At 47.4% G+C, this 42,073-nt stretch carries 37 protein-coding genes; 11 read left to right on the top strand and 26 right to left on the bottom strand.

Annotated elements, in window-relative coordinates; translation table 11 throughout:
* The 4 genes from NC99_RS21515 to lepA form a co-directional block, all read right to left on the bottom strand.
* Positions 1–1,893: cation:proton antiporter domain-containing protein (locus NC99_RS21515; protein ID WP_053189125.1), on the bottom strand; the 1,893-nt coding region annotated here is incomplete at its 3' end.
* Between the two features lie 123 nt (positions 1,894–2,016).
* Entirely contained in the window at positions 2,017–2,646 is a 630-nt protein-coding gene (locus tag NC99_RS21510; protein ID WP_053189122.1) for a class I SAM-dependent methyltransferase, read from the bottom strand.
* Positions 2,647–2,732: 86 nt separating this feature from the next.
* The gene (locus tag NC99_RS21505; RefSeq protein ID WP_053189119.1) at positions 2,733–3,197 is read right to left on the bottom strand and encodes a VOC family protein; all 465 of its coding nucleotides are present in this window, start codon (positions 3,195–3,197) and stop codon (positions 2,733–2,735) included.
* Positions 3,198–3,482: 285 nt separating this feature from the next.
* Positions 3,483–5,270 carry a translation elongation factor 4 gene (gene lepA, locus NC99_RS21500; RefSeq protein ID WP_053189115.1) on the bottom strand — a complete coding sequence of 596 codons (1,788 nt, stop codon included), beginning with the start codon at positions 5,268–5,270 and terminating at the stop codon, positions 3,483–3,485.
* 207 nt (positions 5,271–5,477) lie between these two features.
* On the opposite strand from lepA, the gene NC99_RS21495 reads away from it, so the two are divergent.
* Together NC99_RS21495 and NC99_RS21490 are read left to right on the top strand one after the other, a co-directional pair.
* Positions 5,478–6,167: a lipid-A-disaccharide synthase N-terminal domain-containing protein gene (locus NC99_RS21495; protein ID WP_082326641.1), complete on the top strand. Its 690-nt coding sequence runs from the start codon at positions 5,478–5,480 to the stop codon at positions 6,165–6,167.
* A gap of 163 nt (positions 6,168–6,330) precedes the next feature.
* On the top strand, positions 6,331–7,302 hold the full coding sequence (locus NC99_RS21490; protein ID WP_053189113.1) for a GDP-mannose 4,6-dehydratase: 972 nt from the start codon (positions 6,331–6,333) through the stop codon (positions 7,300–7,302).
* A gap of 54 nt (positions 7,303–7,356) precedes the next feature.
* Here NC99_RS21490 and NC99_RS21485 read toward each other — a convergent pair whose 3' ends face one another.
* Entirely contained in the window at positions 7,357–7,734 is a 378-nt protein-coding gene (locus NC99_RS21485) for a MotA/TolQ/ExbB proton channel family protein (protein ID WP_053189110.1), read from the bottom strand.
* Positions 7,735–7,963: 229 nt separating this feature from the next.
* Here NC99_RS21485 and NC99_RS21480 point away from each other — a divergent pair, with 229 nt between their 5' ends.
* The 3 genes from NC99_RS21480 to NC99_RS21465 all read left to right on the top strand — a co-directional run bounded on the left by NC99_RS21480 (position 7,964) and on the right by NC99_RS21465 (position 10,791).
* The gene (locus tag NC99_RS21480; RefSeq protein ID WP_053189107.1) at positions 7,964–9,088 is read left to right on the top strand and encodes a sensor histidine kinase; all 1,125 of its coding nucleotides are present in this window, start codon (positions 7,964–7,966) and stop codon (positions 9,086–9,088) included.
* The gene (locus NC99_RS21475; protein WP_053189104.1) at positions 9,076–9,795 is read left to right on the top strand and encodes a LytR/AlgR family response regulator transcription factor; all 720 of its coding nucleotides are present in this window, start codon (positions 9,076–9,078) and stop codon (positions 9,793–9,795) included. Before NC99_RS21480 ends, NC99_RS21475 begins: the two co-directional genes overlap by 13 nt.
* A 423-nt stretch (positions 9,796–10,218) precedes the next feature.
* Positions 10,219–10,791 carry a CxxCxxCC domain-containing protein gene (locus NC99_RS21465; RefSeq protein ID WP_053189098.1) on the top strand — a complete coding sequence of 191 codons (573 nt, stop codon included), beginning with the start codon at positions 10,219–10,221 and terminating at the stop codon, positions 10,789–10,791.
* Between the two features lie 27 nt (positions 10,792–10,818).
* On the opposite strand, the gene NC99_RS21460 is transcribed toward NC99_RS21465, so the two are convergent.
* Entirely contained in the window at positions 10,819–11,034 is a 216-nt protein-coding gene (locus tag NC99_RS21460) for a hypothetical protein (RefSeq protein ID WP_053189095.1), read from the bottom strand.
* Positions 11,035–11,172: 138 nt separating this feature from the next.
* Complete coding sequence (locus tag NC99_RS21455; RefSeq protein ID WP_053189092.1) at positions 11,173–13,704, bottom strand: cellulase N-terminal Ig-like domain-containing protein; 2,532 nt, start codon at positions 13,702–13,704, stop codon at positions 11,173–11,175.
* A 395-nt stretch (positions 13,705–14,099) separates the two neighbouring features.
* On the opposite strand from NC99_RS21455, the gene NC99_RS21450 reads away from it, so the two are divergent.
* Positions 14,100–15,029: a glycoside hydrolase family 43 protein gene (locus NC99_RS21450; protein ID WP_053189089.1), complete on the top strand. Its 930-nt coding sequence runs from the start codon at positions 14,100–14,102 to the stop codon at positions 15,027–15,029.
* Between the two features lie 124 nt (positions 15,030–15,153).
* Here NC99_RS21450 and NC99_RS21445 read toward each other — a convergent pair whose 3' ends face one another.
* From NC99_RS21445 to NC99_RS21375, 15 genes are all read right to left on the bottom strand, one after another.
* Positions 15,154–15,606: a GatB/YqeY domain-containing protein gene (locus NC99_RS21445; protein WP_053189086.1), complete on the bottom strand. Its 453-nt coding sequence runs from the start codon at positions 15,604–15,606 to the stop codon at positions 15,154–15,156.
* Positions 15,607–15,919: 313 nt separating this feature from the next.
* Positions 15,920–17,335, bottom strand: a complete 1,416-nt coding sequence (gene ftsZ / locus NC99_RS21440) for a cell division protein FtsZ (protein WP_053189084.1) — start codon at positions 17,333–17,335, stop codon at positions 15,920–15,922.
* A 20-nt stretch (positions 17,336–17,355) separates the two neighbouring features.
* Positions 17,356–18,624 (bottom strand): cell division protein FtsZ, encoded by a 1,269-nt coding sequence (gene ftsZ / locus NC99_RS21435; protein WP_053189081.1) that lies wholly within the window; start codon positions 18,622–18,624, stop codon positions 17,356–17,358.
* A gap of 19 nt (positions 18,625–18,643) precedes the next feature.
* Complete coding sequence (gene ftsA / locus NC99_RS21430) at positions 18,644–19,945, bottom strand: cell division protein FtsA (RefSeq protein ID WP_157625149.1); 1,302 nt, start codon at positions 19,943–19,945, stop codon at positions 18,644–18,646.
* A gap of 5 nt (positions 19,946–19,950) precedes the next feature.
* Positions 19,951–20,700 (bottom strand): cell division protein FtsQ/DivIB, encoded by a 750-nt coding sequence (locus tag NC99_RS21425; RefSeq protein ID WP_053189075.1) that lies wholly within the window; start codon positions 20,698–20,700, stop codon positions 19,951–19,953.
* Positions 20,693–22,078 carry a UDP-N-acetylmuramate--L-alanine ligase gene (gene murC / locus NC99_RS21420; protein WP_053189072.1) on the bottom strand — a complete coding sequence of 462 codons (1,386 nt, stop codon included), beginning with the start codon at positions 22,076–22,078 and terminating at the stop codon, positions 20,693–20,695. The genes NC99_RS21425 and murC overlap by 8 nt, the downstream gene beginning before the upstream one ends.
* The gene (murG, locus tag NC99_RS21415; RefSeq protein ID WP_053189069.1) at positions 22,079–23,179 is read right to left on the bottom strand and encodes an undecaprenyldiphospho-muramoylpentapeptide beta-N-acetylglucosaminyltransferase; all 1,101 of its coding nucleotides are present in this window, start codon (positions 23,177–23,179) and stop codon (positions 22,079–22,081) included.
* Position 23,180: 1 nt separating this feature from the next.
* Positions 23,181–24,380, bottom strand: a complete 1,200-nt coding sequence (locus NC99_RS21410) for an FtsW/RodA/SpoVE family cell cycle protein (RefSeq protein WP_053189066.1) — start codon at positions 24,378–24,380, stop codon at positions 23,181–23,183.
* 90 nt (positions 24,381–24,470) lie between these two features.
* The gene (gene murD / locus NC99_RS21405) at positions 24,471–25,808 is read right to left on the bottom strand and encodes a UDP-N-acetylmuramoyl-L-alanine--D-glutamate ligase (RefSeq protein ID WP_053189064.1); all 1,338 of its coding nucleotides are present in this window, start codon (positions 25,806–25,808) and stop codon (positions 24,471–24,473) included.
* A gap of 2 nt (positions 25,809–25,810) precedes the next feature.
* Positions 25,811–27,061, bottom strand: a complete 1,251-nt coding sequence (mraY, locus tag NC99_RS21400; protein ID WP_053189062.1) for a phospho-N-acetylmuramoyl-pentapeptide-transferase — start codon at positions 27,059–27,061, stop codon at positions 25,811–25,813.
* 12 nt (positions 27,062–27,073) lie between these two features.
* A complete protein-coding gene (locus NC99_RS21395; RefSeq protein WP_053189059.1) occupies positions 27,074–28,531 on the bottom strand; it encodes a UDP-N-acetylmuramoyl-L-alanyl-D-glutamate--2,6-diaminopimelate ligase in 1,458 nt (485 codons plus the stop codon).
* On the bottom strand, positions 28,531–30,648 hold the full coding sequence (locus tag NC99_RS21390; RefSeq protein ID WP_053189056.1) for a penicillin-binding protein: 2,118 nt from the start codon (positions 30,646–30,648) through the stop codon (positions 28,531–28,533). The genes NC99_RS21395 and NC99_RS21390 overlap by 1 nt, the downstream gene beginning before the upstream one ends.
* Positions 30,648–31,016, bottom strand: coding sequence for an FtsL-like putative cell division protein (locus NC99_RS21385; protein ID WP_053189053.1), 369 nt, complete (start codon positions 31,014–31,016; stop codon positions 30,648–30,650). The genes NC99_RS21390 and NC99_RS21385 overlap by 1 nt, the downstream gene beginning before the upstream one ends.
* Complete coding sequence (rsmH, locus tag NC99_RS21380) at positions 31,013–31,915, bottom strand: 16S rRNA (cytosine(1402)-N(4))-methyltransferase RsmH (protein WP_053189050.1); 903 nt, start codon at positions 31,913–31,915, stop codon at positions 31,013–31,015. The genes NC99_RS21385 and rsmH overlap by 4 nt, the downstream gene beginning before the upstream one ends.
* Positions 31,916–31,917: 2 nt before the next feature.
* Positions 31,918–32,373, bottom strand: a complete 456-nt coding sequence (locus NC99_RS21375; RefSeq protein WP_053189047.1) for a division/cell wall cluster transcriptional repressor MraZ — start codon at positions 32,371–32,373, stop codon at positions 31,918–31,920.
* 307 nt (positions 32,374–32,680) lie between these two features.
* On the opposite strand from NC99_RS21375, the gene NC99_RS21370 reads away from it, so the two are divergent.
* Both NC99_RS21370 and NC99_RS21365 read left to right on the top strand, forming a co-directional pair.
* Positions 32,681–33,523 (top strand): 1-acyl-sn-glycerol-3-phosphate acyltransferase, encoded by an 843-nt coding sequence (locus NC99_RS21370; protein WP_053189043.1) that lies wholly within the window; start codon positions 32,681–32,683, stop codon positions 33,521–33,523.
* Positions 33,524–33,599: 76 nt separating this feature from the next.
* Positions 33,600–34,556, top strand: coding sequence for a GNAT family N-acetyltransferase (locus tag NC99_RS21365; RefSeq protein WP_053189040.1), 957 nt, complete (start codon positions 33,600–33,602; stop codon positions 34,554–34,556).
* Between the two features lie 96 nt (positions 34,557–34,652).
* Here the strand turns inward: NC99_RS21365 and NC99_RS21360 are convergent, their stop codons facing one another.
* The 4 genes from NC99_RS21360 to NC99_RS21345 all read right to left on the bottom strand — a co-directional run bounded on the left by NC99_RS21360 (position 34,653) and on the right by NC99_RS21345 (position 37,936).
* Positions 34,653–35,048 carry an HU family DNA-binding protein gene (locus NC99_RS21360; protein WP_053189037.1) on the bottom strand — a complete coding sequence of 132 codons (396 nt, stop codon included), beginning with the start codon at positions 35,046–35,048 and terminating at the stop codon, positions 34,653–34,655.
* A gap of 297 nt (positions 35,049–35,345) precedes the next feature.
* The gene (locus tag NC99_RS21355; RefSeq protein WP_053189034.1) at positions 35,346–36,068 is read right to left on the bottom strand and encodes an AAA family ATPase; all 723 of its coding nucleotides are present in this window, start codon (positions 36,066–36,068) and stop codon (positions 35,346–35,348) included.
* A complete protein-coding gene (locus tag NC99_RS21350; RefSeq protein WP_053189030.1) occupies positions 36,065–37,276 on the bottom strand; it encodes a glycosyltransferase family protein in 1,212 nt (403 codons plus the stop codon). The genes NC99_RS21355 and NC99_RS21350 overlap by 4 nt, the downstream gene beginning before the upstream one ends.
* Before the next feature lie 66 nt (positions 37,277–37,342).
* Entirely contained in the window at positions 37,343–37,936 is a 594-nt protein-coding gene (locus tag NC99_RS21345) for an OmpH family outer membrane protein (RefSeq protein ID WP_053189028.1), read from the bottom strand.
* 329 nt (positions 37,937–38,265) lie between these two features.
* Between NC99_RS21345 and NC99_RS21340 the strand changes: the two genes are divergently transcribed.
* From NC99_RS21340 to NC99_RS21330, 3 genes are all read left to right on the top strand, one after another.
* Positions 38,266–39,177, top strand: a complete 912-nt coding sequence (locus NC99_RS21340; protein ID WP_053189025.1) for a proline dehydrogenase family protein — start codon at positions 38,266–38,268, stop codon at positions 39,175–39,177.
* A 298-nt stretch (positions 39,178–39,475) separates the two neighbouring features.
* Positions 39,476–40,471 carry a GntR family transcriptional regulator gene (locus NC99_RS21335; protein WP_053189021.1) on the top strand — a complete coding sequence of 332 codons (996 nt, stop codon included), beginning with the start codon at positions 39,476–39,478 and terminating at the stop codon, positions 40,469–40,471.
* Positions 40,472–40,590: 119 nt separating this feature from the next.
* On the top strand, positions 40,591–42,073 hold a 1,483-nt coding region (locus tag NC99_RS21330; RefSeq protein WP_053189019.1), incomplete at its 3' end, for a xylulokinase.

Here is a 42,073-nt window from a genome sequence, read left to right as displayed (position 1 = left end):
CTTCTTGTTTCCGTCGGGATGCTCAATCAGCTTATCTTTCCGGAGGATGGCGACCAGGGTCACACCAAAAACCTTGCGGAACTTGATTTCGCTGATGGACTTGCCAATCACAAATGAACCTTCGCGAACTTTTAAAGCCATAATTTCAAGGTTTGGCAGTTCTTTAAATAACTCGTCGGACTGGTTGGTGGTGTCGCGGAAAATACCGTAATGATCGTTCCTGATTTTGGCAATCACCCGGTTAATTTCGCGCTGGGGAACCAAGCGCTTTTTCAGCACCCGTTCAAACAAATCAATCGCCGTTTCAAACTCTTCGGGAATCACCTGGTTGGCACCGAGCTTATACAATTCTTCAATGTCCACTACTTTTTTGGTTCGAACAATGATGAAAACATGCGGGTTGAGTTGACGAATTTTATCGACAACCGCCATAGACACAATCAAGTTTCCCACCGAAACAACCGCCACATCGGCCGTTTTGATGTGGGCCTTTTCCAGGATGGGTTCATTGTTGGCATCGCCATAAATCACGGTCTCTCCTTTTTCCTGAAGTTTTTTGACAATGCCCGGATCAAAAATGATCGAGATGTAGGGCATTTTCAGATACTTCGCCATCACCGACAAATTGAGCGAACGCGAATCCTTCCCAACAAACACCACATGGTTTTCAAGCGCCGGCACTTCAATCTGAGGCAGTGGGAACATGCCATCGACCCAAATTTTTGGGATCGGCAATTTCAGCATTAAATCGGCAGTCGGGCGCGAAATCATCATCAAAATAGGGGTAACCGACATGCTGATAATGGCCACAGCCAGAAACAGCTGGTAATAATAATCCGGAATAATGTTATACTTCAAACCCGACTGCGCCAGGATAAATGAGAATTCACCCACCTGGCAAAGTGCAAATCCAACCATGATGGTTCCACGAAAAGTATGTCCAAGCAAAAATGCTGTTCCGCCCGCAATCACCATTTTAATGACCAGCACCAGCAAGACCGTCGAAAATACCAACATCAGGTGTTCGCCAACAAAACTAAGATCGAGCAGCAATCCAATACTGACGAAGAAAAAGCTGGTAAAGGTATCTTTAAACGGAATTAAATGACCAAATGCGTTGTCGCTGTATTCTGACTCCGAAATCATTAAACCCGCCAGGAACGCTCCAAAGGCCAGCGAGATGCCCATCTCCGAAGTTAGCAGAGCAACGGACAGACAAATGGCAAAGATGCTCATCATAAACAACTCCTGGTTTTTGGTGAGCGCCACCATCTGCAGCAATTTAGGCATGAGCCAACGGTTTCCAACGTACACCATTCCGACCAAAACCACGGTTTTACCCAACAGTGGCAGCAACTGTCCGCCAACATCCGACGCTTCGCTTCCCAACATGGGTGTAAACAAGAGCAAGGGAATGAGAATCACATCCTGAAAGATGAGGATTCCCAACACCGTCCGTCCATAGTTCGAAGTAATTTCGGAGCGCTCCTGCATCAACTTCAGCACAACGGCGGTACTGCTCAAGGCCGTCAGGAAACCCACAAACAAAGCTCCCGGCCAGCTTAAGTTATAAAGCCGCGCCACCAGCATCGTGATCCCTGCCGTGAGGATCAACTGCATGAAACCGCCAAAAAAGACGATTTTACGAATTCGTAATAAATGGTTGATTGAAAACTCAAGCCCAATGGTAAACATTAGCAAAATGACCCCAATTTCAGCCAGCAACTCGATCTGGTGGTTTGAGCCCACAATGCCAAGAAAATAAGGGCCGGTAATTACCCCGGTCAACAGATAACCAATGATGGTGGGGATCTTTATCTTTGTAAATAAGAAGTTTACAAAAGTTGACAGGGCAAAAATGATGACGATATCTTTTAGAAGGGGTAACTCCATATGGTTTCATTTTAAACACAGAAACGGACAAAACGCGCGCACATTCGAATTTTCAATATGAAAGTACAACAATTTCTTAATTATTTCGCCTCGGGTCTCGATCCGTTTACCCCCTTTTTGGTATCAGGCCGTATTCAACTTTCTGAAACTGCAAAACACAAAATTTTGAATGGTACTGAAGGGAGTTTGGTGATCCACGGTGATGCACCTGATTTTCTCAAAAAATGCGTTCAACAGCTTCGTCATGGCATCTTCCGAATATCGTTTGATTTCGATGCCGCTACATTTTTCCGGTCCTTGTTCCGAAAAGGTCCCGATAACCAAAATCCCGTTTGGGCAGATACTTTTTTGGGCGATACCGAGGTAGTTGGATACTTCCTGCTCCTGGGTAAGAAAATGAAAAGCCGCCCGGTCGTGCCAAAAGTCGTACTTTTCGTCGGGTTGAAAAGTGGCGGCATCCGCTACGATCCATTTCACCATTGAAGCCCGCTCTCCCAAACGTTCCTTCGCACGTTCGATGGCTGCTTCCGAAATATCAAGCACGGTCAGATCGCAATAGCCCTGGTCAAGTAAATGATCGACCAACAGACTGTCGCCACCTCCAATGTCAATAATCTTAGCCTGCCTGGACACCTGAAATTGTTTGAAAAAATCGAGTGATGTTTTGGGCACGGGTTCAAACCAGCTCACTTCGTTCAGCGGCCTGGTTTTGTAAATGGTTTCCCAATGTTTTTTTCGGTCGAAATTTTTCATCGTTGCTTACGCTAATTCCTGTAAAATTAACAATTTCGATCAGAGCGGCGTTGCTTTGGGTTTTCGGATCAGCGAAAACGTTGAGTTTACTTGGTTGTCTTTCCTCCCATTTCGGTAAATACACGGTCAACGGGTTCCCAAAGCTCAATTTTGTTGCCATCCGGATCCATCAGATGAACGAATTTCCCATAGTCATAGCTGGTAATTTCATCCACGACGGTTACGCCGTTCGCCTTTAGCTTTTCCACCAGTGCTTCAATCTGTTGCACCCGGCAGTTAACCATGAATTCTTTTTTTGAAGGCGAAAAATAATCACTGTCTTGCTTGAATGGGCTCCACTGCAGGTAATTAATTTCATCAGGCTGATGAGCATTTCGAAACTCAAAGCTCGATCCCCATTCATTCACTTCGAGTCCTAAATTGGTGGCGTACCACTTTTTTGTTTCTTCCGGGTCTTCCGAGAAAAAGAAGATTCCCCCAATTCCTGTTACTTTAGGAACCGGATTTTTGTCTGCAGATTGGTCTTTTGATTCTTTGGATAAGTCGTTCATAGCAGGATTGTTTTATTTAATTTTACTCAAATCCAGTCATACTGCCAGCAGGGATTTTCGATTCAAGGTGCTTGAAGTTTTCAAATCTCTGTTTTGACTACAGATTGAAAGTCGGAGCTGCGGCACCCGGCAACAGCAGATAACAGCAACGAGCTTTCAGCGAGTGGACAGAAGATCCTGAACCAAGTTCAGGATGACTCATCCAGCCGGCAGTATCAAGAATCCAGAATCCAGAATCAAAAATCGAGTATCAAGAATCGAGTATCAAGAATCCAGCCTGGCCTGCTAATCCAGCTTCAGCACGGCCATAAAGGCATTTTGCGGCACTTCTACGTTGCCCACCTGCTTCATGCGTTTCTTCCCCTTTTTCTGCTTTTCGAGTAGTTTGCGTTTCCGCGAAATATCACCCCCATAACATTTGGCTGTTACGTCTTTCCGAACGGCTTTCACGGTTTCGCGGGCAATAATTTTGGCGCCAATGGCTGCCTGAATGGCAATGTCGAACTGCTGGCGCGGGATCAGCTCCTTCAGTTTTTCGCACATGCGACGCCCCATGGGATACGCATTGTCGAAGTGAATCAAAGAAGAAAGCGCGTCTACCATTTCGCCATTCAATAAAATATCCAGGCGCACCAGTTTGGCCGGTTTGTAACCCGTGATGTGGTAATCGAACGAAGCGTAGCCTTTCGATATTGATTTCAACTTATCGTAAAAGTCGAAGACAATTTCACCCAGCGGAAGGTCGAACGACAATTCGGCCCGCTCAGCTGTCAGGTAATTTTGGTTGATGAGTGTTCCGCGCTTGTCCAAACACAAGGTCATCACCTGTCCAATAAAATCCGACTTGGTAATGATCTGTGCGCGAATATAAGGTTCGTCAATATCGTCGATGGTAGTCGTCGCAGGCAATCCGGAGGGATTGTATACGGTAATGGTTTCGCCACTGGTGGTGTGCACTTTGTACGACACGTTGGGCACCGTGGTGATGACGTTCATGTCAAACTCGCGGTCGAGGCGTTCCTGGATGATTTCCATGTGCAGCATGCCCAAAAAACCACAACGAAAGCCGAAGCCCAGGGCTGCAGATGATTCCGGCTCGTAGGTAAGCGAAGCATCGTTCAGTTGCAATTTCTCCATCGCTGAACGCAGGTCCTCGTAGTCGTCTGAATCAATGGGATAAACGCCGGCAAAAACCATCGGTTTCACTTCTTCGAAACCTTCAATTGCTTTTGGGCAGGGACGCGCTTTGTGCGTAATGGTGTCACCCACTTTCACTTCCTTGGCCGTTTTAATTCCCGAAATGATGTAGCCCACATCGCCGGTGCTGAGCGTCTTACGCTTCTCCATGCCCAGGCGAAGTACTCCAATCTCATCGGCATCGTATTCTTTTTTGGTGTTGACAAATTTCACCGCATCACCCTGGTTGATCGTTCCGTTTACAATTTTGAAATAAGCGATCACTCCGCGAAAGGAGTTGAAGACTGAGTCGAAGATCAGCGCTTCGAGCGGTGCTTCCGGATCGCCCTTGGGTGCCGGAATCACTTCCACGATCCGCCGCAGGATGTCGTCCACACCTTCGCCTGTTTTTCCACTGGCACGGATAATGTCTTCGCGGTCGCAACCAATCAGATCGATGATTTGATCTTCCACCACTTCGGGCATGGCATTGGGCAGGTCCATTTTATTCAGAATCGGAATAATTTCCAAATCGTGCTCAATGGCCAGGTACAGGTTCGAAATGGTCTGCGCCTGGATTCCCTGGGTGGAGTCGATGATGAGCAAAGCCCCTTCGCAAGCCGCAATGGATCGGGATACTTCGTACGAAAAGTCAACGTGTCCGGGCGTATCAATCAGGTTCAACACATATTTTTCACCATCCTGCTCATAGTCCATCTGAATGGCGTGGCTCTTGATGGTAATGCCGCGTTCTTTCTCCAGGTCCATGTTATCAAGCACTTGCTCTTTCATGTCGCGTTCACTCACTGTTTTGGTCACCTCCAAAAGGCGGTCGGCCAAAGTACTTTTTCCATGGTCAATATGGGCGATGATGCAAAAGTTGCGAATATTCTTCATTGATATAAAAAGCTTTCTTTCAATTACTCCCTGCGGGCTTCGCCGCAAAGATATTCAAAAAACGATAACAATAATAGAAAGCCGATTCCGTTAGGAAAGTTTAATAATTTCCTAAGTTTTCCAGCCACCGTTTCGAATAAGGAAGTAAAAAAGTCAGCTGGCGTGGGATTTCAGTTATCTTTGCAGCGCTTACAGTTAAGTTTAGAAATGAAAGATTACCTGATATACAGCATCGGATTTCTGAGCCAAATTTTGTTCTTCGGAAGGACGATTATTCAGTGGTTTAAGTCGGAGCACGAAGGGAAAGTATTGTCGCCCACCCTGTTCTGGAAAATCAGCCTGCTGGCATCGGTTTTAATGCTCACCTACGGTATCCTGCGCAACGACGCAGCGATCCTGGTCGGACAAATCCTGGTTTACTTTATTTATGTCCGGAACATCCAGCTCAAGAACGACTGGAAACCGATGTCCCTGCTGATGCGCACCGGCATTTTGCTGACGCCCGCCATTATTCTGGCCTACCTGTTTTTCGGGACGGAGTATTCGCTGGCCACCTTTTTCAGCAACGAAAACAACCCGCTGTTGTTGATGATTTGGGGTATCGCCGCGCAGATCGTGTTTATTTCGCGTTTCTTTTACCAATGGATTTATTCCGAAAACCGGAAAGAATCCATTCTGCCGCTGGGATTTTGGATCATCAGCATTGTCGGATCAGCCATGAATTTTGTTTACGGCGTGTTCCGGCTCGACCCGGTATTGGTGGCGGCCCACAGTTTGGGCATGTTTGTGTATCTTCGGAATATTCTAATTCATTACAACAAACGAAGCCTGTTTAGTCGTTTAAATATCCCGGTGCTGAATAAGCTCATTGCTTTCGTTTCGGGGAAAATAAAATAAAACCAGATGAATATCCGCAAGATTACCGCCTGTCATTAAAAAGTCATTCAATGGTCATTAGGCGGTCATTAATTTGTTTTGAAACGATCAATGACAAGAATTTGACAACCATGAATGAACAAATAGGTATGAAAGAGGACAATCATTAAAAATAGTCAAGCGTATGCAATCAACCATCGTCGTCACCGGATGTGCCGGATTTATCGGATCGCACTTAAGTGAAAAGTTGCTGGCCAACGGCAACCAAGTCATTGGAATCGACAATTTCGACCCCTTCTACGATCGGCAGGTCAAAGAACGCAACCTGTCAACGTTTAAAAATCATTCCAATTTTCGCTTTGTTGAAGTTGATTTGGCTGATTTGGATGCCTTGAGCCAGGCGCTGGAAAACGAGTCGATTGATGTGATTGTGCACTTGGCCGGGAAAGCCGGCGTTCGCCCATCCATCGAAGATCCGCAAGGTTATATCCGGGCCAACATTCTGGCCACGCAAAATGTGCTGGATGTGATGAAAAACAAGGGCATTAAAAAGATGGCCTTTGCTTCGTCATCATCGGTTTATGGCAACACCAAAGAAACGCCGTTTCACGAAGGACAGGATGTAAGTCAGCCGATTTCGCCTTACGCGTTTAGCAAAAAAGCTTGTGAACTGATCAATTACACTTATCATGCCTTGTATGGATTGGACATCATTAACATGCGCTTTTTTACCGTGTTTGGCCCGCGGCAGCGCCCCGACCTGGCCATTCATAAATTCACCAAACTGATTCTAAGCGGCCAGGAAATCCCGATGTTTGGCGATGGCAGTACCTCGCGCGACTACACCTATTACGAAGACACGGTGGCCGGAATCCAAGGGGCGATCACTTACCTGAATACCCACGAAACGGTTTACGAAACCGTCAACCTGGGCAACAACCAGCCGGTGAAACTGACCGATATGATTGCGGCCATTGAAAAAGCAACGGGCGTAAAAGCCAACATTAAGCAACTGCCCATGCAGGCCGGCGATGTGGACATTACCTTTGCCAACATCGAAAAAGCCAAAAAGCTCTTGAACTACAACCCGCAATATTCCTTCGAAGAAGGCGTACAAAACTTTGTGGACTGGTATCGTGAAGTCCACGCCATTTAAAAAAGCGTTTGTTCCGGAAAACACCTTCCGAAACAAACGCCTTACTCGCTTTCGTCAGCCCTGAGTTTTGCGGGTGTACACTTCCTTCAGTGCCCCCCAAAAAATGAGTGAAAAGATAAAGAGAATGGTGCCGTAAACCGGGGCAATCATACTCACTTTTAATCCGCCGGCAACCAAGGCAGGAGAAACATCGCCTACGACTTCAATGGCATCGAAAGCCATAATCAATCCGATGGCCTGTCCCAAAAATCCGGTGACGATGGCCAAACTTCCAAAAAGTAAAATTAAACCCAGTCCGCTTTTGGTGACTTTATCCTGCACAAAAAAGTGAAGAACCTTTTGCGCGGTGAACACCAGCATGCCAATTCCCCAAATGGTCACAATCGCCATAAACAGGGGGCCTCCTTCGTAAAATAAATCAAATAGTCTCATAATCGTTAAATTTAAGGTGAAATACTGAAAGCAATAGTACGCTCCCCTGCTTTTTAAAGTGAATTTTATCGATCAACGACACGAATGTGGAATGAAACAACCGCGAGCGACACGCCCGACGTCGAAGCGGCGATTGATTGCATTCGGGGGCGATTTGAGGTTATTCGTCGACATTCTTTCCGTTTCATCCTATTTTTTCAGTAATTTGAGGCTTCGATTGAACGAAAATATGAAGATCATCCCAAAAGTAAGTTCCCCCCAGTTTGTTCCCGCCAACTTGATGAAGGTCGGACAACATCTCCTGTTTTGGGTGATTTCGTACTTGTTTTTCATTTTGTTTTTTGGACGTGCCAACCGCGATTATCAAACCACCATTATTTTTGCATCGCTCTTGTTTCCGCTGGCGATGGGCACCAGCTACTTTCTGAACTACTTCCTCATTCCACGCTTTCTATTCAAGGGCCATCCCTGGCGGTTTTTGCTTTTCCTGGTCTATACCTTTGTGTTTACGCTTTGGGCCGAGCTGGTCATTAGCATGTTTGTGTTTGTTACGGTCAGCGATTTCCAGTTTTACAAGCTTGATCCCACTTCGTTCGACGTGGTTTTCCTGTTGGTTGGCCTGTACTTTATCATCCTGGCTTTTGTGGCCATTGAACAGGTGAAGCGGGCTTTCGAAATCAAAAAGGAAAACACGCGGCTCGAAAAAACTCAGTTGGAAACCAACCTCAAACTGCGGGAGTCGGAGCTGAAATTGCTGCGGGCGCAAATCCATCCGCATTTTCTTTTCAACACGCTCAACAACCTCTACGGGTTAACACTTGAAAAGTCGGATCTGGCGCCGGAGTTGGTGTTAAAGCTGTCGGACTTGATGGATTACATGCTCTATAAATGCAACCGCCCCAAGGTAAGTCTCAAAAGCGAGTTGGCACACCTCAGCAACTACCTGGAGATTGAAAAACTGCGCTACGGAAATCAACTGAAACTTGAATTCGTCCTGGATGGAGAGCCCGAGCAACTGGAAATTGCGCCCATGTTGTTGCTGGCCTTTTTCGAGAACGCTTTCAAGCATGGGGTCAGCAAGTCCATTGAGAATCCTTTCGTTCACATTCACATTCGCATTGATGGCCGGCAATTCAAACTTCGCGTTCGCAACAGCCGCAACCCGGCACATGATAAGAATGACGAATACACCGAGGGAATCGGCTTGAAAAACGTACAAAAACGGCTGGAGCTCATTTATCCCAATGCGCACCAGTTAGAAATCATCCCCGGTGACCAGACCTTCGAAATTAAGCTTCAATTGCAACTGGACGTGACAACAGAAATTCAAGAAAAAAACCAATGGACAAACTAAACTACAACTGCCTGATTGTTGACGACGAACCGATTGCCATCCGGGTGATTAAAAACCACCTGTCGGAATTCAAGAACCTGCGGCTGGTGGGCGAATGCAATCATGCCATCGAAGCCATTGAAGTGCTGTCGAAAACCAAGGTCGATTTGCTGTTTCTCGACATCCAGATGCCACAGATTACCGGCGTGGAATTTCTGAAAAACCTGAACCACCCGCCCAAAGTGATCTTCACAACGGCCTACCGCGACTATGCCATTGAAGCTTTCGAACTGGATGTGATCGATTATCTTTTGAAACCCATCTCGCTGCTTCGATTCTCCAAAGCCATCAACCGGTTCTATCAACGGGTCAACGAAACAGCGTCATCCGTAACCGACTTGACCCAGAACCTGCCGGCAGACCACTTGTTCGTCAAAGCCGACAAAAAACTACACAAGGTTTCATTCAACGAACTCGTTTACCTGGAGAGCTATGGCGATTATGTCCTGGTTCACACCGAAAAGGGGAAAATCACCGTCAAGGAGCGGATCAGCCACCTCGAAGAACAACTTCCGCAGAATCGATTTCTCAGGGTTCACCGAAGTTATATCATTTCCATTGACAAAGTCAGCTCCCTGCTTCCGGGCCTGGTTGAGCTCGGGACACATAAAGTCCCCATCGGCCGGAGCTACAAAGCCGAAGTAGATAAACGGATTGCCAGGCAGTAAGAGGAAGAAAGTATCCCAGCCGGGCCACTCACATTTTCACCTGATGGCGAAGTGAGGGGCTTGAGGATTTGAACGTTCTATTAAGTTCTCAGGCAGATTCCGATCCGCCGGTTGTCGGACGGAAAGACGCTTCTGACAAGGGCTTCGTGTGGCCTGCGAGGATTTGGCTTTGGCAAACAGGGGAAGGTGGTTCAGATCATCGGAGCCGGAAGAGTCACCAAGCACCTCCCCTCGCTGCGCTCGGGTACTCCTTCCGTCAGAAGCCGCACAGGCTCTTGAAAAGGAGAAGATCTTCTTGAAAAAATGTGCGGTTATTCCCATCATTATTTTTTCAGCGAGCGGATCATTTTTTTCGTCGCACAAATCATCCAAATGATTACATTTAGCGCCTCATTTTAGCTTGTTTTTGTGAAGTAATACACGATGATCAAAAAAATTAAACGCGTGCAGAAAGTGCTGAAAGCAGCAGCCCTGCATTCCGAAGAATTTCGAAAAGCCTCCCAAATGGAATGTCCTGCTGGTTGTTCGCTTTGTTGCCTAAAAAAGGACATTTATGCCAGCCCGCTCGAGTTTTTACCCTTGGCTTACCACTTGCACCAAACCGATAAAGCCGACGCCTTTTACGACGAGCTGGAATTACGGGCAGAAAATACAATCTGCGGCATCTTCACGCCGCTCAGCCTTGATGGCTGGGGCTGCACCGAATATGAATACCGCGGGCTGATTTGCCGCCTGTTTGGCCATTCCACCACCTCCGACAAAATGCACCAAAAACGTATGGTGACCTGCAAAACGCTGAAAGAAACACCAGCTTACCAGGAGCTAAAACCAGCCCAATTGCTGCAAGCGCCCCCGTTTCAGGACTACTACATGCAACTGGCGGCCATCGATTTTCAACTGGCCAACGAAAGCCTACCCATCAACCAGGCCATCAAACGGGCTATTGAGCTGGTGAGCACCTACTACTCGTACCGCGGAACCAAAAAACCGGCATAAAATCACCCTCCCGACCAGCAAAAAAGCTTACAACACAGCATAAACATGCGATTCAAAGTGCCGGAACCCATTGTTCATGGCGTGAATGATGACGTATGGAGTGCCGGACCGTGCATTCAGGGCATGAATGGTGCATTTGGAATGCCGGAAACCATCATTCAGGGTATGAATGGTGACATCGGGAGTGCCGGACCATGCGTTCAGGGTATGAATGGTCGGATTGGACGTGCCGGAAGCCATCATATATGGTGTGCATGGTGAAACTCGGGAGCTGGAAGCCGGACACACGATGTGGATGGTCGGCCTGTAGCTTGCCCGTGAGGGCTTCACTCGAAGTGAAACCCTCACTAAACCACAAACAACTTCCGCCGCTTACTCAGTCTATTTCACTAGATTTCTAAACGCTGATCCAAAAATTAAATAACTGGTATTTCCGCCAATCGTGCCTTCATTTTGTCCCCACAAAAATGGCCAGTCGTCGTAGTTTTCGAAGTGATCGGGTTGCCGGAACAAGATGCCAGGAGCAACATTTCCCGGAATAAATGAAAAATCGGCCCGGTTATTTCCATAGAATACCGCTTTTGGACGGGCCGCACCCACCGCCGCGACCAATGAATAATTGTGATACGGATGGCAGCCAAACAGCCAGTTGGTGGTTTTGAACGCATGGCTGGCGTCGATAATCTCCGGAAAATATTTGTTGGCAAAGCAAATGGTGGTGCCAAAGTTCACCACACCTCCTGCTCCTGCCCAGTTGCCAAGGCCGATTGGAACTCCGTACGGATTATCCTTTTCAAGCCCATCAATGTATTCTTTGTACTTTAAAACATACGGACTGAGCTTTTCTTTGTAAGATGCATCCAGGTGCGGAATGGCGTGCAAAGCTGTTAATATGGTCCTGCTGACGTTATCATCAAGTGCAGGCCACAACAGTTCCTGGAAATTATCGAGGTATTCCTGCTCGCCGGTTGAAATATACAGTTGAAGATTGGTGCCCAGATTGGCTGATCCGCGTGCCCGGCCAGACCAATCCTCCGGCTGATCGGCAAGCAATTCCGTTGCCTCTTTCAACAATCGTTTCGACTGCTGCAGCGCCCGTTCTGAAAGATCGTCATTATATCCCTTCAATGCCCGGCTTGCTGCGGCAAACATGGTTGCAGCCCTAAGATCGAGGCCGGGATTGCGGCTGGTAAACGCCCACATATCATCCTTAACTCCGCTCGAACGGCCGTCAGGGGCCACTTCGTAAGGACCCAGGTTTGGATTGTATGGAAGGCCATCGGTTAGTGAGGCTGCGTCGCCCAGGTGGTGGTAATTGTCGAGAACCGCGTTGGAAAGCGTCTGAGCCATATGCCCAATAATCTCAGCCTGGGCCACCAGGTTCATCGTTCCATGCTCGATAAACTGCAAGATGTCCGGTGTCCCATCCGGGCGATGAAGGTCAACGTAACGTTGCTCCTGATCAACAAAAGTCTGGTCGCGCTCCGGTTTGAAATATTCCCATGTTTGCACAAAGTTCTGCACCACGCCAATGTTCGATCCGGTCTCGATATCAAAATCACCCGCATCGAAAAAACCGCCTATGTTTAATCCGGGAATCAACTCCAGCGCTTCGTATTCGGTATCGGTTGTCGGCCCCTGCCTGTGAAGGTCAAAGTGATCGGTGTTTGGCGGCGCCTGGAGATAACCGTCTTTAAAAGGCTCGCCGTGCCACACCCGGTAAGCCTCGTTCACAAACATGTGATTCATGTGTATTGGAATCCAGATATCGCTCGTGGCGTCGGTAATCTTGTCGTAAACGTTATCGTTGATTATGAAGTTGTTGGTTTTAAAATCGCCATACTGAATGTAGTAGATTCCGGGTGTGTGAACGGAAGAAAAATCGAATTTCACGTAGTGGTACTTGTAATAGTCGCCCCAGGCTGCGATGTTGCCACTAAACGCTTCAGTAGCTTTGCCGTCGGCGTCAATTTTATACAGCGATGCTTTTGCAAGCGGCTTGTCCTTTTTGTCGAGTTCAATAACCGCGACTTTGGGTTGTGAAGGAAGGTAGCCCACTTGGGAGAACCCAATATTTGGCTCTCTTATCCACCCGTCAATGGCGTTTGGTTCAACGGTCCAACTTAAAACCTTGCCTGTTTTTCCTGCCGGAAGTAAACTACGAACAACGTACCAGCCGTTTTGTGCCAGCACACGGCCGTCGAAAAGCAGCAAATCAGCATCAGGCGAAGTGATTTTCACCATGCGCTCGGGATCTTCGGGCGCAAGAAGCAAGCTGCGGCCGGATTCCAGCGGAAGCGGGTCGATAAATCGGCCGGTACCCCGGTCGTCGTAGGTGATGTATCCTTTGTATTGCTTCAATTTTTCACTGTTGGGCCGCGTTACGGTGTTCCCCACCACATAACGGGAAAACCGGTTCAAACGCCCATCCATCAAATAGGTCTTACCCCAATACTGCGAAGGCAAAAACTCCAGGTTAAATCCGGCGCTCCCCTCCAATTCCGACGGAACGGGTTGATCAAGGTAAACCGAGATCTCAACACCTGTCCCCTTCGCCGTGACAACCACCCGCGAATCAAAATCGAAATCTTCATACCGCAATACCGCCTCAATGGTGTTCGACTCCGGATCAACTGTTCGGTTGGGTATGGCAGGAACCAAGTCCCACTGCTCCGGCGTATTGGAAAGTCGCACAGCACCGCCTTGCGCTGTTCTAACGCCATGGTGGATCAATTCAATACCGGCGTTCTTTTCATCGTTGAACCCCCCGGTAAACAGGTTGCTGTACACCAGAAGGTTGACTCCCTGCGTCTCGAAATACTCCAAATCGTTGAGCTTCAAGTTCTGACTTGAAACGGGACTAACTGCTGCTGTCAGCAGCATGACAAGTGATAAAAACAGAAGTCTTCTCATAAGATTTTCATCAGTAAATAATTTGTTTTTTTAATGGTCTGGTATCGCATGGAATCTGCATGAATTTTAATCATCACCTCGGATGGAAATATTTCACAAGCTCGCTCCCGGCAAAATCAGGTATTGATTTCAATATGAAAATTCGTCATCAATTCCAGGTGGCATGCGCGAAAAAGAAATATTCTTGAATTCTGAATAAAAAATAATCCGCGCCTGCCACGCGTAAAGATAAAAAAAATACCAGAACAGAATACCCCAGACCGGAAATTTGGTCAGATCCAAAATCCCATGGCCAAACCACGCTATTGAAACAATCAGTTTGTACTTTTCGACCGACCAAATTGAGGGTGCATTTTTTAAAATGCTTTCCTTATTTTTGAAGCAAAACTAATACGATGAGAACAATCCTATTGAGTACTTTTTTGGCCTTTTTCCTGCTTAGCTGCCAGGCTCCGGAAAAAGAAGTTTACCTCTTCTCCTTTTTTCAGGACAACGGGCAAGACGGCTTGCACCTGGCCTACAGCTACGATGGCTATCATTATGAAGCCCTGAAAAACAACGAATCATTTCTCACGCCGCAGGTGGCCGATGACAAGCTGATGCGGGATCCCTGCATCATTCCGGGGCCCGATGGCAAATACCACATGGTGTGGACCGTAAGCTGGAACGACAAGGGAATCGGCTATGCCTGGTCCGAAGATTTGATTAACTGGTCGGAGCAAAAATTCATTCCGGTGATGGCGCACGAACCCGAAGCGCTCAACTGCTGGGCGCCCGAGCTCTATTACGACGAGGACAGCAAGCAATACCTGATTTACTGGGCAACCACCATTCCCGGCCGCTTCACCGAAGGCGACACCCAGGGCGACGACAAATACAATCACCGGATGTACTACACCACCACCAAAGATTTTGAAAACTTTAGCGACACCAAGTTGCTATACGACGAAGGGTTCAATGTGATTGACGCCGTGATTCAAAAAGTGGACGACACTTACTATCTTTTTCTGAAAGATGAAACCCGGACCCCGGCAAAGAAACACATTCGGATTGCTGCCAGCGACCAACTTACGGAAGGTTACCAGCTCATCAGCGAACCCATCACGCCCGATTGGGTGGAAGGACCAACCATAACCAAAATTGGCGACAAATGGGTGTTGTTTTATGATGAATATACCCGCCACCACATGGGAGCCGTAGCCAGCACCGACTTGAAAAACTGGGAAGTGATCAACGATCAAATCAGCTTCCCCGCAGGTACCCGGCATGGAACTATTTTTAAAGCACCGGAAAGTATTTTGAATAGGCTGCTGGAAGCGGAGTAGCACGAATTCCCGGAAAAGGCCGTTGAGAACAATTGGCTTCAACTGTTTTCAACGGCCTTCAATTTTTAATTTCCAGAATGGCAAACAATCCGGGTGAGGTGGCTTCCGAACAAAAACAAGCTCACTACTCCGAAAGCAGCGCCTTCACTTTATCGGCAATATCTTTCCCATCAGCCTGCCCAGCCAGTTGTTTAGACGCGATTCCCATCACCTTGCCCATGTCTTTCATGCCCGTCGCGCCAACCGACTGGATAATGGTTTTGATGGTGGCTTCCAGCACCTCGTCGCTCATTTTCTCAGGCAGGTAGGTTTCAAAAATCTCCACCTGCTTCATTTCCTGCTGGTACAAATCGTCGCGGCCCTGCTCCTGGTAAATGGTGGCCGAGTCGCGGCCTTGTTTGGCCAGCTTTTGCACGACCTTCACCACTTCCTGGTCATCCAGCTCGGCTCCGGCGCCCTTGGCTACCCGTGCTTCGAGCAGTACTTTTTTGATTCCACGCAACGCTTCCAGCTTTTCTTTTTCGCGGGCTTTCATCGCCGCTTTGATATCTTCATTAATCTGATCAAATAAGTTCATCTTATCAGTTTTAAAGTTTCGAGTTTCAAGTTTCGAGTTATTCACTGTTGACCTCTCTCTCATAAATGCTTACGTTCTCACTTTCCTTCTTGGTTATTGAATATTGAATATTCATCATTGAATATTTCTTCACACCGTTTTCATTTTTCAGTGGTCTCACCTTCTCACCTTCTCACTCTCTCACCTTCTCACCTGCTCAAAACTCAACCACAGAGAACACGGAGTTTTGCACAGAGTTTCACCGAGGGAATATCCTCTTTTCCCACATTCTCACCCTCTCACCCTCTCACTCTCTCACCTTCTCACCTTCTCGTCAATCCACCTTATCGTGCAGGTACGAGTTGTTGTCCCGCAGTTTGGTATTGTCATCATCATCAGGCGAAAGCGAGAAGCGTGACAGTTTCTCTTCAAACTTCTTTTTCATATTCTGAATGTTCACCTTTTTTCTTCGGTAGGCCGGAATGTTTTCCAGTTCGTCCACCTCTTCGTCCGATGAGGAAGAGTAATCCAGTTTCACGGAGTACTCTTTCTTCGGGTCAGCATTGGCTTTTCCATACAACTCGTCAAATTCATCAACGGGTTTGTTGATTTCAAACTCAATCGACTGCTGGTTGATGCTTGTGCGCTTGGCTTCGCCGCCGGTAAACGGAACGCGCACTTCGGGTTTTGGACGCACCGGCGGTGTTGGTTGTGGCTCGTCGATCAGGGTATGATAGGTTTTTTCCACCTTGCGGGCAGCCATCATTTCCGGAATGCTACTCACACTAAAGCCAGTAGCGATAATGGTCACCGAGATTTCGTGTCCCAGAGTGTCATCCAGTCCGTTTCCCCAAATCAAGTCCGCATCATGACCGGCCTTGGCCTGCACGTAATCTGTGATTTCTCCAATTTCGTCCATGGTCACCTCTTCATTTCCTGAAGTAATATTGAGCAAAATATTGCGGGCCCCATTGATGTCGTTGTTGTTCAGAAGCGGTGAATTCAAAGCTTCTTCCACTGCACGCAGCGCCCGGTTTTCGCCCTCAGCTTTGGCCGAGCCCATGACGGCGACCCCGCTGTTGCGCATGACGGTTTCCACATCGGCAAAATCCACGTTGATGTAGCCGGGAACCGTGATAATTTCAGCAATTCCCTTGGCAGCGGTGGTCAGCACATTGTCGGCTTTGGCAAAGGCTTCTGAAATTTTAAAGTCACCATACATCTCCCGAATGCGTTCGTTGTTGATCACCAGCAAGGAATCCACATGGTTCTCCATTTCAGCAATGCCGTCAATGGCCTGCTTAATGCGCCGTCGCCCCTCATTGCGGAACGGCAGCGTGACAATGCCAACCGTCAAAATGTCAAGCTCCTTGCACGCTTCGGCAATGACCGGCGCCGCTCCGGTTCCTGTTCCACCGCCCATTCCGGCCGTGATAAAAACCATCTTGGTCGTCGATTTCAAGGTCTTTTTAATCTCGTCAATGCTTTCAATGGCTGCCTCTCTACCAATTTCAGGTTTGTTTCCGGCACCACGTCCTTCGGTGAGCGACTCGCCCAACTGCAGCTTCAGCGGAACCGGGCTATTTTTCAGCGCCTGTTCGTCGGTATTGCACAGCATGAAACCAACATCCTTGATGCCCTGCTGAAACATGTGGTTTACGGCATTTCCGCCACCACCTCCCACACCAATCACCTTAATAATTTCTTCGGAAGTTTTATTTAAATCGAAATTCATAATATCGCTTGACATAGACTTTTCTTTCTTAATTGTTAGTTCTCAATTTCTTCGTCCTGATCCTCAAAAAAACGGTTAAACTGCCGTTGAAACCAGCTGTCGGTTGTTCCACTTTCCTGGGTTTGTTCAGAGACCAACTCCCTTTTGCTCTTGGCTTTTTGCTTGCGGGAATTGGCTGTTCGTTTGATGGCTTCCGCTTTCTGCGGCTTCGCTATTTCTTTTTCAAATCCCGGAATCAGATTTTCATCCTCGTCTTCCAGGTTAATATCGATGTCTTGTTCTTCAAAAAGCACCTCTTCTTTGGGCTTCTTCTCCTGTAACAAACTGTTTGGATTTTTATCGAAGCGGGTAGCAATCAGCGTAACGCTCACTTTGGTTCCAAGTTTTTTATCCAAACTGTTACCCCAGATGATATTGGCATCCTGCCCGGCTTTCTCTTGTAAAAATTCGATGATGTCGCCAATTTCACCCATCCGGATTTCCTCGTCACCTGATGTGATATTCAGCAAAATATCTTTGGTTCCTTTGATGTCGTTGCTATCCAGCAAGGGCGATTCGAGTGCTTTCATGACGGCATCCATCGCCCGGCCATCTCCTTCGGAAATGCCGGTTCCCATGATAAATACTTCGCTACCCGCCATCACCGTGTGCACATCGGCATAGTCAATGTTGATGTTTCCGTGCAGCGTGATAATCTCGGCCACGCCTTTCACGGCCGTACCCAAAATATTATCGGCCTTTTTAAAGGCTTGCGACGCGGGAAGGTCGCCATAAATTTTATGTAATTTTTCGTTGCTGATCACCAGCAAACTATCCACATTTTTTTTCAGTTTCTCCACCCCTTCGAGCGCTTGCTGAAACCGGCGCTTGCCCTCGGCCGGCGAAGGAATGGTGACCACGGCAATCGTCAGAATATCGAGTTCGCGGGCCAGCTCGGCAACCACGGGTGCTGCGCCCGTTCCGGTTCCACCGCCCAGCCCGGCCGTGATGAACAACATTTTGGTTGTTCCCTCCAGCACACTTCGAATATCATCCAGGTTTTCAATGGCTGCCTGTTCGCCCTGCATGGGCAGGTTGCCTGCGCCACGTCCCTCGGTAAGGGTGACACCCAGTTGTATTTTAATCGGAACCGGGCTGTTGCGCAAGGCCTGGGCGTCGGTATTACAAATCAAAAAGTCAACGCCTTCAATCCCTTCATCAAACATGTGATTTACGGCGTTACAGCCGCCACCACCAACCCCGATCACTTTAATAATCGATGACTTTGATTCCTGAAATCCGAAATTTAAAATGTCCTCCGTCATATCCGGGGATTTTTATAGGTTAATACATTTCCGTATCCTGTTCATCTTCAAAAAACAGCGTTACCTGGCGGGTCACTTCTTTCTTCACTTGCGAGAAAAAGCCAGGCTGTGTTGAGCGCACTTTCTTTTTCTTCGGCTTAAAGAAAAATTCTTTCGCAGGTTCTTCATTGTCAATATCGTTCAAGGCCGTGGTCAGCAAGCCCAGAACCGTTGCATTTCGCGGATCTTCCAATTCTTTCCATTGCTCCCCAAGCTTCAGACGCGGAATGCCTTTACGCACATCAAGCCCCGTTTGAAACTTGATGAGCTGCCCGAGGTTCGGCAGCAAGCCGCTTCCTCCGGTAAGCACAATGCCGGCCCCAACCTGGTCCATATAGCCCGATTTTTCAAGATGAAAGAAAAAGGCTTCGATGATTTCTTCCATACGGGCCTGGATAATAAAAGCCAGGCTTTTAAAGGAAATTTCTTTGGGCTCCCAACCTGAAATGCCCGGGATGGTGACCACCTTGTCTTCGGGTGCAAAATCACCCATCGCCTGTCCAAACTGTACTTTTAGCGATTCGGCCTGGCGTGCCAGAATGCTGCATCCCTCCTTGATATCGTGCGTAATCACGTTGCCACCAAAAGGAATCAGCGCCGAGTAACACAGTACACCATCGCGATAAATGGCCATTTTGGTTGTTCCTCCGCCAATATCAAGCAAAACCACACCCGCTTCCTTCTCATCCTCCGAAAGCAAAATTTCGGATGATGCCAAGGGATCAATCATTGACCGCCGGATGTTTATGCCGGCCCGTTCAAAGCAGAGTTTCAGGTTGGTCTCGTACAATTCGGGCGCCACCATGAGCTTGAACTCCGCCTGCATGCGTTCGCCGGTCATGCCCACCGGATTTGGAATACCCGATTCGTGGTCGATGGTAAACAACTGCGGCGCCACATGGTAAATCTTATATCCCTCGGGCAAATCGACTTTTTTCACCTGCTGAAACAAGGCGTCAACATCTTCATCCGACACGATGCGACGGTCGCCAATGTATCGTTCGGCCTGGTTGGTCAGCGTCTTTAACTGCTGCCCGACAATGTTGACATACACCTCTTCGATATCGCCCTGAAAAGCATCTTCGGCCTGCCGAATCGCCTCATGAATCGCGGAAAAGGCTTCGTCAATGTTGAGCACAACGCCGCGCTTCACGCCCATGGAACGCGCTTTGCCGTATCCCAAAACTTCAATCTTGCCATCCTCATTCTTTCTGCCGGCCACCACAACCACTTTGGTTGTCCCGACATCAACTGCTGCTATTATTTTCCCGCTCTTGCCCATATACACTATTTTTTTGTGCACACCACCTGATTGGTATATTTCAAGTTTATTTTCGAATAAAAATCCCAGCCGGTTCTTGGAAATGCCTGATCGTAAAGCGCTTTCAGGTTTCTCAGTTTGAGTTCAAAATCCGATGGTTTTCCAAATTCAATCAACTGGTCACCGACCAATGTTGACAAAACCAGCTCTCCATTTTTATTGACCTGCAACTGCTCAATCTGAGCATTCCAAAATTCATTTTCCTGAATGAAAACAACCAAGGGCAACAATTGCTCCCTCGCGTACTTTTCGCTGGCATATCCACTGGCCAGCAAAACCTTGCTCACAAATGCCTGACTGGCTGAAATCCGCACGCCCGCACGGTCGAGGTAGAAATCCTCCGTCTCGTTTCTAACCCGCATAATCGGGTCGCGTTGCGATACCTCAGCAATCAACTTCCCTTTGAATTCCATATTTTCGCCGGTAATTCGCCGGTAAATCTCAATCTCCCGGATGGTTGTTTCCTTCTTCAACTCATGCTCCAACTGCTCGGTATTGATCTCGTTCAGCTTCTTTTCAAACAAGCTTTTGTCCGCCTTTTTGATTAAGCGTGCAATTTCATCCTCATCAATAAACCGAGGCGAATCCTTGTCAATCAGCACCACCAGCTCATCGCAACTGACCTTGCCCAGCCGCCCCGAAGAAAAGGCCATACTCAGGGCCACCAGGGCCACCAGCGAAGCAAAAATTCCTATTTTGACAAACGACTTAAACATGTTCAATTTCCATTAACTTCAATTTCACCGGTTCGACCAGGGTATCAATATCGCCTGCACCCATCATCAGCACGACACCAGCCTGCAATTTTTCAGCCACGCCTGGCAGATCCTGTTTGGTGATGAGTTGTTTGTTTTTATTTTTTATCTGATTGAAAATTAATTCAGAATTTACTCCTGCAATTGGCTTTTCGCGCGCCGGATAAATATCCAGTAAGATAATCTCATCCAGCTGATCCAGCTCTTGGGCAAAACCTTCGGCAAAATCGCGCGTGCGGCTATACAGGTGCGGCTGAAAAATGCCAGTAACCTTTCGTCCGGCAAACATGTCACGCACCGATGCGATGGTCGCTTTCAACTCTGCAGGGTGGTGGGCATAATCGTCAATCAGAACGAATTGCTCACTCCGGTACTGGATGTCGAAACGACGCTTGACACCCTGGTATGCAGCCAATGCGACCAACAACTCTTCGGAGTCGACTCCGGCCAGCAAAGCCAGCGATGAAGCGGCAATGGCATTTTCCACATTCATCAGTCCCGGATAATTCAGGCGCATGCCTTCAATTCTCCCTTTCGGATGAATTAAGTCGAACTGGTAGGCTTCGTCCACCAACTCAATATTCTCAGCATAGAAATCAGCCCGCTCATTCAGCGAATAGGTGTAGTAGCTGATGCTTTTTGCTGGATCTTTTATTACCTGTAAGCCTTTTTTTACAACGACCGAACCTCCCGACTGCACCTGCCCGGCAAAGGCGTTAAACGAATCGACGATGGCTTGCTGCGTTCCGTAAATATCCAGATGGTCGGCATCCATGGAGGTGATGACCGCCAGGTTGGGAAACAATCGCAGAAAAGAACGGTCAAATTCATCGGCTTCGGCCACCACCCAGTCGCTTGCTTCGTCCAACAACAGGTTTGTTTGGTAGTTCTTCGAGATTCCTCCCAGAAAAGCGGTGCATCCCAAAGACGACGTATGAAGAATGTGCGCCAACATGGTTGACACGGAGGTTTTTCCATGTGTGCCGGCTACTGCGCAACACCGTTTCTCGAAACAGATCATACCCAAAACCTCCGACCGCTTTTTCATGGGGACACCCTGATTTTCAATAAAAACACGCTCACCTAAATCCGCTAGAACTGCCGGTGTATAAACCACCAGTGATTTGTGAAGCTGTAAATGACTAGCCAGCCAATCGGGCCGATCGTCATAATGAATATCAATTCCTTCGGATTGAAGCTGACGCGTGAGCTTGGTCTCCGTTCGGTCATAGCCCGACACCTGGTAGCCCGCGTGCTTAAAATAGCGTGCCAGCGCACTCATCCCGATTCCACCGATACCGAGAAAATAGATCTGTGTGATATGTGCTAAACCTGCCATTTACTTGTTTACTTCATTTAAAATCACCTTCACAATGTCGGACGTTGCGTTTGGCTTGGCCATTTTCAGGCTATTCTCCGACAATTTTTTCATACGTTCTTCATCTTTAATCAGATCGAGTGCTGTCGGAAACAGTTCTTTCACCGCCATGCCATCCTTTACCATGATGGCCGCCTCAATTTCGACCAAGGCCATGGCGTTTTTGGTTTGATGATCCTCGGCCACATTGGGCGACGGTACTAAAATCGATGCTTTCCCAAGCAGACAGATTTCGGAAATGGTGCTCGCTCCCGCACGCGAAATCACCAAATCAGCGGCTGCATAAGCCAAATCCATCCGCGACAGAAACTCGATCAGGTGAATATTTTTCCTCAACTTTCCATTAAAACGCTCCAGGATGGCCTTATGATAATAAGAGCCAGACTGCCATATAATCTGGACATTCGATTGATCCAGCAAATCGAGATTGGACAAAATGCTTTCATTCAGGGTTCGTGCCCCCAAACTTCCACCCATCAACAAAATCACGGGCTTACCTTCTTCCAGTTCATAGAACTTGTAAGCTTCTTTTTTGTCCACTTCATTCAACAAGTTTTGGCGAAATGGATTCCCGGTGAGCACGATCCGCCACTTCGGAAAATAACGTTCCATGTTGGGATAGGCTACGCAAATCTTTTTCACCCGCTTCGAAAGCCATTTATTGGTTTTTCCGGCATAGGAGTTTTGCTCCTGCAAGATGGTCGGGATCCCTTTCCGCGAAGCGGCCTTCAACACCGGGCCACTGGCAAATCCGCCCACTCCGACCACCACATCAGGCCGAAAACTTCGAATAATCTTCCGTGCCTCAATCATACTTTTATTGAGCGACCAGAAAAAGCTGAACAGTTTAAACGACAACTTCCGGGGCAGCCCGATGACCGGCAAACCGACAATTGGGTATCCCGCCATGGGCACCCGTTCCATTTCCATTTTTCCTTTAGCTCCAACAAAAAGAATATCGACCTCGGGCACCTGGGCCTTGAGTTCATTGGCAATGGCCAGCGCCGGAAAAATATGTCCTCCGGTACCGCCGCCACTGATGATTACTTTTAACTTTTTCATTTTACAGTTCCTCATCTTCGTCCGGCATGTCAACCATGACCGGTGGTTCAACAACTACTTTGTTTCGCTGATTGTGATAACTGACTGACAAGATCGCGCCAAAAGAAACTGCAGTAAACAACATGGAGGTTCCACCCATACTCACCCAAGGCATTGGTTGTCCGGTGACCGGGGCTACCCCCACCGAAACAGCCATATTGATGATGGCCTGAAAAACAAGCAGCAACACCAAACCTGCGGTTAAAAATGCTGGGTAGGTCCGGTTTGATCGCCGCACAATGACCACCCCGCGATATAAAAGGATGAGGTAGAGCAACGCAACAAAAAAACCTCCAAGCAAACCATATTCTTCTATAATAATGGCATAAATAAAGTCGTTGTATGCTGCCTCCATGTAATTACTCACTTCACTATTGCCCGGACCTTTTCCGAACATGCCGCCCTCGTAAATGGCCAGTTTGGCATAGTCGGCCTGGGTTGTTCCGAGCGCTGCATGATCGTCGCCGTACACAAAATCATCAATACGTTCTTTGAACGTGTGCACACGTCCGGCCGAGTCAGGAAGATAGTTAGCGGTAAAATATAGTAACATCAACAAAGACAATCCGGTTCCAACGGTCATCAATAAAAATTTGGCAGGAATACGGGCAATCAGCATCAAAATCATGACGCTGCCAAAAATCAGTGCGGAGGTCGAAATATCACCGTAAAAGATAATGCCACAAACCACAGCACTGGAGCCAAACACCCAGTAAAAGGCCTTTTTCAATTCCTCTTTCGATTTTTGTCGCTTGGCCAAAACTTTGGCGACGAACATCATCAGCGAAATTTTGGCCAGCTCTGCAGGCTGAAAGCTGAGAAAGCCCAAATCGAGCGAACGCGGTGTTGGTTTTCCGGGCGATAATTTATACTGAACAATGGCAGCAAGCAAAGCGCCAATTGTCACTGCCAACGCCAAAGGGGCGATGTAAGTATAAAACTTCACTGGAATAACATTGACCAGAAAAGCCATCAGCCCAAATCCCAGCAACAGAAAAATGAGCTGCCGGCTGAGGTAATAAAAGGTATTTCCGCCAGCCTCGCTATAAGCCAGCCGACCGGTTGCGCTGTACACAATCATCAGCGAAATGATGGATAAAAACGTGAGTACTACCCATACAATCCGGTCACCTTTTAATATTTTACCTATTGAGAAGTTCATATTTAATTTCACGTTTCAATCCGCTAACCGGCGGAAAAATTCCAAATTCCAATGTCCAATTATCCAATGACCAATTATCCAATGTCTGATCTACAACTCGCGGACAGCATTTTTAAACTGGCGTCCGCGGTCTTCATAATTTTCAAATAAATCAAAACTGGCGCATGCTGGCGATAGCAATACGGTTTCGCCGTTTTTTGCCAGGTAGTAAGCCGAGCGCACGGCATCGGTCATGTCCTGCGTTTCAACAATATCAGGCACGATATCGGCAAATGCTTCCCGGATCTTCTTGTTATCCACACCCAGGCAAACAATGGCTTTCACCTTGCTCTTCACCAGGTCCTTCAAGGCATGGTAATCATTTCCCTTGTCAACGCCCCCGGCAATCCAAACGATCGGCTTGTTCATGCTTTCCAAAGCATACCAGGTCGAATTCACGTTGGTGGCTTTTGAGTCGTTAATAAACTCAATGCCATGCACCCTTAGAAAACGTTCGAGGCGATGCTCAACGCCCTTAAAATCAGAAAGGCTTTCCCTGATTTTTTCATTCCGGATGTTCAACACCATACCGGCCAGGCCCGCAGCCATGGAGTTGTAGGTGTTATGTCTTCCTTGTAAAGCAATATCGAAAATGGACATATCGAAAGTTTTTTGTTTCCAGTTGATCACTAATTTTTCATCTTCTATTCCTGCTCCGTTTCTCGGAGCCTGTGTCCAGCCAAAAGGCAAGCCCATGGCTGGTATATTTCTTTTTTTCAATTCCTTTTGAATGATCGGATCGTCGGCCCCATAAATGAAAAAATCGTCGGGCGTCTGATTTTGTAGAATCCGGAATTTCGAATCCACATAATTCTGCAATTGATAATCGTACCGATCCAAATGATCCGGCGTGATATTCAGCAAAACAGCGATATCGGCTTTAAAAGCGTACATGCCGTCCAACTGAAAACTACTCAGTTCAATCACATAATAGTCGTAGTCGGCTTCGGCCACCTGCCAGGCAAAGCTCTGGCCCACATTTCCGGCCAAGCCGACGTTCAAGCCCGCTGTTTTCAGCAGGTGATAAGTCAGCATGGTAGTCGTTGTTTTGCCGTTGCTGCCGGTTATGCAAATGGTTTTGGCCCGGCAATAATTGCCGGCAAACTCAATCTCCGAAATCACGGGAATTCCGGCTTGCCTCAGCTTGACAACCAAGGGTACGGTATCGGGTACGCCCGGGCTTTTAATCACCAGGTCGGCACCGAGCAAACGATCTTCCGAGTGCTTTCCTTCTTCAAAAAGAATCCCATACTTGGTTAGAACGTCTTTGTATTTTTGCTTCACTTTTCCGGCATCAGTCACCCAAACCTCAAAGCCTTGCTTTTTGGCCAAGATGGCCGAGCCTACGCCGCTTTCACCTGCTCCTATGACCACCAACCGGTTTGCCATGCTTAACGCATTTTAAGGGTGACAATGGTCAACACGGCCAAAATGATCCCAACAATCCAAAAGCGTGTTACGATTTTCGCTTCGGGAATGCCTTTTTTCTGATAATGATGATGAATCGGGCTCATCAGAAAAACCCGCCTACCTTCGCCATACTTGCGCTTGGTATATTTAAAATAGGCCACCTGAATGACCACGGAAAAGTTCTCGAGCACAAAAATCCCGCACAACAATGGAATCAGAATCTCCTTGCGAATAGCCACGGCAAAAACGGCCAGAATTCCTCCCAGCGCCAGACTTCCGGTATCGCCCATAAACACCTGGGCCGGGTACGAGTTGTACCACAAAAATCCAACGGTAGCACCGATAAACGCCGCAATAAACACCGTCAATTCACCAATATTGGGGATGTACATGATGTTCAGGTAATCGGCATAAATGATGTTACCACTAACGTAGGCCAGTATTCCAAGTGTTGCTCCACTGATCGCCGAGGTTCCGGTCGCCAGTCCGTCAATGCCGTCGGTCAGGTTTGCCGCATTCGACACGGCTGTAATGATCAGGATGATGGCCAAAGCATAGATCAGCCAGCGCCAGAATTCGCCACGTTCACCGGAAAACGGTACCAGCCAGGCATAGTCAAACTCATGGTTTTTGATAAACGGAATGGTCGTGCGCGTTGACTTAACATCGTTGGTAATGTAGCGCACTTCTTGCATGCCTGTTTCAACATCCACTACAATCTCCTTTTTGAAATCGCCACTGACCCCTAAAACCTTTTCGCGTACAATCACTTCGTCAGAAAAATACAAGGTGGATGCCACCAAAACGCCCAAACTCACCTGCCCCAAAATTTTAAACCGTCCGGCCAAACCCTCTTTATCTTTTTTGAATACCTTAATGTAATCATCAACAAAACCAATTAAGCCCAGCCAAGCAGTGGTAATCAGCATCAGCAGAATGTAAATATTATCCAGCCGGGCAAACAGCAAAGTTGGAATGATAATGGAGGCCAGAATAATCAAACCGCCCATGGTGGGTGTGCCTTTTTTCTGAATCTGTCCTTCGAGCCCCAAATCGCGTACGTCTTCACCAATTTGCTTGAGCCGCAAATAGTTAATCAGCTTGCCCCCAAATCCCATGGTGATTAAGAGCGAGGTCAGCACCGCCGCTCCCGAACGAAACGAGATGTAAGGCACCATTCCCCACCCCGGAATATCGAAATCTTTTAACCATTCATATAATAAATATAGCATCCCGTTCTTCTTTTAGTTTAGGTTGAAAATCTCTTTGATCACTTCCTTATCATCAAAATGGTGTTTCACCCCTTTAATTTCCTGATAGTCTTCGTGTCCCTTTCCGGCCACCAAAACAATATCGCCGGGTTGCGCCAGCATGCAGGCCGTGCGTATCGCTTCGCGGCGACTTACAATGGACAGCACCTTGTTTTTCTGGTGCGGCTCAATGCCGGTTTGCATGTCGGCAATAATTTGCTCGGGCACTTCGCTGCGCGGGTTGTCCGATGTCAAAATCACCTTGTCACTTTGCAAGGCCGCTTCGTGCGCCATAATCGGACGTTTGGTTTTATCGCGGTCGCCGCCGGCCCCAACAACGGTAATCACCTGCTCATTACCGGTGCGGATCTCGGTAATGCCGTTCAACACATTTTTCAAGGCATCGGGTGTGTGGGCGTAATCCACCACCGCATATTTTCCATCGGGCGAACGCAATATTTCGAAACGCCCGGCCACCGATCTCAATTCGCTGATAATTGGCAAGACCGACTCGAACGATTCGCCCAACAGCACGGCAGCAGCATAAACAGCCATCAGGTTGTAGGCATTAAACAAACCCGCAAAATGCGTCCATACTTCCTGCCCTTCCACACTCAGCAGCATCCCGTCAAAATGTTTCTCCAGCACCTTACATTTATAGTCGGCCAGGGCTTTTAAGCCGTAAGTCTTTTTACTGGCTGCGGTATTCTGAAGCATCACCAGCCCATTTTTCTCATCGGCATTGGTCAAAGCAAAAGCCTTTGCAGGCAATTGGTCGAAAAACTTCTTCTTCGCTTTCAGATACTCGGCAAACGTTTGGTGATAATCCAGGTGGTCGTGCGTAAGGTTGGTGAAAATGCCTCCATCAAAGTCAATTCCCGAAATCCGGTCCTGGTGAATGGCATGTGAGCTGACCTCCATAAAACAATAGCCGCAGCCCTTTTCAACCATCAAAGCCATCAGCTTTTGAATTTGCAAAGCATCGGGCGTAGTGTGTGTTGCAGGCAACTCTTCGTCGCCAATATAATATTTAATGGTTGAAATTAATCCGGCCTGGTAACCCAGTTTTTTAAACAGCAAATACAGCAAGGTGGCGATGGTTGTTTTCCCGTTGGTTCCGGTAACGCCAACCACCTTGAGTTTGCCTGACGGATTGCCATAAAAATTCGCAGCCAGCTGACCAAGCGCTACAGCCGTGTCATTCATCCTGACGAAAGTGACATCCGCCGGCTCAACATCCTCAAACTTCTCCGCAATAATCACCGAAGCACCCTGCGCGATGGCTTTTTGAATGAACTGGTGACCATCGACATGTGTACCGGCCACGGCCACAAACGCATCGCCGGGTGTTACCTTTCGCGAATCGAAATGCAACTGACCGACCGCTGCCTCCGGTTTTCCGGCCAGCAGTTCATAATCCAGTCCGTTCAATATCTTCTTCAAATTCGTCATTAGCCTAAATCAATGTAAATTGTTTGTCCTTCTTTTATTTTATCTCCAGCCCGTAACGATTGCTTTTGAACCTTGCCAATGCCTTTCATCCTGACTTTCAGTCCGGAGCTCTCCAGCAAATACAGGGCATCGCTGCCACCCATGCCACGAACATCGGGCACCAGGCCCTCGCCAACCGCCAGTTCGGTAGCACTTAAGCGATCCTGCTCCGGAATGACCCGAATCAGCTTTGAGTCCACTTCTTCCGCCTCAATCTTCAACTTCAGTGCTTTGGTTGTGCGCTCAATCTCATCTTTAAAACCCGACTTAACCTGAGGCATGGCCGCCAGTTGCTCCAGCTCATTTTCGCGGGGTTCCATAAAGCTGGCATACACTTTTCCCACAATTTCCTTAAACACGGGGCCTGCCACCGACCCGCCATAGTACAGTCCCTTGGGCCCAACAATCACCACCACGCAGGTGTACTGCGGATCGTCAGCAGGGAAATACCCGGCAAAAGATGCCTGGTAGTTTTTGCGTCCTTCCTTCTCGTAGCCTTGATTATTGTAGGCCACCTGGGCAGTTCCGGTTTTCCCGGCAATGGGGAAATACGGATTGTTAAGCGACCGTCCGGTGCCGTCAGTACATACGCCCTTTAACATGTCCTGCGCTTTTGCCAGGGTTTCTTTTGAACAGATTGATGGATTGATTATTTCTGTTTTGAATTCCTTTTCGAGAATGCCATTGCGGCGAACTTCCTTGACAAACTTTGGCTTCACCATTTGGCCGTTGTTGGCTACCGCATTGTAAAATGCCGCGGTTTGCAGCGGGGTCAGTTTAATTTCGTATCCATAGGAAATCCAAGCCAACGATGGGCCCCACCAGTCGCTATCGCCCGGATACTTAATTTTCGGAATGCCCTCGCCAAAAAAGCCCAGTCCCATGGGTTTGTTCAGTCCAAAATTGTAGATCCGATCAATGTAATCCTGCTCGTGTCCTTCGTAATATTTGGTAATAATTTTAGCCACGCCCACATTGGATGAAAGCTCAAAAATCTCCTTCATGGTCAGTTGTCCATGTCCGCCGCGATGATAATCGCTGTCGTAAACCGTTTGTCCGCGGTACTTCCACACGCCGTTGCCCGTGTCAAACACGTCCGAGGTATCCACATAGCCATGCTCCATGGCCACCATCAACGACATCAATTTAAAGGTTGAACCCGGCTCGCTGGCTCCCTGGTGCCCCAGTGCGAAGTTGTAGGTTTCGGCATAACTACCGTCGGCTTTACGTCCCAGGTTGGCCAAGGCTTTTACTTCACCTGTTTTTACTTCCATCACAATGGCGGTGCCCCACTCGGCCTGCGAAGTTTCCATTTGCCGATGCAAGGCATTGTTGGCAAAGTCCTGCAAATTCACATTCAAGGTGGTAATCACATCGCTTCCATCTTTCGGTTCAATGACCGGCACATCGATCCAACGGCCCGAAAAATTGCGCTTCAGTGCAGTTCCGTTCTTTCCGCTCAAGTAGCCTTCCATCAGCCCCTCGATGCCCGAATAGCCCACGTTGCCATGCACACCACCAAAGGCGCCTTTATTTAAGGTGCCAATCATCCGGCTGCCCAGGTCGCCGTGCGGCATCACGCGTTCGTTCTCCGTAACCACGATCAATCCCGAACCAAAGCCGTTGTTCGCCATCATCGGCAAGCGCTTAAACCGCTGAAGCTGGTTGTAGTTGACCTCATTGGGATAAATCAAAAACCAGCGATTTCCTTTCTTGAACGCCTGATCCATTTTTTGTTTAAACTGAGATTTCGATGTGCCGAAAAACTCCGCCACTTCCAGTGCAAAAGCATCCGACTTCTCACTGTAAACCCGCTTAATCATAGGAGCCGCCAAATCAAGGCGCAACTCATATTGAGGCACCGAGGTCGCGAGAATACTGCCATCATCCGCACAAATATTCCCACGTTTAGCAGGAATTTCGGCGGTGTTGTTCTTCAGGTTTTTGGCAATATCTTTCCACTTCTCGGTATCCATATTTTGGACCATGAAGATTTTAGCCACGATGATGATTCCAATCAACACGGCCAGAAAATAAATAATCCCGAAGCGGGCGGTTATGTCTTTTCTAATCTCCATTATTCGCGATCTGCTTTTTCTACTTTTAGTTTGCGGGCCGGCTCGCTGGCTTCCTGCAAGTCGAGGCCACTGGATTTAACTTTTTCAACAATTTCTGATGGTCGGTTCATCTTCATCAGTTCCGTTTCCCAGGTCACCGACTCAGCTCGCAGCTCTTTAATTGAGTCCTGCACCGCTTCCATCCGGCGAATGGTTTTCTCCGACCAGTAGCGGTTCGAAATCATGAGGATTCCCAAAAACGCAACAAAAAATACAAAAGGCATTTGCCGCATCACCTTTTCGCTGGCCAGCAAACTCCCTCCGAGAAACGACTTCAATCCATTTCTGCGGTTTTTGCTTTTTCCTGATGTGTTGTCCTTCGCACTCATACTTTTTCTGCAATTCGCAATTTCGCACTCCGCGCCCTGGGATTTCGGGCAATTTCTTCATCATTGGGAATAATCACTTTCCGGTTGACTGCTTTCAGCACCGAGCTCACATTCCCATAAAAATCCTTGTCTTGTTTGCCTTCAAAATTTCCCGCCTTGATAAAGTTCTTGACCAGGCGGTCTTCAAGCGAATGATAGGTGATAACCACCAACCGACCTCCGGGCTTCAACAGCTCGGCACTTTGAACCAGAAAATCTTTCAGCACTTCCAATTCGCCGTTGGTTTCAATGCGCAATGCCTGAAAAACCTTGGCCAAATATTTCGCTTCATTTTTCTTTGACACGCAGTCGGAAATCACCGATTTAAACTGGTCGATTGTTTTGATGGGCTGGAGCTGCCGGGCTGCGACAATTTGCTTGGTCAACCGGTAGGCATTATCCACTTCGCCATACTCGCGAAATATTTTGATGAGCTGCTCTTCCGGGTAGTCATTCACCACATCGGCAGCCGTGGTTTTTGAATCGCGGTTCATGCGCATGTCCAGCGCGCCGGAGAACCGGAAGGAAAACCCGCGCTCAGCCACATCAAAATCGTGTGACGAAACGCCCAGGTCGGCTAAAATGCCATCCACCTTTTCAACGCCATGGTAGCGCAGAAAATTGCGGATATATTTAAAGTTGTGTCGGACAAAAATAAAACGCGGATCATCAAACGCATTGGCCGCGGCATCTTCATCCTGGTCGAAACCAAACAGGCGTCCCGTGTCGATCGACTTCAACAATTCGCACGAGTGGCCGCCACCGCCGAAGGTGACATCCACGTAGTCGCCGTCCTTTTGAATGTTGAGCCCTTCGATACTTTCATTCAATAAAACCGGTATGTGATACGGTTGCTCCACACTTAATCCTCCTCTGATCCAAAAAACTCTGAAAACAATTCTCCGTAGTCGCCACCCGTCTCCAGGTAAGCGTCGTATTCCGTAGCATCCCACAAACGAATCCGATCGCCAACGCCAACAAAAACAACATCCTTGGTGATGTTGACCTTTTCCAAAAAGTTATTCGGAAAATTCATGCGGCAGCTTTCGGGCACGCTGATGATTTTAAAATTGCGGTAAATCATATCCAGCAAACGACTTTGCCGGGGGTTATTTCTGTTGAGTTTGGCCTTGAACGAAGCGAGCCTTTTTTCCCAGGCTTCCAGCGGATAAACGTTCAGGCACTTCTCAAACGGATCAATCTCAACAGCCAACTGACCATTGGGAATCCGGCCACCCATCTCGTTCTTGTAGTCGACAGGCAGCACAACACGTCCCTTTTCATCAAATGTTGCTTTTTTTTCGGCTGAGAAATCCATCTGTTAATTGTCTATTTTTCAATCGTAAAATTAGTAATTTCTTTCCCTAAATACCACTTTCAGTCACTATTGGTCACTTTTTTCCACTACACATTCGCCTGAAAAATGTTTATTTGTTGTTGATAATCCATTAATCATTGTTAATAACAACACTCAACGTGCTGAAATATTGCCCATTAAGCAAAACAAAAAAAATTTCAACATCAGTTGATAAACTGATTTACAAAGATTAAAAATCACAAATAAACCTCAAGGATTACGGAGCTCAATTTTATTTTCTATTTTTCGACTTTCAAAACTGAAACAAATGGATGAGCAATATCCAAACGGAATAAAACCAATCGACATTCGGGCGGTCTTTAAAGAAAAAAGCCCCAAGCTGGCCAAGCTGATTCCGGGCTTTGTATACAATTTTATCAACCGGATCATGCACATTCGCGATGTGAATGAAATTCTGGCCAAATACGGAGACAAGAAAGGGATTGAATTCGTCCACCAGGTCGTCGAACATTTCGAAGTCAAGGAACGGGTTTACGGGACAGAAAACATCCCAGCCGAAGGACGTTTTATCTTTGCATCGAACCACCCGCTTGGCGGCTTCGACGGGCTGCTGCTCATGTCGAATGTCAACAAATTACTGGGCGACGTCCGCTTCCTGGTCAACGACGTGCTGATGAACATTCCGCAACTCGAAAGTGTGTTTGTCCCCATCAACAAGCAAGGCGGACACAGCCGCGAGATTGCCAAAGTGGTGCATGAACAATACGAGTCTGACGCGCAAATTTTGATTTTTCCATCGGGGTATGCCTCCCGGAAAATCAATGGAAAAATAACTGACATGGCATGGAAAAAGCACTTTATCCAGAAGTCGGTGCAGTACCAGCGCGACATCATTCCGGTGCATGTAAGCGGTCGAAATTCCAATTTCTTTTACCGGCTGGCGAACTTTCGAAAGTTCCTGGGCCTGAAATGGAACCTGGAACAGTTCTTTTTGGCCGACGAAACTTTCAAGCACCGGGGACAGGAATTCACCATGACCTTTGGCCGTCCAATTCCCTGGACCACCTTCGACAAAAGCCAAAAACAAACCGAGTGGGCTGACTTTGTTCGTGAGAAAGTCTATTCGATGGCGGAATTGCACAAGCACTGAATTTAAAGAACAACCGACTCACTTTCTTCAATAAATTTTTATAGTTTTGTACCTCAACAAAATTAGCGGATTAAGTATGAAAGATATTGTTGCACCGAAGCCCAAAGAAGCGATTATTGCCGAGTTGACACCGGAACGGCTTCTACGGAAAACGAATAAAGGTGCCAATGAGATCTACGTGATTACGCATCACGATTCTCCCAATGTTATGCACGAGATTGGCCGGTTACGTGAGATTACTTTTCGCGATGCCGGAGGCGGGACAGGAAAAGAAATTGACATTGACCAATACGACATCAACGATAATCCTTACAAACAGCTGCTCGTATGGGATCCGGATGCTCAGGAAATTCTGGGCGGATACCGCTACATCATGTGTCCCAACCTTCCGGTTGATGAACATGGCGATATTTCACTGGCCACCTCACGTTTATTCCATTTTTCCGAAGACTTTAAAAAGAATTACCTGCCCTATACCCTGGAGCTTGGCCGTTCGTTTGTGCAGCCGGCGTACCAGTCGAGCAAAGCAGGAGCCAAAGCGCTGTTTGCCTTGGATAATCTTTGGGACGGACTGGGCGCCTTGATTGTGGACCACCCGGAAATGAAATACTTTTTTGGCAAGGTCACCATGTATTCGCACTTCCACTCCGACGCACGAAACCTGATTCAGTATTTTTTCCTGAAGTACTTCCGTGATCACGAAGGTCTGGTCACACCGAAAAAGCCCATGGAATTGCACATGGACATGGACGCACTCGCCAAGGTTTTTAATGGCGGATCGTACAAGGAAGATTATAAGATATTGACCCAGCAGGTGCGCGAGCATGGCGAAAATATTCCGCCGCTGATCAATGCCTACATGAACCTGAGCCCCTCCATGAAAACTTTCGGAACCGTGCTGAATGATCGCTTTGGCGATGTGGAGGAAACCGGAATTATCCTGACCATTAAGGATATTTACGAAGCCAAAAAAGACCGGCACATTGAAACCTACATCAAAGGGAAAGAAGACGATTTCCCAACTCCGGAATAGCATTCATTTGAATTAAAGATATCGAAAAGCGGACCAAATGTCTGCTTTTTTTTATGCCCCTCCGGCTTCAACAGCATGAGTCGTCCGCCAACGATTTCAATCCGCCGGCTTCCGCTGAAAGCGGAACACAGCCCGCTTCAGCAAAATTTTCGAGGTTTTAAACACGATTCGTTTCAGGCTGATCGATTCGGCCCGAATGTCATGCTGTTCCATGGCCGGACGGCTGGCTTTGGCGCTTAGCGAAAAAGTGCCAAATCCTTCAATGCAAACATGATTGCCATCCGCCAATTCTTCGATCAACTGCTTGACAGCCAATTGCACACCAGCCTCCAATTCAAACGCATTAAAGGTTGTGCCGGTAGCGGCGCGCACGCACAATGTGCGAAGCCCAACCGTCTCCTTACGAATCACACGAGGATACAGGCCCCGCTTCCGTGCTTCTTCCGGATTCAGATTATCGGTCTGCTCATCCAAACGGTAGAAAATAGTCATAATACGCTTTGTTTTAATGATTGTCAGCCCATCTTTTAATTTCAGACACCCGTAGAACTAGGCATCCGCTGCTGTAAAATTAATTTTGAGACCTAGATCATACATTAATATATTGTAGGTCTTATAAGATTAAGACCTAGGTCACACCTATCTAAGTCCTAGATCATAAAGTTAACACTTGCCGTGGATATTAGCAATAGTCCCCATGGGCGCAATCAAAGCATGCCGGATTGTCGGCTAGTTTCCAGGCAGATGATGCTCTGACGACACTTGCGATCGCGCAGCATAGCAGGTACACTATGGCTGGAGCAAACAGGCAATCATTTGTTGGTGATTGTTTATAAAATACTTCATTAACCGGTATTGCTCCGTATGCTCATAATCCACAAGTTCCAACCCACCGTCCGAAATCTGGTAGATGTCTGCGCCGGGATAGGCCAACAAAACGGGTGAATGTGTTGCAATGACAAACTGCGATTTGTTTTCAACCAGGGCTTTCATCTCGATCAGCAGATTCAACTGGCTGGTCATCGACAAGGCGGACTCCGGCTCATCGAAGATATAGAGCCCCTGGCCAGACAGCCGGTTATGAACCAGAGCAAGGAAGCTCTCGCCGTGAGAGCGCTCATGCAGCGAGCCTCCATAATTTCTTAGGGCCAGATCCTTCCCCAGGACCTGATCAATTTCGCTGGCCACATTGTAAAAACTTTCCGCTCTCAGAAAAAAGCCATCCGTATTCCGGTATGCCGACCTGACCAATTTAATGTCATTGTACAGTTCCGAGTGAGAATCCATGGTCTTGAAGTTGAAATTTAAGCTTCCTCCCTCCGGGTTAAAACCGGCTTTAATCGCCAGGGCTTCCAGCAAAGTCGATTTTCCTGAGCCATTTTCTCCAACAATAAAAGTTACACTTCTTCGGAACTTCAATTCATCCAGCTTCAAGATTGACGGTATGCTGTGCGGGTAGCTTAGTCGATCTTCCCTTGGTCGGGAATTTCTAATTTGCTCAATATAAATCATTGTTTGTTTGTATGAAGTTGTCCTAAGTCTTTGACTTGCCGGAAAGCTTCCTCCAAATCCTGCCAGGGGTAAAAATCAGGATGCGCGTAATTCAGAAACTTCAGGATTTTGAAGGCGTTGAAATAGGCATAAAACCGCTTTTGAAAGCTCTCCTGCCGCGCGGCATTGGAACGGATTTCCTGCAAAGCAGTTTCAAAATCGTCGGATTCCAGAAAAGTAGTCAGCGGCAAAGGCAGTTCCCTGAGCAGGGCCGCCAGTTCAGAATCGCTACTTTGATAGATTTCAGGCAGCCTGTCAAACAACTGTTTCAGGTGTTGAAAGGCTTTGAAATGGTAGGTGAGTTTCAGGCTTTGGTCGCCTTCCATCCATTTCTTTAGCACCGGGCCAGTGCCAAAGGGAACGCGCTGCGAAATACGCGCCGATGGATAAACGCAGGTTTGGTTGATCTCGCCAACAGGACCCAACTGCGCCAGCTTGTGCAGAAAATAGAAATCTTCGCCTGCTTGCCTGCGGTTCATGCCGCCTTGCTTGACGTAGGCATCCACGCGAACGGCAAAAGCCGACCCTACGGTGTAAATCGCTTGCGGGAAGCCGGTAAACGCCATGGCCTGCTTATAGTAATGCAGATAGCTTTCGTACAGTTGCATGCCTTGCCGGTGTGCCTCGTCGGTCAGCTCATCCAACCGGTGCCGAAACCGGATCGTTGCGCCAACCTCCTTTTCCGATAGCCGAAAGTGTTTTTCAATTTCAACAAAATAATTCGAATCAACCGTCGTATCTGCATCCAGCGAAATGAGCACGCCATCGGATTTGTCGAGCACAGCGAATCGCCGGACCGCCTCATCCATTCCGGTTTTTCGAGCCAAGCCAGCCCCGGCATGCTTTTTCCGAAAGGGCGGTGGCGCCGCAACATGCAGCTTGAAAAATACCTGTTGATTTTTGGCGCTCCAGTCTTCAAGTGCCTGGATGGTTTGCGCGTTTTGCCGTTCAACCTCCGGCGAACTCAGCTCTGACTGATTGACCACCACCAACACCTCAACCGCCTGAACCGGAGGCTGGCAAGCACCCAGCGATTGAATGGCTTGCAGAATATCGGGCTCATCGTAACAGGGAATAACCACCTGCAAACCCAGATTTTTGGCGGGTGGCGTGGAAACGAAAGTGGGATAATTGATGTTTCGGCTGATATAACGACTGGCAAAATTCATGCAGGAAAGTTAGGGCAAAAAAAAATCCGGACAAAGCCCGGACTTTTTACTGATCGTATCTTTTGCTTATTTCTTCTCGCTGTAACGGGCATTCATGGCATCCAACACTTCTTTCGTAATGTTGTGCGCTTCGTCTCCAATCAGAATGTCGCCCGCATTGAAAATATAGCTGTACTTTTTATTGGCGTTGTACTCTTTCAGGTAATTCATCAAGCTGTCAATGAGCTGCTGGTTATTGGTCGACTGCATTTCCGCAAGCTTGGTTGAAAGCTCCTGATCGAGCGACAGAATTTCCTGCTCCTCGCTCACCAAACGATCACGTTCCTGAACGGCGCGATCTTGCGTGAGGAAACCTCCACGCTGAACTTTTTCCTGGAAAGCGGCTGCACGCTTTTCGAAAGCCGAGCGCTTGTCTGTATATTCTTTGGTATAGGCCTCCTGATTTTTGGTAAACGAATCATGCAACTCTTCAGCCAATTGATAATTTAAAATCAGGGAATCAACTTTGACGTAAGCAATTTTTAAATCGGAATGGGATGTCGCTATCGATGAGTTTTCACCAGCAGGTTCATTGCTGCTTTTCCCACTAAAATGTAACACATAAATAACAACAATAGCAACGGCCAGAACCAGGTTCAGAATCAATGAAGTATTTTTCATTTTTGAATAATTAGTTTTTATTTTTTTTAGAATAGTGAGCAAGTACCTGACTTCGGAGAACGAATATTTACCACTCGAAATTCCTCATGAAACGACTCGCCCGTTTTGCCTGCTTACGGTTTCAATTAACCAGAGCCAAAAATAAAAATTTATAATTAGGATTACAGCTTTGATGCAATATTTTTTTGTTGTGAAGCTGCGAAAGTCTGACGAAAAAAACATGCGCAAAATCATACCTTTTCGCTGATAAACATCATTGAAACCGAGCAGCCGGAATCCGTATTTTTAAAATCGTGAATGACAGAATATTTTAAACACAACGAACAACCATGTTGAACAAGATGATTGCAGATTTGCTTCCTTACATGCCCAAAAAACTAATTTGGCAGTTTAGTAAGCGTTACATTGCCGGCGAAGGAATGGAAGACGGGCTTGAGGTGTCGCGCAAGCTGAACGAACAAAATATTGAAGTGACCATTGATTTACTGGGTGAGTTCATCACCAGTCTCGACCAGGCTGAGGAAAATAAAAAGCAATACCTGGACATCATTGAGCGCTTTACCAGCGAAAATATCCAGGGCAACTTTTCGTTGAAGCCCACCATGTTTGGGCTGTTAATCGATGAGGAAGAGTGCTACCGCCATTTACGCGAAATTGTGGCCAAAGCAGCTGAGAAAAACAATTTCGTGCGCATTGATATGGAAGATTCGCAATGCGTGGATATCGAACTTGAGCTTTTTAAGAAACTTAAAAAGGAATTCAGCGGCCACGTCGGCTTGGTGATTCAAGCTTACCTGCGGCGCACGCTTGACGATTTACTTGACTTCAGCAATTTCCCCTCCAATGGGCACCCCCTCAACTTTCGTCTGTGTAAAGGAATTTATGTTGAACCAAAACAAATCGCTTATAAAGATTACCAGGAGGTTCGCAATCATTACCTCGAAGACCTGGAACTCATGTTTAAAAATAAAATGTATGCCGGTATTGCCACGCACGACAAATTCCTGGTTGAAGAAGCCATGAAGTTGATCGAAAAGCACCAGGTCCCAAAATCGATGTACGAATTTCAAATGCTGTATGGCGTAACACCTGAGTTGCGAAACTCGATTGTGGCTGCTGGCCACAAAATGCGCGTGTACGTTCCTTTTGGCAAGCAGTGGTTTAACTATTCCACCCGCCGGCTGAAAGAAAATCCGGAAATTGCCAGCCACATTATAAAAGCACTGTTTCTTAAGGGTTAATTATCAAGGGTTTACCGGGGCGATTTTTCTTGTAAAAATCGCCCTTTTTACTTCCACCAAACAAAACATGCTGAGGCCTTCCGGTATGCGTATACTTCAAACAAAAAAAGAAAAAGGGAGCTTTGTACCGAATGGATCAAACTTAAAAATTAAAAAATTAGACACTCCCTTTATCCTTTTGCTTTTAAACGACGCCCAACCTTAAATATTTCCTGCTGAGTCCAAAGAAAAATAAGATTTTCTGAATCGTTTTTGTATGTTTGCATACCAGAACAGAACACCTTTCAATTTTAAATGCATGAGTAAATTTCACTTCAAAATTGATCCAGCTTCCAATCAGCTTAAATTTCAGCAACTGGTTGATTCGGTAACGGAAGCCGTTAGCAAAAATCTATTACAGGTTGGCGACATTCTGCCATCGGTCAATCAACTGTGCAAGGAGAGCGAGCTGTCGCGCGACACGGTTTTCAAGGCCTATGCTGAACTGAAAGACCGGGGAACCATTGAGTCGGTCCCTAACAAAGGCTATTTTGTGGCTAAAGCAACGACCAAAGTTTTTCTGTTTCTCGATACGTTCAAAGCCTACAAAGAAGTTCTGTACGGTTCATTTTTAGAGAATTTGTCCGACAATATTACGGTTGATTTACATTTTCACCATTACAACATCAACGTATTTGAAACCATTATTAAAGAAAGCGTGGGCAAATACACCAAGTACATCATCATGAACTTCGATCACGAACACGTTCCGGAAGTCATCAAAAAAATACCAACCGATAAACTACTTATCATCGACTGGAACGTCCATTCACGCGAAACCAATTCATCAGTTTATCAGGACTTCGGTCAGACACTCTACCAAGCTTTTGTAACAAATATTGAGCTGGTAAGAAAATACAAACGTTTCATTTATTTGTATCCTGAATTCACTTATCACCCCAAAGAGTCGATCGATTATTTTAAAGCATTCTGCCAAGATTATCAGATTGAATGCGAAGTCATGCGCAATTCCAAATTGCTCGACATCCAGCCGGGCGACCTGTACCTGATGGTGAGCGACCGACTGCTGGCCCGCTTTCTGGATCAGTGTGACCAAAAGAAATTAACGCCAGGCAAGGAGGTTGGCGTGATTTCGTACAACGAAACGCCAATGAAAAAATACGTAAAAGATGGCATCACCGTCATTTCAACCGACTTTGAACTCATGGGCCGCAAAGCTGCCGATTTCGTCAACAGCGGAGACCCCATTCATTTTTGCGTTCCCACCAAATTGAAGGTGCGCAGCTCAATCTGAAAAACATGTTTTACAACATGAATTAGAAATTTTGAAATCGCCAGCCTGCTCCTAAATTTGCAGAGCATACCAGAACAGAACGGTTTATTAAGATTTAAACGAATAATACGCTTAGAACTATGTACTTACTCGGTTTCGATATTGGGAGCTCGTCGGTTAAAGTTTCGCTGCTTGCTGGCGAAACAGGCGAATGTGTTGCTTCCGCATTCCATCCCAAACAAGAAATGAAGATAACAGCCCTACAATCCGGTTGGGCCGAACAGGAACCTGAACAGTGGTGGTCCAACCTCAAGCTGGCTTTAGCCGACGTATTGGCGCAGTCGAAAGTTGATCCGTCAACCATCGACTCCATCGGTATCTCCTACCAAATGCACGGCTTGGTCATGGTGGACCGCAAGCAAGAGGTGATTCGCCCATCGATTATTTGGTGCGACAGCCGCGCAGCTGCCATTGGAGACCAGGCGCTAAAGGAAATCGGCGAAGAAAAATGCCTGGCCAGCTTGCTGAACTCACCAGGAAATTTCACGGCTTCGAAGCTAAAATGGGTGAAAGACAACGAACCCGAACAGTACAGCCGCATCTACAAGATGATGCTGCCGGGCGACTACATTGCCATGAAGTTGAGCGGTGAAATCAAAACCACGGCCAGCGGATTATCGGAAGGTATGTTGTGGGATTTTCAGCAAAACAAAGTGTCCAAACTTATCCTTGACCATTACGGGTTCGATGCCTCATTCATCCCGGAAATTGTACCAACATTTTCTGTTCAGGGCGAGGTCAGTGCAACGGCAGCCAAAGAGCTGGGACTGGCCAAAGGCACAAAAATCAGCTACCGGGCAGGCGACCAGCCCAACAATGCCCTGTCGCTGAATGTGCTGAATCCGGGAGAAATTGCAACGACTGCCGGAACATCGGGTGTGGTGTACGGGGTGAGCGAAGAAGTGGCCTACGATCCCAAATCGCGGGTAAATACTTTTGCCCACGTTAATCATTCAGCCCAAGCGAACCGGCTGGGTGTGCTGCTGTGCATCAACGGAACCGGCATTCTAAATTCCTGGCTGAATAAAAATGCAGGCAACAGCGCATTCACCTACGAACAAATGAACGCCATGGCTGCCCAAGTTCCCATCGGGTCTGAAGGCCTGAGCATACTTCCCTTTGGAAATGGTGCTGAACGGGTACTGGAGAATAAGAACCCCGGGGCCACCTTTGCCGGAATCAACTTCAACATTCACAGCATGCCGCATCTCTTTAGGGCCGCTCAGGAAGGCATCGTGTTTTCCTTTAAGTACGGCATGGAAGTGATGGAAAACATTGGCATCAACGCGAAAGTGATCCGGGCAGGAAAAGCCAATATGTTTTTAAGCCCCATTTTCAGGGAAACATTGGCCGGAGTTACCGGAGCCACCATCGAACTGTACAACACCGATGGCTCAATTGGCGCGGCTCGCGGCGCAGGTATTGGCTCTGGCTACTATCAATCGGCCGGCGAAGCTTTCGAAAATCTGACTAAGCTGGAAACCATCGTTCCGGATGAAAAAAATAAGCAAGCTTACGAAACCGCTTATGAAAGCTGGAAAACGGAGCTCGCCAAAACAACCA

It is taken from the genome of Sunxiuqinia dokdonensis, assembly GCF_001270965.1.
GTDB classification, from domain to species: domain Bacteria; phylum Bacteroidota; class Bacteroidia; order Bacteroidales; family Prolixibacteraceae; genus Sunxiuqinia; species Sunxiuqinia dokdonensis.
The sequence above is the reverse complement of the archived record's forward strand: the minus strand, read 5'-3'. Positions and strand labels throughout refer to the sequence as shown.

What these genes read in the sequence shown, in the direction of transcription:
- NC99_RS21510 (WP_053189122.1), bottom strand. Translation starts at nt 2,646, where the DNA reads ATGAAAAATTTCGACCGAAAAAAACATTGGGAAACCATTTACAAAACC.
- NC99_RS21495 (WP_082326641.1), top strand. Translation starts at nt 5,478, where the DNA reads ATGAAAGATTACCTGATATACAGCATCGGATTTCTGAGCCAAATTTTG.
- NC99_RS21360 (WP_053189037.1), bottom strand. Translation starts at nt 35,048, where the DNA reads ATGACTATTTTCTACCGTTTGGATGAGCAGACCGATAATCTGAATCCG.
- NC99_RS21410 (WP_053189066.1), bottom strand. Translation starts at nt 24,380, where the DNA reads ATGAACTTCTCAATAGGTAAAATATTAAAAGGTGACCGGATTGTATGG.
- NC99_RS21445 (WP_053189086.1), bottom strand. Translation starts at nt 15,606, where the DNA reads ATGAACTTATTTGATCAGATTAATGAAGATATCAAAGCGGCGATGAAA.
- NC99_RS21370 (WP_053189043.1), top strand. Translation starts at nt 32,681, where the DNA reads ATGGATGAGCAATATCCAAACGGAATAAAACCAATCGACATTCGGGCG.
- murD (WP_053189064.1), bottom strand. Translation starts at nt 25,808, where the DNA reads ATGGCAAACCGGTTGGTGGTCATAGGAGCAGGTGAAAGCGGCGTAGGC.
- NC99_RS21390 (WP_053189056.1), bottom strand. Translation starts at nt 30,648, where the DNA reads ATGGAGATTAGAAAAGACATAACCGCCCGCTTCGGGATTATTTATTTT.
- NC99_RS21460 (WP_053189095.1), bottom strand. Translation starts at nt 11,034, where the DNA reads ATGATGGCTTCCGGCACGTCCAATCCGACCATTCATACCCTGAACGCA.
- NC99_RS21345 (WP_053189028.1), bottom strand. Translation starts at nt 37,936, where the DNA reads ATGAAAAATACTTCATTGATTCTGAACCTGGTTCTGGCCGTTGCTATT.
- ftsZ (WP_053189081.1), bottom strand. Translation starts at nt 18,624, where the DNA reads ATGACGGAGGACATTTTAAATTTCGGATTTCAGGAATCAAAGTCATCG.
- NC99_RS21455 (WP_053189092.1), bottom strand. Translation starts at nt 13,704, where the DNA reads ATGAGAAGACTTCTGTTTTTATCACTTGTCATGCTGCTGACAGCAGCA.
- NC99_RS21490 (WP_053189113.1), top strand. Translation starts at nt 6,331, where the DNA reads ATGCAATCAACCATCGTCGTCACCGGATGTGCCGGATTTATCGGATCG.
- NC99_RS21475 (WP_053189104.1), top strand. Translation starts at nt 9,076, where the DNA reads ATGGACAAACTAAACTACAACTGCCTGATTGTTGACGACGAACCGATT.
- murG (WP_053189069.1), bottom strand. Translation starts at nt 23,179, where the DNA reads ATGAAAAAGTTAAAAGTAATCATCAGTGGCGGCGGTACCGGAGGACAT.
- NC99_RS21395 (WP_053189059.1), bottom strand. Translation starts at nt 28,531, where the DNA reads ATGACGAATTTGAAGAAGATATTGAACGGACTGGATTATGAACTGCTG.
- NC99_RS21350 (WP_053189030.1), bottom strand. Translation starts at nt 37,276, where the DNA reads ATGAATTTTGCCAGTCGTTATATCAGCCGAAACATCAATTATCCCACT.
- mraY (WP_053189062.1), bottom strand. Translation starts at nt 27,061, where the DNA reads ATGCTATATTTATTATATGAATGGTTAAAAGATTTCGATATTCCGGGG.
- NC99_RS21450 (WP_053189089.1), top strand. Translation starts at nt 14,100, where the DNA reads ATGAGAACAATCCTATTGAGTACTTTTTTGGCCTTTTTCCTGCTTAGC.
- NC99_RS21375 (WP_053189047.1), bottom strand. Translation starts at nt 32,373, where the DNA reads ATGGATTTCTCAGCCGAAAAAAAAGCAACATTTGATGAAAAGGGACGT.
- murC (WP_053189072.1), bottom strand. Translation starts at nt 22,078, where the DNA reads ATGGCAGGTTTAGCACATATCACACAGATCTATTTTCTCGGTATCGGT.
- NC99_RS21365 (WP_053189040.1), top strand. Translation starts at nt 33,600, where the DNA reads ATGAAAGATATTGTTGCACCGAAGCCCAAAGAAGCGATTATTGCCGAG.
- NC99_RS21505 (WP_053189119.1), bottom strand. Translation starts at nt 3,197, where the DNA reads ATGAACGACTTATCCAAAGAATCAAAAGACCAATCTGCAGACAAAAAT.
- ftsA (WP_157625149.1), bottom strand. Translation starts at nt 19,945, where the DNA reads ATGGGCAAGAGCGGGAAAATAATAGCAGCAGTTGATGTCGGGACAACC.
- NC99_RS21485 (WP_053189110.1), bottom strand. Translation starts at nt 7,734, where the DNA reads ATGAGACTATTTGATTTATTTTACGAAGGAGGCCCCCTGTTTATGGCG.
- NC99_RS21385 (WP_053189053.1), bottom strand. Translation starts at nt 31,016, where the DNA reads ATGAGTGCGAAGGACAACACATCAGGAAAAAGCAAAAACCGCAGAAAT.
- lepA (WP_053189115.1), bottom strand. Translation starts at nt 5,270, where the DNA reads ATGAAGAATATTCGCAACTTTTGCATCATCGCCCATATTGACCATGGA.
- NC99_RS21425 (WP_053189075.1), bottom strand. Translation starts at nt 20,700, where the DNA reads ATGTTTAAGTCGTTTGTCAAAATAGGAATTTTTGCTTCGCTGGTGGCC.
- NC99_RS21355 (WP_053189034.1), bottom strand. Translation starts at nt 36,068, where the DNA reads ATGATTTATATTGAGCAAATTAGAAATTCCCGACCAAGGGAAGATCGA.
- NC99_RS21340 (WP_053189025.1), top strand. Translation starts at nt 38,266, where the DNA reads ATGTTGAACAAGATGATTGCAGATTTGCTTCCTTACATGCCCAAAAAA.
- ftsZ (WP_053189084.1), bottom strand. Translation starts at nt 17,335, where the DNA reads ATGTCAAGCGATATTATGAATTTCGATTTAAATAAAACTTCCGAAGAA.
- NC99_RS21480 (WP_053189107.1), top strand. Translation starts at nt 7,964, where the DNA reads ATGAAGATCATCCCAAAAGTAAGTTCCCCCCAGTTTGTTCCCGCCAAC.
- NC99_RS21465 (WP_053189098.1), top strand. Translation starts at nt 10,219, where the DNA reads ATGATCAAAAAAATTAAACGCGTGCAGAAAGTGCTGAAAGCAGCAGCC.
- NC99_RS21335 (WP_053189021.1), top strand. Translation starts at nt 39,476, where the DNA reads ATGAGTAAATTTCACTTCAAAATTGATCCAGCTTCCAATCAGCTTAAA.